Below are 57,671 nucleotides of genomic sequence, written 5' to 3' on the forward strand. Positions count from 1 at the left end.
GAATGGATGAAATGGATTCTCTTCAACTTACTTAGTCTGAATGACACAGTTGGTGGTACAGAGATCGCTGGTAATTTGGCAGACTGGCAAGTTATCGCAGGACTCGGTGTTTATACTGCGATTATCCTATTCTTCACATTCTTCATCTTTAAAAAACGTGATGTAGCATTAAGTTAAAAAAATGGACCACCTAATGTATAGATAGGTGGTCCATTTTTGTTGATATTTTTAGTATCTAAAGGTGCTCATTAAAGCTTATATGTTACTTCCATCGTTCATTTTAATGTTTTACGATATAAATTTTATCTGCTTGATTGGTAGCTATTTTGACTGTTCCACCAATTGGAAAAGTAGCATTTGGTTGGGTGTGTCCAAAATCCGCCCCCGTGATAACCGGAATATTATGCAGTGCCGTTTTTGTCTGGATGATATAACTTAGTTGTTCTTCCGTGACAGCAGAGTTATTTTGGAAACGTCCAATGACTAAACCTTTTATTTCGTCTGCACCTGGCTGACTAAGAAGCGATTCTAAGTTGCGATCAAAAAGTTCCGGAGTTGTTTGTTCATCGTCTTCTAAAAATAAAATCGTATCTTTTAGATTAGGCATAAATTCGGTTCCCTGCAATAAATTAAGCGTGCATAAATTACCACCAAGCAGCGTGCCCTCAGCCTCACCGTGATGTACGACGGATAAGCCAGTATTTGGAATAAAATTTCTATTTTGTTGATCAAGATACCACAAATCATCACTCCAAAAATCACTTTCCTTAAAAAGATAGGCTTCTGTTTGTGTTAGGCATGCTTGAAATGATTCTATCGTATAGTCAAGTCCCCGCTCCATCGAAAAAGTAGAGAAATGAGCGCCAGAATAAGTAACTAGTTCTGTTTGCGTATAAATGGCTGTTGCCAGTGCGGTAATGTCCGAAAAACCACAAAGAATTTTTGGATTCTCGGATATTAATTCATAATCTAGATATGGCAATAATTGATTACTATTAAATCCACCAATCACAGTCAAAATCGCCTTTACATTGGTATCATTAAATGCTTCATGTATATCTGATACACGAGAATGAATACTAGAACTCATCATGCAGTCTGTTTCTAATACATGTTCCCCAAAACTCACTACGAAACCTAATTCATTTAACCTTTTCTCTGCTAATTTTATTTGATTATCCACTATAATACTCATCGAACGGCTTGGTGCAATAATACGAATTTCATCCCCTTGTTTTAATTTAGCTGGAATCATCGTCTCTCCTCCCGATGAAGCGTATGGAATGGACAGGTAATTAAATGATCATCTACCATACCAATCGCCTGAAGATAAGAATAAATAATAACAGGACCAACAAATTTAAAGCCGCGTTTTTTTAAATCTTTACTAATTTTTTCGGATAATTCATTACTAGCTGGTACAGAATTTACGCTGTCCCATTTATTGATGATTCGCTTGTTATTTGTAAAGCTCCAAATATAATCTGCAAATGTGCCAAATTCTGCTTGAACCTTTTGGGTAGCTATTGCATTTGTTCGAACAGCCTTGACTTTTAGCCGGTTTTTAACGATTGCAGCTTTTGCAATAATTTCTGCTAATTGTTCATCAGTTAAATTTGCACATTTAGCAATATCAAAACCAAAAAAAGCTTCTTGATAGGCTTTTCTTTTATGTAAAATTAATTTCCAAGAAAGACCAGCTTGTGCTCCTTCTAAATTGAGCATTTCAAATAAATAAGTGTCGTCTTTACTTGGGACACACCATTCTTTATCATGGTATTCTAGTTCATATGGGTCATTAATGGACCATGGACAACGCAGTTCCTCTGACAAATTGACTACCTCCTATATCGATAAAATGTAAAAAACACTAATTGAAACAGCTATAAATAGACCAATACAACTCCATATTAATCGTCTCTCTTTCCACTGACTAACTGCAACAGCTATGCTTAATGCTAAAAATAGAAAAAGTAACCAGTTAGGTACATCTGGCTTATAGTTGCTAGCAAAAATAAGATACCCGACAACTGCTGCAATAACTCCTGTACTTATAAAAATGATTTTCTGATACCTCAAATTCACACACTCCCTATTTACCAATCATAAAACATACGTTCTATTAATGCAAGTGTAATAAAAAAAGAGGCGAGTTACTTTTCGCCTCTTTAGCAATTATTCTAGTTTGCCACGTAAAACCATTGGTAAAATTCCACCATGGCGATAATAATCAATTTCTACCTCTGAATCAAATCTTGCTAGTGCGTTGAAAATTATTTCACTACCATCTTCACGAACAGCTGTTACTTGGATAATATCTCTTGGGGATACGTTTTCTGATATATCTACTGAAAGGCTTTCAGAACCAGTTAATCCAAGTGTTTCTGCATCATCACCTGGTTGGAATTGAAGTGGTAAAACACCCATCATCACTAGATTTGAACGATGAATTCGCTCATAACTTTTTGCGATAACCGTTTTTATTCCAAGTAAATTAGTTCCTTTGGCTGCCCAGTCACGAGAAGATCCCATTCCATAATCATCACCAGCAAGCACCACTAAACCAGTGTTATTTTCAATATACTTACGAGATGCATCATAAATTGACATCACTTCACCAGTTGGCCAGTAAGTTGTATAACCGCCTTCTGTTCCAGGAGCGATTTGATTTTTAATACGAATATTTGCGAAAGTTCCGCGCATCATTACATCATGATGTCCACGACGAGAGCCATAAGAGTTAAAGTCACGAATAGCAACACCTTGATCTTGAAGGAATTTTCCAGCTGGTGTATCTTTTCCGATTGCTCCGGCTGGTGAAATATGATCGGTTGTAACAGAATCCCCAAATTTGCCGATAATCCGAAGACCCGATAAAGCTTCTACTTCTCCTGCTTCTTTTGCTAAATTATCAAAGAAAGGCGGATTGGCGATATAGGTGGAATCCTCATCCCATTTGTAAAGTGCATCTTCTGTTGTTTCGATAGCATTCCAAGCTGCATTTTCATCAAACACATGGGCATATTGCTCACGGAAAAGTTCTGGAGTTACTGTTTCCTGAACAAGTGCTTTTACTTCCTCTGAACTTGGCCAAATATCATCCAAAAAGATATCTTCTCCATTATTTCCACGTCCGATTGGTTCTGTTAACATATCTACATTTGTTGTCCCAGCAAGCGCATAAGCAACAACAAGTGGTGGTGATGCTAAGAAGTTTGCTTTTACAAGCGCGTGAATTCTACCTTCAAAATTACGATTTCCACTTAATACAGCAGATACAAGCAGATCATTATCTTGAATAGCTTCTTCTATTTCATCTTTTAATGGGCCTGAGTTACCAATACAAGTTGTACAACCATAACCAACTAAATCAAAGCCAAGTTTTTCAAGATAAGGTAGTAATCCTGCTTTTTCTAGATAACCAGTGACAACTTTAGAACCCGGAGCTAAAGAAGTTTTCACAAATTTGGGTACTTCTAACCCTTTTTCAACAGCTTTTTTAGCAACTAAACCAGCGCTTAACATAACATACGGATTGGAAGTATTGGTGCAACTTGTAATCGCAGCTATAGCGACAGAACCAGTTTTCATAGTTGATTGATCGCCATTTCCAAAAGTAACTGTCACTTCTTTATCTAAATTTGATTTATCTAATCCGAAACCTTGGTTGCCTGCTTTAGCAGTAAGCGATTTTCGGAAAGTATCTTTCATTTTTGAAAGTGGAATCAAGTCTTGCGGGCGTTTTGGACCTGCTAAATTTGGTTCGATAGTTGATAAATCTATTTCTACTGTTTGCGTATAATTCGGTTCGACTTTTTCAGGGGTGAAGAATAAATCATTCGCTTCTAAATAAGCTTCCACTAACTCGATTTGTTCGACATCACGACCAGTTAATTTTAAATAATTTAAGGCTTCTTTATCCACTGGGAAAAAGCCACATGTTGCACCATATTCTGGCGCCATGTTCGCTACAGTAGCCCTATCAGCAAGCGGCAATGTTGCAACGCCTGGACCATAGAATTCTACAAACTTACCAACTACTTTTTGTTCCCGTAATACTTGTGTTACTTTTAAGGCAAAATCTGTTGCAGTTGCTCCATGTGGCAGTGCACCAATTAATTTGACACCAATAACTTCAGGCACTGGGAAATAAGAGGGTTGTCCGAGCATTCCTGCTTCAGCTTCGATACCACCGACACCCCAGCCTAGAACGCCGATACCATTTATCATTGTAGTGTGACTGTCTGTACCAACAAGAGAATCAGGGAAGGCTACAAATTCACCCTCTGCTACTTCATTGGCAATTACGACATTGGCTAAATATTCTAAGTTTACTTGATGAACAATACCAGTTGCTGGTGGCACTGCACGATAGTTATCAAACGCTTTTTGTGCCCAGTTTAAGAACTGATAGCGTTCCATGTTACGTTTGAACTCAAGATCCATATTGATTTTCAAAGCTTCTGGATTGGCATAACTATCCACTTGTACCGAGTGATCAACTACTAAATCAACTGGAATTTCTGGATTGATTTTTTCAGGATCGCCGCCTAGATCTGCCATTGCTTTTCGTAATGAGGCTAAATCAACAACTGCTGGTACTCCTGTAAAATCTTGCAAAATAACACGCGCGGGTTTAAATGGGACTTCCCCACTATTTCCATCATTAGACCAATGTGCTAAATCTTCAATGTGAGAATCTTTAATGACTCTTCCATCCGCTTGTCGCAATACTGATTCTAACAAAACACGAATCGAGTAAGGTAATTTTTCGATTTTTGTAATATTGTCCTCTTCTAAGGTTTTAAGTTTGTAATAATGATACGTTTTGTTATTTAACTTGAATGATGCTTTTGCTTTATTTTTCCAATTGGTCATCCACGTTTCCTCCTTCAGTTCTTGAAACGATTGATCCTACTTATCTATTGTACTTAAAAACGAGTGATAAGTAAACAAAGAGAAACTGATATATTTTTATAACTTTTTCTTATAACAAAAAAATGAACGGCATATTAATGCCGTTCACCTCGATTACTATATTCCTAAATTTCTTAATGCCTGTTCCAAAGAGCCAAATGAAGGTAATTTAGAAATACTGGATCCTACTTGAATGGTTCGCTGCGCAAAACTTGGCTGCATACCAGAAATAATTGGTGATAAGCCAATTAGTTTAAAGGATTGAATCATATCTTCCATGTGTTTTGTTGCTAAATCATCTTTTAAAATCGCGCTGGAAAAGTCAATAACAATTGTTTCTATATCTAACTTATCCGCAGATTCAATTGCTTTTTCTTTCATAAAGTAACCACGATCATCATCTAAACTGCCGACAATTGGTAATACACTGATTGTTTCGGTAATCGGAATAATTTGCGTTGATAATTGAATGATTTCTTTTTGTTGTTCAGCAACTTTATTTAAGCTTTCTTGCATAAAACCTTCTAAAATACGTTGTTGAATTGAAGCTAAAATATCCTTGTTTTTCATCATAAATTGGACAATATCGGCATCCGAGTATAAACTTCCACCTTGTTCTTTCCACTCAATCAACTTAGTTAAAATGACCTTGTCTATTTCGTTCATATGCTGATGGATTTTTTTAATATCGGTTTTATCATTAAAGCGTCTTTTACCAATAGAATTAAAATTAGGTTTCTGTTCTTTAGTAATAGCATCGATAATCATTCCACAAGAGTTTCTACTTAGCGAACCAATAGATTCCTCTCCTTCTCCTGCATCAAGCCTAAGTTTATATTCATCAGTATTAGTGTAATATTCTTCATAAAAAGAATCTATCAATTCTGTGCGACGGCTAATTAATATCTGACTTATTGGCATAATAACTCCTTCTCATCTAGCAAAAATCAAAATATTATCATCATGTAGATTTTCAATCATTTTATTGATTTGTTCATCTGTTAGATCAAAATCTTCTAATAATCTTTTGATTGATTTATCATCTGTTTTAGAGAACCATTTTGCGAATGGACCAGCTGCATATAAAGCGCCATACTTTGGATTGTAAGCTTGCGGAATAACAATAGCTCCACTAAGCGATTGAAGTATGCCAGAAATAATACCAAATGCTTCTTCATTTACTGGACGTTCAATTTCGATGTTTTCTTTTTCAGCTAATGTTTCTAAGTTTTTATTATGTTTGGATTTAGCTAAAACTGAAATATCTTCTTTTTCATAGCCTTCACTTACCAACTTTTCGATAATTTCTTCTGCTGCTCCTACATTTTGAACTGCGAATACTTCCCATTTTTTCATTATTTTTCATCCCTTCCATTATCCAATTGTAAAATTTGTTTAATTTCTTCTGTGCTAAGTTTTCCTAGCATTTGTTCGCCTGGTTGGATAAGTTCATCCACTAATGCTTGTTTTTTCTTCTGTAAATCAAAAATTCGTTCTTCAATAGTACCTTTTGTAATCATCCGAAAAACTTGGACGACACGTTTTTGGCCAATTCGGTGCGCTCGACCAGTCGCTTGTTCTTCCACAGCAGGATTCCACCATAAATCATATAAAATCACTGTATCCGCACCAACAAGATTTAGCCCTGTTCCACCAGCTTTTAAAGAAATTAAGAAAATGTCATTCTCCCCTTCATTAAAGGAATTTACCATATCTAATCTTGATTTCGCTGGCGTTTTCCCGTCCATATAAAAGAATGTTTGACCATCTTCTTCTAGTTTACGACGAATAATCGCAAGCATTCCTGTAAACTGGGAAAAAATCAAGATTCGCTTACCATTTTCTCTTGCTGTCTGTATTGTATCAAATAACTGTAGTAATTTACCAGATTCACCTTGATAATTTTCTACAAAAAGACTCGGATCACAACAAATTTGACGTAATCGGGTTAAACCGGCCAGTAATTTAATGCGTTCTTCTCCTGCATTACCATTACTTTCTTCTAAGTCAGCTTGAATTTTTTCTAAATAAGCTAAATAGATGGTTTTTTGTTCATCGGTCAGTTCGGAATATAGATTTGTTTCGATTTTATCAGGTAATTCTTTTACTACATCTTGTTTAAGGCGGCGCAGTAAAAACGGACGAATCATTTTTGCAATATTTTCATATGGAATTTCTTTAAACTTTCGTAATGATGGGAAAAAACCGGGCATTAAAGTTTGATAAATTGCCCAAAGTTCATCAATACTGTTTTCAAGCGGCGTTCCACTTAAAGCAAAAACATGATTACGCTTTAATGCTCGAACAGCTTGTGAGGCTTTTGTATGATAGTTTTTAATTGCCTGTGATTCATCAATTATAACACTAGAAAAAGCGACATTTGCTAGGTTTAAAATATCTTGGCGCAACGATGGATACGAAATCAAATAAACATGACCAGACTTCATCTCTTTCATTTCTGCCAAGCGCGATTCTTTTGTTCCATGTAAAACAGTGACAGGAATAGTTGGTGCAAATTTTTCGAGCTCACTTTGCCAATTGTATAGTAGCGATGCTGGTGTAACGATTAATACTGGCTTTAAGTTTGGATTTTCTTCTAGTTCTGATGCCAAAAAGCTAATGGTTTGAACCGTTTTTCCAAGTCCCATATCATCAGCCAAAATCCCACCCAGATTGTATTTAGCCAGTGATTTCATCCATTCAAAACCGGTTAATTGATAATCGCGCAACTCCGCTTTCAACCCTTTTGGCAAAGGAAAACTATCCTCTGATTGTGTCGTTATATCTGTTAATAATTCACGAAACGAGCGACTAAATTTATGATGTTCATCTTGTGTCCCTGCTCCTAAAATATCATAGATTTGCATACCGCGATAAAGTGGAACTTGCATATTGCTTTGGACATCCTTTTTACGAACCTCTAACATTTGCAAAACGTCTTCCATTTGTTTATAATTTTCCGATTCAAGTGATAAGAAACGCCCATTTTTCAATCGATGATAGCTTCGTTTTTCACGTAAAGATTCTAGGACATTTTGGACTTCCGCTTCTGGTATACCTTTAAAATCAAAGGTCACAGAAAGATAATCGTTATCGCCAGAAACATCCAGTGTTGTTACTGGGCGAACATTATCCTCTACCATTTCCTCTAGTCCGTCTTCCATATAAATTTCTGCGAATGCAGCTAGCTTTGGAATCGTCCGGTAATAAAATTGATATAGATCTTTTTCTTGCTTATTAACAATCATTTTTGTTCCAGAAAAATGAACAGGAGCGCTTTCTAAAATATTCATCACACGTGCTTCTTTCTCAACATCGCGAATCATAATTTTCTCATTTTCTTCTTCTGTTGTAACAAAAGGGTCAAATTGTTGATTACCATAATGATACTCTAATCGTAAAGTATGCTCGCCGTATTCTAAAGCGATAAATAGTTTGCAATCAAGTGGTTGTTGCGTAATACGTCCTTCAATCGAATCATCTAATTTTAATTTCCCACTTTTCTGTAAAGCAGGTAACACGTAGGAAACTACTTCACTTAATTGCGACTCAGAAAACTGTACGACTTCATTTTTTGTTACTTTATGAAACTCCACTAATGGTTTTAAAGACTCCCAAACTTCCGGTGTTGGAATAAAAAAGGTACCATCAAAAAAGAGTAATTGGTATGCTTCAAAAAAGATCGCTTGTTGTAAATCTTCCAGTTCCAGCTGATATTTATCATCGGCATTTTTTTTAAGCTCAAAAATAAAATCCAATTTATCATGTCGAACGGTTAGACCGCGGTATTTAATATCTTCTACACGCTCTTTCATAATAATACATATCGTATCCCGACCAGACAAAAGTTCTAATAAACTACTTGCCATACTGGGCGGAATGGTCAAGTTTTTTTCTTCCGCGTAAGATTTATTCCAATAAAACGTATCCGTATCATACATTTTCGCAATTTCACTAATTTGTAGTAGTTTTCCTAGGATTTTTTTGTCCTCTTCCGCAAAAAAATGTTCGTTTGGATCATAAGCAAAATTTTTCGTAAACACGAGCCATTGCCGGTCACGTACTGCTGCAAGAAAGGTATTCATATTTTTTACAACATAGGTCCGTTCAGTCCCAACTTTCACTTCAATGGTCATTATATAGCTTGATTCATCTGGCTTTAGACGAACAATATATTGCGTTAAAAGTGGTGTTTTATTCGTATTATCTTCTTCTACATCGAGCTGTTGCGCCATATTTTGCTGAAAAAGGGATAGAAGTGTATTGGATTCTTGTGTTAAAATTCGATTTTTAAAATCTTGCTTTGCTTTTTTTTGCTTTTCTTTTTCCATTTTTAAGTGTGTCGCATAAATATGCTTACAAATTGCGTTTAGCTGAAACTCTGCACAACTGCAAGCATAATTTTCATTTCCAGCATCTTCTACCACATTTTGATCAATAAAATATGTTAGCAAATGATCTGATGCATCCTTTTCAGCAAACTGAATAATTTCTCCGTCTTCCATCAGTTTTTTTCCGGCTTGCTTGACACTATATGGAATCATTTTATTTTGAATTGCGGTAAAGTGCTCCATTAACTTTATTCCTCCCAAAAACCGTCCATTACTCTAAACTACTATTATATAGGAAAAGACGAGTGTCGGCAATGCAGGCAGACTTTTAGTTATTAGCTGTAATAAATTTAGTCGTACTACCATGATTGGTCGCTGTTACTTCCAATCTTGCAGAAATTCGCTCTTTTAGTTCAGGAACATGTGAGATAATTCCAACAAGGCGCCCATTTTCCTGTGTTTCTAGTAAACATTCAACTGCTACTTCCAGTGATTCTGGATCTAATGTTCCAAAACCTTCATCAATAAACATCGTCTCTAGTGAGATTCCCCCAGCCATTTCCTGCACCACTTCTGCTAGAGACAAAGCAAGTGCCAGAGAAGTTTTAAAGCTTTCTCCGCCTGAAAGTGTCTTCACATGACGGGTTAGTCCTGTATATTCATCAAAAACTTCTAATTCTAGACCGCTTTGGACATTTCCTTTAGCTTTTTCAACTTTACGACGTAGCTCAAAACGTCCACTTGTCATTTTCGATAAACGATGATTCGCCCGGTGAATAATCGTATCTAAAAACATCGCTAGTATATAACGTTCAAACGTGAGTCTACGTGGATTTTTACCACGTGCTACATCCGCTAACAAACCAATATCTGCATAATTGGCTTCTGCTTGTTCGACTGCTTGAATGCTTTTTTGGTAATTTTCCACGAGTTCTTTGCGTTTTGCTAATAATTCACGCTGCTTTATTGTGTCTTCTTCTAATTGCATTAATATTTGTTGTTTTTCTTTCATAAACAGTTCAAGTTGTTCGATATTTGGTTTTTGTTTATCTTTTAATTTTGCAGTTAAATCTGCTTGACGTGAAATGGCCAAATGACGTTTTTTCTGAAACTCAGAAATTTGTGTTTCTAAACTTGCAAGCTCTTCCTCTGCCATTAAGGCTTGTTTATAAGCTTCATAATTTGAAAAATGATTTTCTTTCATCGCCTCTTTAAAAATTTCCCGCTGTACTTGTAAAGCCATTTTCGCATCTGCGGTTGTTTTGATAGCAATAGTTAAAGTGGATTCTAACCTAGTTGTTTCTTTTTCTGCCTGCTTGTACATTGTTTCCACATGTTCTTTTTGTGTTTCGTAGTCTTGAATATTTGTTTGCAGCTTATTTTTTTGCTTATCAAAAACAGCTTTATCTCGCATATCAACTGGGATAGATTGCTCTAGATAACTTAATTTCCCATTCGCTAATTGCACTTGTTGATGTAAGCTTTCTACTTGCTCTCCGATACTGTTTTTTTCTAATTCAGTTTCTTTTTGTTTGTTTTTCAATGTGTTTATTTTAGTTTGGATATTTTCTTTTTGAGCTATTTTTAATTGCAATGCCTCGATTTGTTTTGTTAGTTCAATGGTTAATTGCTGTTGTTCCGCCAAGCTTTTACTTACTTCCTCTAAAGGGACATCTTGAATTTCCGCCCACTCATTTAATTGCCAATCCAATTGACTAATTGTTTTTTCTGTAGTGGAAAGGGTTAATTGTTTGGCTTGTAAATTCGCTTTTGCCTGTTCTAATTGTTCTAGGTTAGCAGCTTCCTCCCAAGTTGCAAGTTCTGGATGTGTTAGTGAACCGCAAACTGGACAAGCTTCTCCGTCGTGCAAATGTTCTGCAAGCGTAGCGGCTTGTTCTTTTGCAAATTTTGTTTCTTCTTGTTTTATCATCGTTTCTATAGTATTTTTTTCTAATACAAGACGTGTAAGTGTTTGTTCTTCTGTTTGTTTTTGTTTCTCCCAAGCAATCATTTTTGTTCGTTTATTTATTAATTCTTGATTTTTTTCGATTTGTGTTTCCATTGTTGTTCGCTTTTGGATAGTTTCTAAATTAGCTACTTCCGCTTCGTTTATTTCATTTAAGCTTGCTTCTGCTGCTTCCACTTCTGCTAATAATGCCTGCTGTTTATCCATTACTTTTTGTAAAAAATCTACTTGTTCTTTCCACTCTAATTCCGTACGACGTTTTTGTACGGTAACTGTTTCTAATTCAATTATTTTTGGTTCCATTTCTTCTAATTGGAAAAGTTGACGTTTGTTAGCCTCAAGTTCTGCTTCGTGTTTTGCAAGTGTTTCTTTTTGTTTTTTTGCGTTTGCAAACTGTTCGGTTACTTTTTCAACATCTAGTGTAACTTGTTTTTCTCTCACTTCTGCTGTTTGTAGTTGTTCTTTCAAACGTAAACAAAGAGCATCTTGTGAACGTAAATTATTTGCTCTTTTCGCTTTTTCTAGCTGTTTTTCCATCGCTTGATAATAATCCAACGCTTGTTCTAGTGTTGCAACTTCCTCCGTATACAAATCCAAATGATGCCAATCAAGTAGCTGCTCTTTTGCTAGTGTTACTTTTTCCACTGCTTGACTAGTTTCTTCCCGAATAACAACTAATTTGTTTTCTAAATCAACTAAATGAGTCTCTTCTTGAGCAATGGCGCTTGTTTGAAGCGTGCTAATTTCGGCAGTAGTTTTTCCAGCGACTTCTATACCAGGTACGCTAAGTTCCGCTAGTTCGGTTACTTTCTTTCTAGCGTCAGTGACGAAAATTTCGGCTTCTTTTTGTTTTTTCCATAAAATATTTTCTACTTTTTCATAATAAAGCGTATGCGCCAACCGTTGTAAAATCACTTCTTTCTCCTTACTATCTGAAACAAGTAATTCACGAAACTCTCCTTGTGGAATCATCAAAATTTGCCTAAATTGATCAACATTTAATTGGATTAATTCTTCCATTTTCGTATTAACATCTCGCACTGAGCTTGCTAGTAGCTTCATTTCATCCCCAATCAACTCATATAATTCTGCTTTTTGAGGAGAAATGGTTGTTCCGTTACCCCGCTGTTTGGCAATTTCCTGTTGTGGAATACGGCTAATTTGATAAATATGCTCCTTGAGTCTAAAAACTAGTGTCACTTCTGTAATCTCTTTATCTGTTGCAAAATGACTACGCATCGAGAAACCCTCTCTATCAAACGTATTCGCCTTACCAAAAATGGCAAAGCTAATCGCATCAAAAATTGTTGACTTCCCTGCACCGGTTTTTCCAGAAATTACAAAAATTTGCTCATTACCAAGTTTCTCAAAATCAATTACTTCCTTTTTAGCATACGCTCCGAAAGCTTGCATAGTTAGTTTAATTGGTCTCATTCTACCTCTTCCTTTCTTGCAAGCTCGAAAATATTAGTTAATTTTTCCTTTTGTTCCTTTGTTAATTCTGTCCCATTAGTGTATTCAAAAAATTGATCAAACAGTTCTAAATCATCTTTTTTCATCACTTCTTCAAAACTAGCTTGTGATTCTTTTAGTTGCTGTTTTTTTCGTTCTAAATGTAAAATATTCGGATAAAATTGGCGCAATTTCCCCATTGGATCAATTAGCGCACCTTCATCCATTAGATTTACTTGAAAGAAATCATCTGGAGTTTCAACCAAATTCTCTGTAAGTTCTGCCAAAGTTCCAGAAATTATCCGCATATCATGTTTTGGTGTAAGCAAACGTTCTTCCACACATACAAGCGAATTCCCTTCGATTTCAACAATCCGCACACTTTTCTTATCACTCACTTCCGAGAAAGAATACTTAAGCGGAGAACCACTATAAAAAATCGACGGGTGATTTATCGCATGCGGATGATGCAAATGCCCAAGTGCTGTATAGGTAAAACCATCAAAGCAATTAGTCGACACACGGTCCACGTTTCCAATTGCCAGTTGTCGCTCTGAGTCACTCGGTAATCCTCCAGAAACAAAAGCATGTCCTACTAAAATTTGCGCCTTCTCTGGATTCCATTTAGTACGAATTTGTTTCGTTATCGCTTGCATGGCATCTTCAAAGCTTCGGATGGATGTATCATTAAACGCCTCTCTAATAACGGCTGGTTCATGATAAGGCACCAACCAAACTTCTGCATCCATAAAAGGAATTGCTTCAAATTCAGCGCTACATTTCCCCTTCATATAAAGTTTACTGCTTTCATACCACTGTGTACCAAATGACAGTCGTTCTGCGCTGTCATGATTCCCACTAATCGCGAAAATCGGAATACCAAGCTCGACATTCCATTTTACTAATATATCGTTTAAAACGTTCACTGCATCCGCTGGTGGTATGGACCGGTCATATAAGTCCCCAGCCACAATTAAGGCATCAATCTTTTCCTCCTGAGCAATCTTCGTTATTTGTGCTAAAATATATTCCTGTTCCGCAAGCATTGATACTCCCGAAACAATTTTCCCTAAATGTAAATCAGCTGTATGTAAAAATTTCATCATTATCCTCTTTTCTTTTTCCCGTAGATTATTTATTTTTAATGCAAAAGTTGTTATTTTTAAGTATACTAGATATAGTCTAAAAAAATAACTAGCAATATTGGGAGTGAAGAAGTTGTTTTATCATTTCGCAAAAAACCTCGTTCATTTTATTTTAATTATTCTTGGTGGGCGATTTCAAGTACAAAATAAAGACAAAATTATTGAAGCACCTTATGTAGTTGTTTCCACCCATACGTCTTGGATTGAAATCTTATACCTAGGTTTCGCATTATCACCAACGCCAGTTCATTATATGGCTAAACAAGAGCTATTCAAAGGAAAGATGCTCAACTGGCTAATGACTCACTTAAATGCCTTCCCAGTGAATCGTGACAATCCAGGGCCAAGTGCAATTAAAGCACCTATTCGGATGTTGAAATCAGGTAAAGTTGTTGGTATTTTCCCTAGTGGTACAAGAAAGACAACTAACCTTCATCTAAAACGAGGCGCCGTGACGATTGCTCATAAAGCGAAAGTACCAATGCTTCCGGCTGTCTATGATGGTCCAAAAACATTTGGTGAAATCTTAAAACGCAAAAAAATTATTATTCGCTTTGGTGACCCTGTCTTATTCAATGATACCGAACTTGACCAAAAAGAGCTACTAGAAGTTAAATCTCAAGAATTAATGGCAACTTTTGAACAATTACAAAATGAAATCAATCAAACGAAAAAGAAATAATAAAAAAAGACCGCTTCCTTCCAAAAAGGAAAACGGTCTTTTTTCTTATCAAGAAGCTGTATCAGTTGTGATACTTGAAGGGTTTAGCCCTGCTTCTTTTAATACGTTAGCCAATGCTTCGTCCGCTTTAGCCATCGCTTCATCTGCTTTTGTTGTATCACGTCCACTAGCTTTAAGTGCATCTGATTCTTGTTTATAAGCAATGCTTAAATCTTCTACAGCTGTTTTAAAATCATCTGTATATTTACCAAGGTCAGGTGTTTTTTGACTAGCTAATTCAACAGAAACTTTTAATGCAGATTCACTTGCTGGTTTTGCAAGTGCTGCTAGTTCTGCTTCACCAGGTTTTGGATCTGCACCAACTGCTGCTACATAAGCATTATAGTCTGCGTTATTTGTGTCAATTACGTCTACCAAAGTCATATAATAATTTAGCACATCATCTTTCACATTGGTTGACTCAGATTTTTTTGTATCTTCTTTCTTGTCAGAACTACTAGAACCAGAACAAGCCGCAAGCGACAGACCTAGTGCTAAAGTTAAGACTACTAATAACCATTTTTTCACGCTGTTGTCCTCCTTTTTTCAAGCCAAACTCGGAAGCCCTTTTTTAACTGGCCGCGTCAGTCTCGGATTTGCTTCACCCATCCGGCAAGTAACATTACTCACGATGTAACATTATTCATTATAAGCTATTCATACTGCATAATTCAAGCAGTTTTAGAAAATGCTTTCACTATTATTCATAGTCTGCATTTACTTCTACTTTATTAAGTTCTTTTTCGGTATTTTTATATTGGAAATACATGACAATTCGCCACGGTACAATCATCGCAAAAGCCATAATCCAGAACATTCCTGATAATTCCCCAACTTCTAAACTACCACTAATCCAGTATTTAATAAAAATTCGAATAAGTAATAAACCCATCAAAATTACCGGAAAAGCTTTTGTTCGCTTAATAAAAACGTATTGATGGCGAACTTCAAATTTTGTTGTCCAAATTAAAATAATGGAAAATACAAGCCCCATCGCAACCGCTTCTAAAATATCTAGCCATGATACACGGAAAAAAGGAATGACAAACATGAGCGCGCCTGTCGACATCATTATTGGTGGTATGATAATCCCTTTTACACTTGCTGGTCGTTTGGATGCCTTCATTCTAATCATAATAATTCCAGCACCAAAAACAAGTGTAATAATAATTGAAATAACTAATGACACAACTAACTCCTCCTATTAATCTGCTCTAACACTTCGCTCCTCATTATATTCCTTTTACCGTGTGAAATAAACTTCTCTGCTTAAAGCGCATCTCTATAATCCATGCCACTATTTTGTAATTTGTACATTGCATGATAAACACCTTGTTCAGTAATTAATGTTTCATGTGTCCCTCGTTCAATAATTCGTCCCTTAGATAAAACTAATATCAAGTCGGCATCTTTAATTGTCGAAAGTCGATGCGCAATCGCAATCGTCGTCCGCCCTTCTCGCATTCGTTTTAATCCAGTTTGAATTAAGCTTTCGGTTTCTGTATCAATGTTTGCAGTCGCCTCATCTAGCACAAGTATTTGCGGATTAGTGACTACCGTTCGCGCAAATGAAATCAACTGTCTTTGCCCGCTAGAAAAGGAAGAACCTCTTTCAATTACCTTATGATTATATTGATCTGTTAATGTTTGAATAAATCCATCTGCTTGAACAAATTTTGCTGCATCTATAATTTGTTCATCTGTAATAGTTTTATTATATAAACGAATATTATTTTTAATATCACCATAAAACATAAAGCTATCTTGTAAAACTAAACCTGTTTTCTTTCGTAATTCTGCCATTTGATGCGATTTAATTGATTTTCCATCAATTAAAATATCGCCACGTTCAAATTCATAAAACCGCATCATCAAATTAATAATCGAACTTTTCCCGCTTCCAGTGTGTCCGACTAATGCTACCGTCTGCCCAGGTTCTGCAGTAAAGCTAATATTTTTAAGTACATCACGCCCACCCTCATAGGCAAAGGAAACATCTTTAAATTCGATTTTTGCTTGGGTGATTTTTGCATCAGGGTCATTTAATTGAGCCGGAACTTCTTCTGTTTCATCCATTATCCGAAATACTCGTGACGCTGCAGTGATTGCTTCTTGATACATCGCCAGTCGTTCCATCACATTATATATCGCTTCAAGAAAACGATCAAAATAGCTAATAAAAGCATAAATCGTTCCAATTGCCACAGGACCAATTAGTGATTCTGCACCAAAGAAACTAAGAATAATCACAACAGCAAGCGCATAGATTAAATCAATTGCCGGACCTAGAAGTAACGCATTAAATTTAATGTTCTTCATACCAACATCATAATAATCTTTGTTAATTTTCTCAAATTCTTTCACTAAACGACGCTCTTGATTGAACTGTTGTACGATAGACATGCCCGAAATAGACTCGGCAATTTTTGCATTTAATTGACTTAATTTTTCTCGTCTCGCACGATAAAATTTGGAACTATATTTCCGGTAAACAAAAATGATGAAGACGATTAATGGAAATAATAACAAACTATAAAGTGCTAGCTGAACATTAAGAGCAAACATCGCTGCATAGATTCCAATGAGCATAAATAAACTTTGAATGGCGGTTGATAAAACATTAATAAACATATCTTTTACAGCTTCCGTATCATTAGTTACCCGCGAAACAATACTTCCAGCTGGCGTTTTATCAAAATAACGCATACCGAGCGAATGTAGTTTAGTAAAAATATCAATTCGCATTTGTTGCACGATTTCTAAAGCGATTTTTTGAAAGAAAAGTAGTTGGAAATACCACACAATAGATTTTCCAATTGTAATCCCTAAATACCCCGCTCCAAGAATCAGTAAAGCCTGCATCTCCAAATTCATTGGTGTTAAATAATCATCTAAAAATATTTTAATCAAAATCGGAGTAAATACATCTGCAAGTGTAACAAGAAGAACTAAAACTCCCGTCCAAATCAAACTGGGAATATGATATTTTGTATAACGAAGCATTCGTTTTAAAACTTCGCGATGTTCTTTTCCCGACATCACTAACATTTCATCTTGCTCATTAATCGTTTCCATCTGCCGCACCCCCTTTTTCTAAGGCTTCTTCCAGTTGTTGCTCCTGAAACATTTCTGCATACCAACCATCTAATTTCATTAAATCATTATGTGTTCCACGTTCTACAATCTTTCCTTTGTCAATGACGATAATCAAATTAGCATGCTCCACAGAACTAAGACGATGCGCGCTAATAATCGTTGTTTTATCAGATCGATTTTCTTTTAAATTGGATAGAATTTGCTCTTCCGTTTTAGCATCAACTGCTGAAAGTGCATCATCTAATACAAGTAATTCCGGATTCATAATTAACGCACGAGCAATTGCAAGTCGTTGTTTTTGTCCTCCTGATAGCGATACTCCTCGTTCCCCAACAATAGTGTCATATCCTTGTTCAAAACCTAGAATATCCTCATCTACTGATACAAGTTGTGCTATTTTAGTCACTTCTTCTTGAGATGCTTCTGGTTTCCCAAAACGAATATTATCCCGAACCGTCGTTGAAAACAAAAATTGATCTTGCGGTATATAACCAATCGATTCTCGTAATGCTCGAACTGTGTAATCTTGAATTTTTATATTAGCAAAGGAAATTTCTCCATTATAAGTATCGTATTCACGCATCAGTAATTTTAATAGAGAAGTTTTACCCGCCCCTGTTCGTCCGACAATTCCAAGTGTTTCACCCGCTTTTAATTCAAAGTGAATATCTGCAAGGACTGGTTCTGATTCGTCTGGATACGTAAATTCATTTATAACCACTTGCAAATCACCATTCGGAACCGTATCTAGCGCTCCGTCATGATCTAATATATCTTCTTTCTCTGTTAATAAATGCTGCACACGGTCATAAGAAGCATTTCCGCGTTGAATGATATTGTATAAAAATCCAAATGCTAGCATAGGCCAAATTAGTAAGAATAAATAGTTCGAAAATGCGATTACTTGTCCAATAGTTAGTTCGCCATCCACAACAAACTTCGCACCAAACCCAAGAGCTAAAACAAAAGAAATCCCTACAATTATGGAAATCATCGGATCAAACATTGCATCCACTTTTGCTACAGCAATATTTTTTTTGACTACATCTTTGGCTTGTTTCGCAAAATCTTGAATATCTTCTTTCTCTTGTCCGAATGTACGTGTTACTTTAATTCCTGAAATACTTTCTTGTGTTTTATCATTTAATGTTGAAAATGCTGCTTGGGCGCCGTGGAACCGGTCATGTAGCTTTTTCCCAAGAATAGAACTCCCAAGAACCATAAACGGCATCGGTAATAATGCAATCAGTGTTAATCGCCAATCTATCGTTATCGCCATGGTAGCAATAACTGTTCCCCCTGTTAAAACCGAATCAGAAAGCGTTAAAACCCCAATACCAGCCACTTGCTGAATCGCCGTAATATCATTTGTCGCATGTGCCATTAAATCTCCTGTACGATACCTTTGAAAGAAAAATGGTGACATCTTCGTAAAATGTTCAAATAATCGTAAACGAAGCGTTCGCTGCAATTTATTATCTGAACCAAAAATGAGCATTCTCCATACATAACGTCCGCCATAAGCAAGAACCGCTGCTACAACAAGAATAAGCATCCACTTTATCAATTTCTCTTTTGTTAGCGAATCATTTGTTATGGCATCCACCGTATAACCAATTATTTGCGGCGGAACTAATTGCAAAAGTGCAATCATAAATAGGATGGTTACTCCAAATACATAAGATTTCCAATTTTCTTTAAAAAACCAACTCAAAGCTTTAAATATCTTCAAACGCCTTTTCCCTCCCTTTTTTCCTTAAAAATGGACAAATAAAAATAATGGACCAATTTTTGCCCATTATTACCCGAAAAAATATATTTATTTGCCACCACTTTGTATAAATAAAACCAAATTAAAGGAGAGTTTCCTTGCCCGTGAAATGGTCCGGTGAAATAAATGCTATTTTAACGCGCAATAATGCCTTGTTGGAAATCATATTATAATTATTCATCGTCCATTCCTCCTTTGTTTTTATTATGCAACGATATTAGTTTAACCGATTTTTTTTGAAAGCGCAACAAATAATTGCTAATTGTTCAAAAATTATTTTAATTGAACAATTTATTATTTAATGCTTTTTCTCCTATTTTTTAAAATTTTCAACCTAAAAAATAAAAAAACATGATAAGGTCCCAATTTTATAACGACGTAACGTCCTTCATAAAACTGCTATAATGACCTTAAAATGTATTTATCATAATTTCGATTACACAAGAATCTATCCATGCTAGGTAGTCATCAAGCTATTGAGACTACCTGCACGGATATTATTGAAATATACTTACAAAGCTTTATTATATTGATTTACTTAGGCTTTGCAAATCACTCTTCTATTGTCACAACTTGATTTTCAACCGCCTCTTCATAAAGCTCCACTTCTTCTGTTTGTCTCACTTCTTTATTTGTATCTAGTTCTTTTGTTTTTTCGTCAAATGAGATGGTTGAATTTGCCCCTGATACTAGCAAACTACCATCATCTTGTTCATAGGCAGTAAAAATATAGATTTGTCCTACTTTTGGAAGTTGATCATCTTCGAAAACATCATATGCCGAACCGTCTTCACGTAATCCCCCTTGTTTTTCAATGGAAATACTTTCTGCTGTAGGCAACTCATTTTTTAAATTGGTAATCACATCTAGTTCATATTGGGTATATGCCTCACCGATATATTCTATTTCACCATTGGCTTGTTCTATTGGAGTCTTATTTTTATAATTTGTGCCGATTTCCTTTGTCACTTCACCTACAAAAACGTAATCCGCATCACCAACTACTTCTTCGGGTTTATCCACATCTAAGGTATAATCGGAATAAATCTCATATATTGGAACTTCTTTTTTGGGAGTTGCAGCTTTATTTGTATATGTATTTACAACTAGAAAACAACTCATGACTAAAAGACACGTTGTAAAAACAATAATTGCGATTGTTTTCTTCTTCATTTTTACTTCCCCCTTTTAATTAATATTTTTTATATGCAGCATTATAAGATTGTTTATCATTTACAGATAAAGTTGTTTTGGAAGTACCATATTGATACATTACATCACTTGATGCATTATGGCCTAATCGTAAACCATGTCCCAGTTCATGTGTTGCAACATTTTGTTTCCCAGCATTATTTTGCTTATCCATATTTTTTTTATTAAAAGTGATTTTACCATTACTATAGGTGGTAGCGTTGACATTATTATTAACATAAACATCACTACAATAAACATCTGATTTATTGGTAGCAGATGCTGGTCTAATTACCCCTTTTTTATAAGCATTCCAAGTAGCTGCTCCTTTTTTTATATACGCCATATACTTGGAATTACCTGAATAATCTAGGTGCTTAGTAGAATCTACCAAATCCCAACTATTAATTTTAGCTGCAGCCTGTGCTTCTTTACCAGGTATGAAAACGGTACATAGGCAAACAAAAGCTAGCATTAAGATATACATTTTTTTCATGTTGTAACACTCCTTTTTGTTTTTTTAATTATATTTTGATAATTTCATGTATACCGATACAATAACCTCAGCCCCTTCTTACTTTCCGCATTTAATGTTTAAATACTAACACACTAAATTTATGTATAACCAAAAATGTAATGAAATGTCCGATTCTTGTCATGAACGACTAAATTTAAGCTTTTTTTAGAATTATTCTTACACATTATGAACTAAAGCTTATCCATTTATAGTATAATCAACACATTTTGAGTAACTATTAGTTATTTATTCATTTCAAAACCTCTTTGTCACAAAAACTCCTTATTTATAGCCTTATTCCCAAAATATTATTGGTTTTTTTCACATAAACTTAAAAACCCATTGAATAACTATGTATAGTTTATACGTTTTAAATTTAGAAATATGTCTACTAAGGGTTATATTGTTTTTTTTAAAAATAAAAAAAACCGCCTCTCACTAGGAGAGACAGTTTTTTATGCTTCATATTAAAATGAAATTATTTTTTCACTTGGGACATAAGTAGTTTTCAAATGGTTTATACAACAGATCTTCTGTAGCTTCACTGGCTTTTATCCCACAATCATTTCTATAAATAAGGAATAGCAGACCTTTTTCGAACAAAATTTATAAGGTATCAATCGATAAAATTTGTATCTTCTATTCAAGATATACATTCTAAAAAGATCATCGCTTGGTCATTGGGAAACTGGAACAGCATCAAAAGGAGAAGACAAATTTTCAGCTCTCCTTTTGATGCTTTATTGTTAATAATTATCGTCTGATTCCTGCGTACTTATACCTATATCCAATATATTTCCTATTTCTTTAGTGGATAAAAATTGACCTTTTTTAATTAATTTCCCATTCAGTATGACAATTGGAAGTTTTGTTAGTCCTTCTTTTTCTAGAATTTTTCTTACAAGGTCGTTATCTATAAAAGGCTGTATGTCTTCCTCATAGAAAAATAAATTAATATCAGCAGTTTTTTCCTTTAAAAAATAATAATTATCTTTGAATTGCTGCGTAGATATACTTTTAAATATTTCAATTTCTACTTCATCTTCTTTAATATCACTCAGACAATAATAGTTTAATTCTATCATCTACCTAAAGTTACACCCCCAGCTTTTGCAGAAACAGTTCCCATTCCCATTCTTGTATAATATTGAGTACTTACACTACATGGTAAGTATTTTTTCTTTCCTGTATAATCAAAGTAAATTCCTCCACCATAGGATTTTGGAGCTTTATATGGAAGCACTGCAGAACGCGTTCTTTTTGTTCCATAAGTTAATTGTGAGTTTAATTTCAAAAAACCTGATTTTGAAGCCGTAATAACATAAATTGTATAACCTTTTGTCGCGCCCACCTTCTTTGTTGATGCAGTCAAAGTGATTGCATTAATTGACATAAGTCCTGCTTTTAAAGGTGTTTTAATAATTGTTGTTTGTTGGTACTCCTCTTCCTCAGAGAATCCTTTACTACTTAAATAAGACTTTTCTGTACCAGATAAAGAGCTAAATTCTACTTCCTCACTAGCCTTATCTATTTTCACAGTAGATTCTTCAGCTTTTACTCCTTGTGGAAAACTAATACCTATGCTAATCAATATTAAGCTTATAAAGAGTTTTGATAGTAATTTCATTATGTTATCTCCTTTTTTATGTATTTACTTTTCTTCAACATACGTAGACTGATAGTATTCATTCTCTTCTGAAAACACCATAGACTTAATAATAGTTTGCGTTTTTTTATCCAAATTTTGAAATTTAGTAGGCTCACTAGAAGTACCCATCATTGTAACAAAAAGCAATCCAACAATTAATAATCCTCCCCATTTAAGCTTTTTTATTTTCCCACCGCCATTGAAAAAATTATAGCACATAAACAAAATGTATAACAAAAAAAGTAATGAAATGCCCGATTCTTGTCATGAACGACTAAAAATAGACCTTATTTAGAATAATTACTATACAATTTGTGTCGAATCAGGATTTTATACATCCAAAGCATCACAACAAGAGTCGTTATTCACAGATTATTCATTATAAAATTAAGACCTCACAAAACGTTCACTAATTGGCATGTTTTTATGTATTTTTTCAAGTCATTCATCACTAATTAGTGAAATAATTAACATTTTAAAATAATCCCGAATGAATAATTGTGTATATTTATTAGTTTGGAGTGAAAATCTCTGCTAACTATTGATTCATAATATAAGAATATGTAATACTGGTCTTGTGAATTTATTTCAAATTTCATTCAACTATTAGCTGTTCAAATTAACTGCGACACTGCGCTAAAAAGTTCGGTGTATTTTTTTTGCATAAAAGAAGCCCTAACGGTGAGGTTAGGCTAAAGATGAAAATTATATAGGTCTTTCAGTTTACACTTCAATTTATGGGATGAAAATGAACCTACTTTATATCATGATTCTGTAAAAAAAGAAATTAGCTTTTAAAAAGAAGTGCCCTTCCTGGGTTTTTCTTTAGAAATAAAAGCAGAACATAGGTACTAACAATAACTTTGAAAAGACGAATAATAATGCCCTGGACTAAATGGGAACAAACAAAGCATTTAGGAATATATGAGTATTCGACAAAAAAGGAAAACGTTACGGAATCCGAGTACGTTACAATCAAGGTAATAAGTATCTTGAAAAAAGCAAATCTGGGTTTAAAACCTTAGCATTTGCTAAAGTTTATAAAAACGAGATTGAAAATTTAAAGTATAGTAAAAAATCATATGTTTTCGAAAATCAAAAATTAACTTTAAATTTCTGGTTTGATTCTTATATGGAAATGTTTAAAAAAAGAAAAAGAGCAAGGATACAATAGCAAATAAATATTGTGTTTATAAAAATCACTTAGAATTCCCTTTTGGTAATTATTATTTAATTGATATAAGTTTAGAAATATATGAAGAGTTTTTACGAGAAAAGCTTGAAGAAGGATACGCATAAAACACGGTTAAAGCAATTCATAAATTGAAGAAATCAATTTTGAACTCTGCTGTCAGATACGAAAAGCTAGACAAGAATAGACTTCAATACGCAGAAATTGAACAATTAGACGCGGCGGAAGCCATTAAACTTAAGGTGTTAGAGACTGACGAATTCAATGTATTTATATCTGCTTGTAGAACATTTTTTACTAAATAAGATTTTTCTATGATCTATCTTGCTATTTAGGGAATGTGGCGAGGAGAAGAAATGGGTGTAAAACTCAAAAACCTTGCCTTCGACTATGTTAAGCAACAAGTTCGTATAACTTTAAAGTCTACTTGTACGCTTCGAACAGCTGAAGGAAAAGGAACAAAAACGCCTGCTGGTAGACGAACACTATTACTTGATGAAGAAGGTTATCATTTACTAAAATATTCAGTGGAAAAAGCGGTTACCATCGCCAAAGATCATGGATCCGTTTTACATCAAAATGATTTTATTTTTAGAAATCCAGTCTCTAATCGTCCTTGGGCACTTACTCGCATGAATGATTTGACAATTATATGGTATTCATACGAAATCACGAATAGTAAAAAACCCGTAATGCCAATAGAATCACGGGTTTTTAATGTCGTATAAAATCTCATACTAAATTCGAATTATTTTTTCACTTGGGACATAACTTCTTCTACAAAGTTATCTTCTTTTTTCTCGATTCCTTCGCCTACTTCGAAACGTACGAATGATGCTACTTTACCACCGTTTTGTTTCACGTATTCACCTACAGTGATATCAGGGTTTTTAACGAAAGGTTGGTCTTCTAAGGAAATTTCGCTTAGATATTTTTTCAAACGACCTTCTACCATTTTTTCAACGATATTAGCTGGTTTTCCTTCGTTTAATGCTTGTTGAGTTAACACTTCTTTTTCGTGTTCCACTTCTTCTGTTGAAACATCTTCACGAGAAATGTATTTAGGATTGATTGCAGCGATATGCATAGCAACATCTTTTGCAACTGCTGCATCCTTAGTTCCTTCAAGAAGTGTAAGTACACCAATACGTCCGTTCATGTGGATATACTCACCAAAAGCAGATTCATCCGCTTTTTCTTTTACTTCGAAGCGACGAAGAGAAATATTTTCACCGATTTTTGTAATTGCTTCTGTGATATAATCTTGAACAGTTTGTCCATTAGGCATTTCAGTTTTAAGTGCTTCTTCTAGGCTATCTGGGCGAACTGCAAGAATTTGTTTAGCAAGTGCATCAACTAATTGTTGGAAGTTATCATTTTTAGCTACAAAATCTGTTTCAGCATTTACTTCAAGTACTACGGCATGTTTATCGTTGCTGATTACATGTGTCATACCTTCAGAAGCAATACGGTCAGATTTTTTCGCTGCTTTAGCGATTCCTTTTTCACGAAGAAAATCAATTGCTTTTTCCATATCTCCTTCAGTTTCTACAAGTGCTTTTTTACAATCCATCATACCAGCACCAGTTTTTTCACGTAATTCTTTTACCATTTGAGCTGTAATATTTGCCATTTAATTTCCCTCCAATTTTTCTCTTTAAAAAAGGTGATAAGAATAGTGCCTTATCACCTTGAAAGTTTCAAATAAAATCTTATGCTTCCGTAGTTTCTTCTGTAGCTTTTTCTTCTACAGGAGCAACTTCGGCTTCCGTTAACTCTTCCCCTTGGTTTACTTCAATGATAGCGTCTGCCATTTTAGCAGTTAATAGTTTAACCGCACGAATAGCATCATCATTTGCAGGGATTACGTAGTCGATTTCATCCGGATCACAGTTTGTATCAACAATACCGATGATAGGAATATGAAGTTTACGAGCTTCTGCAACCGCAATACGTTCTTTGCGTGGGTCAACGATGAATAATGCATCTGGAAGACCTTTCATGTCTTTGATTCCGCCTAAGAAGCGTTCTAATTTTTCTTGTTCTTTTTTAAGAAGGACAACTTCTTTTTTAGGAAGGACTTCAAAAGTTCCATCAGCTTCCATTTTTTCGATTTTTTTAAGGTGTTGAATACGTTTTTGAATAGTTTCAAAGTTAGTTAAAGTTCCACCTAACCAACGATGATTCACGAAGTATTGTCCAGAACGGATAGCTTCGTCGCGAACGGATTCTTGTGCTTGTTTTTTAGTTCCTACAAACAGGATAGTTCCGTTGTCGCTAGCTACTTCACGCATGAAGTTGAAAGCTTCGTCTACTTTTTTCACTGTTTTTTGTAGGTCAATGATATAAATACCATTTCTTTCTGTGAAGATATATTTCTTCATTTTTGGGTTCCAACGACGAGTCTGATGACCGAAGTGAACGCCAGCTTCTAATAATTGTTTCATTGAAATAACAGGCATTGTGTTATTCCCTCCTATTGGTTTATTTTTTGCGGATAACCGCCCTCCGCATGGATCAACCAGCTGAAAAACTTGAGCAAATAATCGTCAAGCACCTTCCCAGTCTGTCACCGTGCGTGTGTGATTTAACACTAACAATAAATATAACATAATAACACTAAATTTGCAAGTTAAAGTTACATCTTTCCCTGCTACTAGTCTATAATGTAAACCTAGCAAATACAAAGTAATTTTTTAGCATTACTGTACAGTATTTTAGTTTTGTTCTCCTCGTATTCTTGAAAAAAACTTGACTTTCTTTTCTTTCAAATGCAAAATACATTTGAAAGGTATGATTAATGTGAAAAAATGGGGATTACGTATTTTAGTTATTCTAATTATTATTTTGGTTCTACTTTGGGCTACTGGAATTTTAAAACTAAGTTATGTAAATTTAAATGACACAGAAACAGTTGCAGAGATAACTCAAATTAAAAGAACAATTGAAGAAAAAGAATCAGGTGATGTTTATAAATTTTATATTACCTATAAAACAAAAGATCAACAAACTATAAAAACACATTTCCGAAAAGCTATTAATGTATACGAAGCCAATTACTATCAAGTTGGAAACAAGATTAAAATTCGTTATTCAAACTGGACACCTTCTGTTTGTGTAGCCATTTAATTACCATAACATCTCTTTTCTCGTAAATATCGTACAAAAAGCGCCAGATTTATCTGAGCGCTTTTTGGATAGTATTCAATGACTTATAACTCCACGCGTTCCATTGCATCTTTCGGTGTGCCAAAGAAATAAGTTAGGATAAATCCGCCTAAGTATGCTGCAACTAAACCAATGACATAAGAAAGCCATTCGTTATTAGCGATTAGTGGAATAAGTGCTACTCCAGATGGGCCGATTGCAATTGCTCCGACATTTCCAAAGAAGCCAATTACTGCCCCGCCAATACCACCTCCAAGACAAGCTGTTAGGAATGGCTTACCAAGTGGAATGGTTACACCGTAAATCAAAGGCTCACCGATACCTAAAATACCAACAGGAAGACCACCTTTGATCATATTTACAAGTGGTTTATTTTTACGACAGCGAATCCATAAAGCAATGGAAGCACCAACTTGTCCGCCACCTGCCATAGCGAGAATAGGTAATAAGATTGTGTAACCATTTTGAGCAATCATTTCTACATGAATTGGTGTTAAAACTTGGTGTAAGCCGAACATAACCATTGGTAAGAATAGTGTTCCTAAAACAAATCCTGCAAAAACACCACCAACTTCAATAACCCAGTTAATACCATTGACTAGTCCGTCTGATACTAATCCTGCAAATGGCATAATTAAGAAAATAGTTATTAAACCAATAATTAACAAAACTAGTGTGGGTGTAACAATAATGTCAATGGCATTGGGAATAATTTTGCGCAAGTTTTTTTCGAGTACACACATAAGCCAAACAGCTAGTAAAACTCCAATAATACCGCCTTGCCCTGCTGATATTGGGTTTCCAGTGAAAATATTGGTAATTGTATGCCCTTCTGCTAATCCAGAAAGAAGTGTAATCCCCGCAATTCCTCCACCAAGTACCGGTGTGCCGCCAAATTCATTTGCAGTGTTAATCCCTACATAAATTGCTAAGAAGTAAAATATACCTTTATTAATGACTCCTAGAATATCCACATATTGAGTCCAAACCGCTGCATCTAAGTATCCGGCCGTTATGTTGTTTGTTATAATGGCTGCTATACCTGCAATTAAACCTGCCCCAACAAATCCTGGAATTAATGGAACAAAAATATTTGATATAGATTTTAATAGCCGTTTAAAGCCGGAAGAATTATTTTGTTTAGCTTTCATTTCAGCTTTTGTTTTGGAAGCTTTTTCTTCTACTAGTTCTTTACCAGTTTTTGTCTCACTATCAAGATTTTCTTGAATAGTTTCACCGATTTTGACACCGGCCATCTCAGCCATAGCAGCAGCTACCTTATTGACAACACCTGGTCCAACTATAATTTGTAATGTATCATCTTCCACCACGCCAATGACACCTGGTACTTTTTTTAATTCTGCAATATCCACAAGATTACTATCAATAATACCTAGTCGCACTCTTGTCATACAATGAGCAATTCTTGAAACGTTACCCATTCCACCGACGTGAATAAATATTTGTTTGCCGATTTCTGCTTCTTTTGTCATTATTCCAGCTCCTTATTTTTTGATGGTATTTCGAACAAATCCTTTTGCTGCTTTTAATTTTTCTAATGCTACTTCTTTACTTGAATCAGTTAAAATCATTACGATAGCAACTTTGACATGTCTTCCAGATGTTTCATAAAATCTACTTGCTGTCTCATAATCGACTTCTGTTGCTTCCATAATAATTCTCTTAGAACGTTCTTCTAATTTTTTATTTGTCGATAAAACGTCTACCATTAAGTTCTTATAAACTTTCCCAATACCTACCATTGATGCTGTTGAAATCATGTTCAGTACTAGCTTCTGTGCTGTACCGGCTTTTAATCTAGTAGAGCCAGTTAAAACTTCAGCTCCAGTCACAATTTCCACCGCTATATCCGCATGTGCAGAAATTTCAGCATTAGCATTACAAGATATTGCGCCTGTTTTTGCACCAATTGAGTTTGCATAATCCAATGCACCAATCACATATGGTGTTCGCCCACTCGCTGCAATACCAATAACAAAATCATGTTTAGTTAATTGAATTTCCTTTAAATCAGCCTGTCCAAGCGATATAGAGTCCTCTGCTCCTTCTACGGCAGTTACAAAAGCTTTCTCTCCACCAGCAATTAAACCAATAACCTGCTCTTTTGCAACGCCAAACGTAGGGACACATTCTGCTGCGTCAAGCACACCTAACCTTCCGCTAGTCCCAGCTCCGAGATAAATTAATCTTCCCCCTTGTTCAAAACTGTTGATGACACCGCTTACAATACGTTCAATTTGAGGTAAGACTTTCTTGATAGCAGTTGGAACTGTTGCATCTTCTTCATTCATAACTGCTAAAATTTCTTTTGGCGAAAGTGTATCTAAATCAACTGTTTTTTTATTTCGCCCTTCTGTTCCTAAATTCTCTAGCATCTAACCACTCCTTCCAACACAGTATAATATAAATGAAATAAAATTTCAACATATATTTTAAAATTTAAAACTTTTGTTTATCAAAGCTTTTTAATGCTCCGTAAAAAAGATAGGAACTAGCTACATTTCATAAGCTAGTTCCTATCTCTATTTATTCTCTAAAACGGTTTGTCGCTTCTCGAGATTGTTTAATTTGTTCAATCATTTCATCATAGTGGTGAGACGCATAGTAGTAAAATAAAATATCAACTACTAGCAATTGCGCCTGTCTTGAACTAGTTGCTGTACTTCTGATTTCGGCTTCTGGGGCACGTGAAGTTTCTAAAGATAAATCGGCTCGTTCTTTTAATTTATTATGACCAAAACGTGTGAGACTAATGACAAGAACATTGTTTAATTTAGCTTGCTCAACCAGTTGTAATACTTCGGACGTTTCGCCACTATTAGAAATAGCAATAAAAACAGCTCTTTTCTTTCCTGTAGCAAAAGCCATTGCAAGAACATGCGCATCTTGAGTGGCTAAAACATGCTTTCCTGCTCGCAACCACTTTTGAGAGATGTCTTCTGCCACTAGCCAAGAAGCACCAACACCATAAGTATAAATTGTATCTGCGTCGCCTAGTAAATCACATGCCTCTAAAATTTTGGTTTCATTTAGCTGACTTGCCGTATCATTCATTGTTTGAATCATATTAGAAACTAATTTTTCTGTAATAGTATGAAAGTCTTCATTTGGTTCAATGTCGTAATATCCTTTTTTTTGTGGTTTCACTAAATCAAGTGATAATTGTCGCTTTAATTCAGGAAAGCTTTGAAGACCAATTGATTTACAGAAACGGACAACTGCTGCCCCGCTCGCGTCTGCTTGTTGAGCTAGTTTATGAATCGATGCTGTAGTTGTAAATTCAGGATTCGCTAATACTGCTTGTCCAATTTTTTTTTCTGATTTTGGCAAGTCGTCTAAAATGCCTTCTATTCGATTGATAATACTACCATTACTCATCAGCTTTTCTCCATTCCATTTTTCGTCATTATACCAAATAACCAACTAAAAATAAAACTGCCAGCTAAAAAGCCAGCAGTTTTTACTTTTAATTCGCAACAATATTAACCAGTTTGCCAGGAACAACAATCACTTTACGAATTGTTTTACCTTCAAGATTTTCTTTGATTTTATTGTCTTCTTGAGCGATTTTCTCTAGTTCTTCTTTAGCTAGTGATTTCGCAACAGTGATTTTATTTTTCACTTTACCATTCACTTGAAGTACGATTTCTACTTCATCTTCTACTAGTTTGGTTTCATCATAAGTTGGCCAAGATACATAGCTGATTGTTTCTGTATGACCTAGGATCTCCCACAATTCTTCTGCAAGATGTGGAGCGATTGGCGAAAGTAGTTGAACGAAACCTTCGATATATTCTTTTGGAATGCTTGGTTGTTTGTATGCTTCATTGATAAAAATCATTAGTTGTGAAATTCCTGTATTGAAACGAAGATTTTCGTAATGATTAGTTACCGTTTTTACCATTTGATGATATGCTTTTTCCAAATTAGCATTTGCATCTGTTGTTACTTTTTCTGCAAGTGTACCTTCTTCTGTTACGAGCAATCGCCAAATCCGGTCGAGGAATTTACGTGCCCCTTCTAGTCCATTTTCATTCCAGGCGATGGAAGCTTCCAGAGGTCCCATGAACATTTCATACAAGCGAAGTGTATCTGCACCATATTTTTCAACTACTTCATCAGGGTTAACCACATTGCCTCTAGATTTGGACATTTTTTCATTATTTTCGCCAAGAATCATTCCTTGGTTAAATAGTTTTTGGAATGGCTCTTTTGTTGGCACAACTCCAATATCATATAGGAATTTATGCCAGAAACGAGCATAAAGCAAATGAAGTACAGCATGTTCTGCCCCGCCAATATAAACATCTACTGGTAGCCATTCTGCAAGTTTTTCTTTATCTGCAATTGCATCTTTATTTTTTGGATCGATATAACGCAAGAAGTACCAGCTTGATCCAGCCCATTGCGGCATGGTGTTTGTCTCACGGCGACCTTTGCGACCATTTTCATCCGTAACATTTACCCAGTCATACAAATTAGCAAGTGGAGATTCGCCGGTTCCAGATGGTTTAATTTCTGTTGCTTTTGGCAGAAGTAGTGGTAGTTCCTCTTCTGGTACAAGGGTTGTTTCACCATCTTCCCAGTGAATAACAGGAATAGGCTCTCCCCAATAACGTTGTCTACTAAACAACCAATCACGCAAACGATAAGTGATTTTGCGGCTACCCACATCTTCTTTTTCTAGCCAATCAATCGCCGCTTTAATTCCATCCATTTTGTTCATACCATTCAAAAAGGCAGAATTTATATGTGGTCCATCTTCTGTAAAAGCTTCTTTTGAAATATCTCCACCTTCAAGAACAGGACGAATATTCATGCCAAATTGTTTCGCAAATTCATAATCTCTTTCATCATGTGCAGGTACAGCCATAATTGCGCCAGTTCCGTATTGAATCAAAACATAATCAGCAATCCAAATTGGCACTTCTTCCCCGTTGATGGGATTAATTGCGTATGCGCCAGTGAACACACCTGTTTTTTCTTTTGCAAGATCGGTTCTTTCAAGCTCACTTTTTAGCTCTACTTGTTTTTTATAATTGTCCACTGCATCTTTTTGAGCTGGTGTCGTGATTTTTTCAATAAGTTCATGTTCTGGTGCAAAAACGGTGTATGTTGCGCCAAAAAGTGTATCAGGACGTGTTGTAAAGACGTTAAAAGTTTCATCGCAATCTTTAATTTTAAAAGTTACTTCTGCTCCTTCTGAACGTCCAATCCAGTTACGTTGCATATCTTTAATATTTTCTGGCCAATCGACTAGCTCTAGATCATCTAGCAAACGGTCAGCATAAGCTGTTATTTTCAGCATCCATTGGCGCATTGGTTTACGGTAAACGGGGAAACCACCACGTTCACTTTTACCATCAATAACTTCTTCATTGGCAAGTACAGTACCAAGCGCGGGACACCAGTTGACAGCAATTTCAGCTTCATAAGCCAAGCCATGTTCATATAGTTTTTCAAAAATCCACTGCGTCCATTTATAATATTCTGGGTCAGTCGTATTAATTTCGCGTTCCCAGTCATAAGAAAAACCAAGTGATTTAATTTGACGAGTAAAATTGGCAATATTAAGTGCGGTAAATTCTTCCGGATCATTACCAGTATCAATTGCATATTGTTCAGCAGGAAGACCGAAAGCATCCCACCCAATTGGATGAAGGACATTTTTGCCTTGCATCCGCTTCATTCTAGACAAAATATCCGTTGCCGTATAACCTTCTGGATGTCCAACGTGAAGCCCTGCCCCTGATGGATACGGGAACATATCAAGTGCGTAGAAATTTTCTTTATTTTTATCTGTTGTTGTTTTAAAAGTATTATGTTGACTCCAATATTGCTGCCATTTCGGCTCCACTTTTTTGTGATTAAATGTCACTTTATTCATCCTCTCTTTTCCTTAAAATATCGAATTTGGGATACAAAAAAATCCCTACATCCCAACGGCTTATCGCCATGGGACGAGAGATGCTTCTCCCGCGGTACCACCCACATTAGTGTTTGACCACTCAACTTCAAAAATCCTTAACGCGGAAAACGGGGATACACCCAAGCTCCATGGTAAGTTCATCCGGATTTTGTGACTGACTTGCACCAACCGTCAGCTCTCTCAACATCAAAATAAGTGGATTACTACTCCATTTCATCGCTTTTTCTCAAAATTCATTAGCTTTATTGTAGCTGAAATTACAGTTTTTAGCAAGTGCTCTAAATATTTCTCCAACTTGCTTGCTAAAATGTGCTAAAATGAATGGAGAATTTCATTTGAAGGAGTCTAAAACTAGTGAAACAAACAAATCCATTTTTATATAGTAATGATAACAAGCGATACCATACTTGGAACTACTGCTTACGTGAACAATTTGGTCAAAAAACGTATAAAGTAGCACTAGACGGCGGCTTTGATTGCCCTAACCGTGATGGTACAGTAGCGCATGGTGGTTGTACATTTTGTAGTGCAGCGGGGTCTGGAGATTTTGCCGGAAATCGTGCGCTTGATTTAAAAGTTCAGTTTCAACAAGTTCGTGATAAAATGCAAACGAAATGGAAAGATGGCAAATGTATCGCGTATTTCCAAGCATTTACAAATACGCATGCGCCGGTTGCGGAACTTCGTGAAAAATTCGAGGCTGTTTTAAATGAACCAGGTGTTGTTGGTCTTTCCATTGCCACAAGACCTGACTGTTTACCAGATGATGTAGTAGAATATTTAGCCGAATTAAATGAACGTACCTATCTTTGGCTCGAACTTGGTTTGCAATCTGCACATGATGAAACTGGACGATTAATTAACCGTGCGCATGATTATGATTGTTATTTAGAAGGAGTGCAAAAACTCCAAGCACACAATATCCGAATTTGCACACATATTATCAATGGTCTTCCAAAAGAAACGCCAGAAATGATGATGGAAACTACCCGAAAAGTCGTTGAAAGCGGAGTCGATGGGATTAAGATTCACTTGCTCCATCTCTTAAAAGGCACACCAATGGTAGAAGATTATAAAAAAGGGGATTTGGAATTTCTAACTCGTGATGGTTATGTAAATTTAGTTGCAGATCAATTAGAAATATTACCTCCTGAAATGGTGATACATCGGATTACTGGTGATGGTGGTGTCGATGATTTGATTGGCCCAGTCTGGAGTTTAAACAAATTTGAAGTACTTAATGCGATAGATGCTGAATTAGTTAGAAGAGATAGCTGGCAAGGGAAATTTTTTCAAGCGCAGGAAGTGATAAATAAATGAATTTACGAGCAGTGCTCCCTTTCGCTCATGATACACTTCGAAAAGTTGTTCGTTCTGGTGATTATGTGGTGGATGCGACTTGCGGAAATGGACATGATACATTGCTTCTCGCAGAACTAGTGGGTATAAATGGTCATGTTATAGGATTTGATATTCAACAAGTAGCTATTGATGCGACAAGAACTCGACTAGAAAAGGCAGAGATGACTTCCCAAGTAGAATTAATTTGTGCTAGTCATGCGACAATTCCTGTTTATGCCAAACAACCCGTTCGAGCAGCAATTTTCAACTTAGGTTATTTGCCTGGTGGTGATAAACAAATTACGACAACGGCTGATTCCACCCTACTTAGCATTACTCATTTGATGGAGCTTTTAGAAATTGGTGGTGTGATTATTCTAGTTATTTATCACGGACATCCAGAAGGGAAAACAGAAAAAGAAGCGGTTGTTGCTTTTTGTACAGCCATTAATCAACAAGCATTTCATGTTTTATCCTATCAGTTTATTAATCAACAAAATGACGCTCCTTTTGTTATCGTCATCGAAAAAAGAAAACCTAGACAAAGCTAACAACGGCTTGTCTAGGTTTTCTTTTATTTACCGAAATCGTATTTATCGGCTACATATATATCGTACCAAATCATAAAGATTACTACTGTCCAGATTTTTCGGCTATAATCGAATTTTCCAGCACAATGATCATCTAATAAGTCTAGAACATATTTTTTGTTAATTAAATGATCTGTTGGTGATTCTTTAATAATATTTTTGACCCAAGCATTCATTTCGTCTTTTAACCAGTGACGAATTGGCACAGGGAATCCTAATTTACGACGATTAAGTACGTGTTCTGGTACGAATGTCGCGGCTGCCTTACGTAAAATGTACTTCGTTGTTCCTTGTGTGGTTTTCATGGTGTCTGGAATACCTTTTGCAACATTATACACTTCTTTATCAAGGAAAGGCACACGAACTTCTAGTGAGTTAGCCATTGTCATTCGGTCTGCTTTTAAAAGAATATCGCCTCGAAGCCAAGTATGAATATCAATATACTGCATTCTTTCTACCGGATGATAGTTTTTTGTTTCTGCATAAAACGGATCGGTAATATTTGTATAATCGTGTCCAGCTTGGTATTTTGGAAGTAAAATTTGTTTTTCTTTCTCAGTGAACATTTTTGCATTACCGATATAGCGTTCTTCCATCGGCGTTGTTCCACGTTCTAAGAAACTTTTACCACGCATTCCCTCTGGCATCACACTCGCAACACTGTTTAACATCGATTTAAATACTTTTGGCATTTTATTGAACATTGCTAAAGAGTTAGGTTCGTTGTAAATATTATATCCGCCAAAAAGTTCATCCGCTCCTTCACCAGATAATGCAACGGTTACTTGTTTGCGAGCTTCTCTGGATAAGAAATAAAGCGGAATAGCAGCTGGATCAGCAAGCGGATCATCCATATGCCACACGATTTTTGGTAATTCTTTCATGTATTCTTCCGGAGAAATAACATAGCTAATATTTTCTACGCCAAGTTTATCAGCAGTTTCTTTTGCTACATCAATTTCACTAAATCCATCCCGCTCAAATCCAACTGAAAATGTTTTAATAGCTGGGTGGTACTCTTTGGCAATCGCAGCAATAATGGAAGAATCAATTCCACCAGATAAAAACGAGCCTACAGGAACATCAGAGCGCATATGCATTTTAACAGAATCATACATTACATCACGGATTTCTTTCACCCATGCGTCTTCAGATTTTGTCACTGGTGCAAAAGCTGCTTTCCAATATGTAGTTATTTCCATTGGTTCGCCTATTTTTTTGATGAATTGATGACCTGGTTCCAAACGCTTTACATTTTTTGTTAAAGAATCTGGTTCTGGAACGAATTGGTAAGTCATGTAATTTTGCAAGGAAATTTCATCTAATTCCTTTTCTTTTAAAGCATGAAGAATGGATTTTTTTTCTGAGCCCATATAAAGCTTGCCATCTTCTTCTGCATAGAAAAATGGTTTTATACCAAATGGATCACGTGCGCCGTATACAAGTTCTTCTTGTTTATCCCAAATAACAAAGCCAAACATCCCACGAAGACGTTCTGCGGTTTTTTCTTTATATTTTGCATACGTAGCAATAATTACTTCTGTATCACTCTCTGTTTCAAATGTCATTCCCTCTGCAATTAATTGCTCGCGGAGTTCAACATAGTTATAAATTTCTCCATTAAAAATAATCCAATAACGTTCATTTTCATACGTTAGCGGTTGATGACCGTTTTCTACATCAATAATACTTAAACGGCGGAAACCAAATTGCACGTGGTCATCTGTGAAATAACCTTCATCATCCGGTCCACGGTGCGTTATCATACTGTTCATTTGTCTAAAGGTTTCTTTATCAGCGCCAGTAATTTCTGTAATGCGGTCATGTACGCATCCTACAAATCCACACATGGTAACATTTCTCCTCTATATACATAATCATTTTTTCTTTTTTTCACAACGTCTATCATATCATAACTAGACTTCCTTTGCACTGTTTAGGAAGGAAAAACCGAACACTCTTAAAAGAAATGTTCGGTATCTTTTATTTTGCTACTAATTTTTGTAATGCTTCTGCTTTATCTGTTCTTTCCCAAGGTAAATCCAAATCACTACGTCCAAAATGTCCAAAAGCCGCTGTTTGACGATAAATCGGACGACGTAAATCAAGCATGTGAATAATACCAGCTGGGCGTAAATCAAATAATGCATTTACTCCATCGATTAACTCTTGTTCCGAAAATTCACTAGTTCCATATGTGTCAATCGAAATCGATACTGGACGAGCCACACCAATAGCATAAGCAAGCTGTACTTCCACTTTTTTAGCTAGTCCCGCAGCAACGATATTTTTAGCAACATATCTAGCAGCATAAGCACCAGAACGATCTACTTTAGTCGGATCTTTTCCAGAAAATGCCCCGCCACCATGTCGCGCATAGCCGCCGTAAGTATCAACAATGATTTTACGACCAGTTAAGCCAGCATCTCCAAGGGGGCCACCAATTACAAAACGACCAGTTGGATTGATAAAGTATTTCGTGTCTTCATCTAAGAAAGAAGCATCAATCACTTCTGGGAAAAGATATGTGTGCAAATCTTTAGCAATTTGTTCTTGTGTAATATCGGGATGATGTTGTGTCGAAACAACAATCGTATCAATTCGAACAGGTCTATTTAATTCATCATATTCAACAGTTACTTGTGTTTTAGCATCAGGACGTAAATAATCCAGTTTTTTTGATTTGCGTAGTTCGGTTAATTTACGTGCAAGACCATGTGCTAAGAAAATAGGTAATGGCATTAATTCTTCTGTTTCATCAGTAGCAAATCCGAACATTAAGCCTTGGTCTCCTGCACCGATTGCTTCAATAACCGCATCATGTTCCCCGCCGCTTCTTGATTCTAATGCTTCATCTACACCTTGTGCAATATCTGGTGATTGCTCATCAATGGCTGTTAAAACGGCACATGTTTCCGCATCAAAACCATATTTTGCACGCGTATAGCCAATTTCTTTAATTGTATCACGAACAATTTTTGGAATATCTACATAAACAGAAGTCGTAATTTCTCCTGCTACTAAAACAAGTCCAGTTGTCACAGTAGTTTCACAAGCTACACGTGCGTCCGGATCTTTTGAAATAATTGCATCTAAAATTGCATCAGATATTTGATCTGCAATTTTATCTGGATGTCCATCAGAAACCGATTCCGATGTAAATAGATGACGATTTTTAGCCAATTTTATTTTCCTCCTTTAATTCTTTCCAAATAAGCCTCATATAAAAAGCCTTTCTCTATTTAGCACAAAACGCGCACGAATAGAGAAAGGCTATCATTATACCTTTGCTCTCATCGTTCAGGAGATAATACTCCTGCAACAGATTAGCACCTTTCACTTATATGTGTAGGTTGCTGGGCTTCAAAGGGTCAGTCCCTCTACCGCTCTGGATAAGAGATAAATTTTAATTCTAAGCTAGAATACCATAAAGTCCGACTAGATGCAATAACTAATCCGGATATTCCTTTTTTAAAATAGCTCTTTTCATCTCAAACGTTTTTGAATCAATTTTTTCTTATCATTATTTCCAACCTGTGTTATGATAGATGGATAAAAAGATGTTTTTATTTATTAAAGGAGATTGTATCTATGAGTTTAATTCCGTTATCCTCGATTATTTTTCTTGGCTTTTTAGCAGCTGTTTGTTTATTTGATTTTGTCCTTCGTTGGTACTGGTTTAAATATTTTTTAGCCGCAATGGGGTTGATTGCAAGTGGTGTCGTGTTCTTCATTAGTTTTTATGGTGGAGGAATGGCCCAAACAGAAATAGCCATCGCGATTTTCATTGGAGCTTTTGGTGAATATATTGTTTCATTAATTATTAGTCTCATTCGTTTTATCGTTAGAAAATCAAATAAACCTAAACAAAAAAAAGCAAAGACCGCATAAAAAACTAGTTCTGGTAAATTATTTCTTTTACTGGAACTAGTTTTTTTATTGCCTTCACTAAAATATTTTGTTCATGAAAAGCAATTATATTTCGTAATAAAGAAGATTTCTACTATCCCAAGTTATTATGTATCTAACTTTCTTTTGTATTAATTATTTTCATTTACTGTTTCCAGTGCTGCTTTAATAACGTTACTGGATGCGATCAAATCAGCCTTTTCTTCTTCTGTAAGTGGTGGTTTTAAAATACTTGTAACACCCTCACTGCCAATAATTGCTGGTTGACCAATATAAATTTCCATCTCTTTTGAAAAGACAGCTAGTGGGAAAACTTGTTTGGCATTAGATAAAACAGCGTCTACAATTTGCGCTGTAGCTGTTGCAATACCAAAGCTAGTCCATCCTTTACCTGTTAAAATATTCCATCCTCCGCCACGGACACTTTGCTTTAAGGAAGCTAAATCAAGTGGTTTATTTGTTTGGTAATCTAAAAGAGGAACACCACCAATCCTTACTGTTGACCAAGCAACAAATTGCGACTCCCCATGTTCACCAAGTACATAACCGTCCACACTTTTTGGGTTGATATTAAGCACCTCACCAACAACTCTTCGCATTCTTGCGGTATCAAGAGATGTGCCTGTACCAAACACACGAGAATGATTAAAACCAGATAACTTTTGAATAAGTGCTGTAATAACATCACAAGGGTTCGTAATATTTATAAAAATCCCATTGAATCCAGTTGCTAAAATTTTGGGAATTATCTCTGCTACTGCTTTACTTGTTTCAATTAATTCTTCCATTCGATCTTCTCTTAATAATGTTTCCGGACCAACTGCCATAACAATAATATCCGCATCACTTAAAGCATCAAGATCATTGGGGATAATTTCTGTATAAGAACGAGTCATTGAAGACATATCACGAAGTTCTAACGCCTCACTCATCGCCTTTGTTTCTTGTTTATCAATTAAAACAATTTCATCACAAATCCCCTGCGTCACAAGAGAAAAAGCCACATCGCTTCCAACATGACCAGCGCCAATGATACCAACTTTTCGTTTCAAATAATCCCCTCCCAATTAATTACTTGAATTTAAAGCAATTAACTCATATTTAATAATCGTTTTGTTATTTTCCCAAACTAATTTGCGAGGAATGGCTTCTCCAAGAGTTTCGCCTTCCTTTGTTTTACGAACTATAATAGGAACATCAATCGGATAAATTCGATATCCTTGTTTTTCCAATTCAAAAAAATTATCAGAAATTCTTTTTTCATTTCCTTTTGTGACTATCATTGTGTTTACTTCAAGTGGCATACCCAATTTTTCTCACCTCCAATGCTTTTATCATAGCAGAGTTTACCCCTAATTGACTAGTTTTTGTTGTTTTAAAATCCGCTCTGCTGCTTCTACTATTTTTACCATTCCTGCATCTCGCATAAAAAAACTAAAAGCAGGTCCACAAATAAGTTGACGTAGGTTTCCATTTAAAACAACTGGTCCCCTTGTCTCTAAATAATCTGTTTTAGCTTCTAACTTTTCTACTTTTGTTGTATATACTCGTTTGGTAAAAGTTCGTTCCTTCGAAGTCACAAGATAATCCGCAACAAAATAAAGTTCACCTGGGATAGCACCAGTTTCTTCCATTAATTCTCGTTTAGCCGCTTCCATGTTAGTTTCGCCTTGCTCCCCTTTACCACCAGGAAATTCTAAGCCACGTTTTTTATGTTCGGTAAATAGCCAGCCATCTAAGAAAGTTGGCACTACTAATACGTCATCAGCTTGATAGTTTTGCTTATCAAAATAAATCGTTACATCATTTTGAAGTGCATCTTTATAAGTAAACAAAATCTCACTTCCTTTTCTTTTTTCAAAAATATGGTAAGCTGTAGATAACATGAATTTTAAGGATGAATACTAATGAAAAAAATACTTATCGGAGGAATCCGACTTTATCAAAAATATATTTCGCGTTTCACTCCAGCTACATGTCGGTTTTATCCAACTTGTTCTGCATACGGGATTGAAGCCATTCAGACACATGGAGCACTCAAAGGCAGTTACTTGGCCATTAAGCGAATCTCCAAATGTCATCCCTTCCATAAAGGCGGGCTTGATTTTGTTCCTCCGAAGAAAGATAAAAACACTTCAGATAAACAGTCCAACCATCAATGCGATGCCCATCATCATCATTAATAATAGCACGAATCGCTTTATGGCGGTTCGTTTTTTCTTGCTTTTTTTGAAAGAATACGGTATTATCAACATTGGATTATAAATCGTAATTACTACGATTGACATAGTTTGCAAACAAGAATAATTTCGATTTAGAGGAGTGAATGGATTGAAAAAACGCTATTTTATGATGCTAACGGCCCTTTTATCTACTATATTAATACTTGCGGGTTGTTCATCTGAAAAAGATACAAGCAAGACTAGCAGTGATAAATTAACAGTTTATACAACGGTTTATCCATTGCAATATTTAACGGAACAAATCGGTGGAAAATATGTAGAGGTGAGTAGTATTTATCCTCCTGGTTCAGATGCACATAGTTTTGAACCAACCCAAAAAGATATGATGAAAATTGCCGATAGCGATTTATTTTTCTATATTGGTCTTGGGATGGAAGGTTTTGTGAATAAAGCAGAAAAAACACTTGCTAATGAAAATGTTAGCTTTGTCCCTACTGCTGAAAAATTAGATTTGCCTACTGATCCAGATGCTGCTGAAGAACATAATCATGAAAACGAAGAAGAACACGACCATGAAAGTGAAGAAGAGCATAACCATGGTGATATCAATCCACATGTTTGGTTAAATCCAGTTTATATGGAACAAATGGCAACGCTTGTAAAAGATCGTTTAGTGAAAGAGATGCCTAGTCAAAAAGAAACTTTCGAAAAAAATTATCAAACAGTAGAAGATAATTTAAAACAATTAGATCAAAATTTTAGAACAGTTACTAGTAATGCTAAACAAAAAGATTTTGTCACCGCTCATGCAGCATATAGTTATTGGGAAACCGAATATCAACTACATCAAATTCCAATTGCTGGTGTCTCAACTAGTGATGAACCTTCACAAAAAAAATTACAATCCATTGTAGATAAAATTAATGCTGAACAAATCCCTTACATCATGCTAGAACAAAATACTAATTCTAAAATTGCTGATGTAATTCAACAAGAAACGAATACCAAAACACTAACCTTGCATAATTTAGAAACATTAACACAAAAAGATATAGATCAAAACCGTGATTATCTTTCTATCATGGAAGATAACTTAGCAGCCTTAAAAGAAGGGCTCAATTATTAAAAAAAGGAAATGCCTCGAAATAATAGGCATTTCCTTTTTTAGTTTTCTTTTAATTTATTACGCTGGATTTTGCCAGAAGCTGTTTTTGGCAAACTAGCTACTAATAAAAATTGTTTAGGAATTTTATACCTTGCTAAATTAGTTTGACATATATTTTGCAAGTCTGCTTCATTAAAGTGAGCATCTGCAACAATATATGCAATTGGTACGCTACCCCATTTTGCATCTACTTTTCCAACGACAGCCACTTCTTGCACTGATTCATAACTGCTAATAATTTGCTCTACTTCTGTTGGATAGATATTTTCCCCACCAGAAATAATTAAATCCGAGCGTCTTTCTAATACAAATAAAAATCCCATTTCATCTAAATAACCAATATCACCTGTTTTAAACCAGCCATCAGAAAAGGCTTCTTTCGTCGCCGCTTCATTATGCAAATATCCTGGAGTTATGGATGGACCTTTTAGTAAAATTTCCCCGTCTTCTGCAATTTTCACCTCTGCCGGAAATAGCGCTTTTCCAGAAGAACCAATTTTATTCAGCGCGTCTTTTGGTGAAAGTGTTACAATTTGAGAAGCTGTTTCGGTCATGCCAAATGATTGTACTAATGGAATATTACGCATTTTACAAACTTCTAGAGTCGCTTTGCTTGCAGGCCCTCCACCAAGTAACACAGTACGCAAATTGGGGTGGTAACTTCCATCATAATTACTAAGCAGCCGCTCTAACATCGAAGTAACAACCGAGATTGTCGAAACTTCCCCTGAAAGAAGCATTTTAGTAATTTTCACCTCATCAAAATGTTCTTCTAAATATACTGGAATTCCATATATCATCGAACGCATCATTATAGATAAACCGCTAATATGAAAAATTGGTACCGCGCAAAGCCAGCTATCTTTCTCTGTTAAACCTAAATTCAACACAGATGAAACGGCACTCCACCAATGATTTTCATAAGTTTGGATGACACCTTTTGGATTTCCTGTTGTACCCGAAGTATACATAATCGAAGCCACTTTTGTTAAATCCCAATTAGTCAGAATAACAGGTTTGATATATTCACTTAACTTTATTTCCGTATAACTAATTCCTGATTCTACTTTATCCAAAAATGCATCTGAAATTAGAACTTCTTTTACTTTGGCATTTTCCAATTGGAAAGCAATTTCTTTTTTAGTCAGCCGATTATTAAGAAATAATGTTTCTGCTCCAATTTGTTGTAATGCGTGAATTAGTAAAAAAGTTAGTCGATCATTCTTTCCAAGGATAGCCACCCTATCGCCTTGTCGCACACCTCGAAAAAATAATTTTCCTGCTAACTCCTCTACAGCTTGATATATTTCTTCAAATGTTTCTGCTTTTCCTTCAAAAACGAGCGCGGTCTCTTTAGGAGAAAGCCGCACTCGTTTTTGAAGCCAGTTAGTCATGTCCATTTTTACACCTTCAAATCAAGGGAATTTTGGAAATTGGTCAAAGTCTGGATCGCGTTTTTCTTTAAAGGCATCGCGACCTTCTTTTGCTTCGTCCGTTGTATAATATAAAAGCGTTGCATCTCCAGCTAATTGCTGAATCCCAGCTAAACCATCTGTATCGGCATTGAAAGCAGCTTTGATAAAACGAAGCGCAGTTGGACTTTTTTGTAGCATTTCTTTTGCCCAGGCTACTGTTTCTTTTTCTAAATCTGCTAATGGAACAACGGTATTAATCCAGCCCATGTCCAGTGCTTCTTCTGCACTATATTGACGGCACATAAACCATACTTCTTTCGCTTTCTTATGCCCAATAACACGTGCTAAATAACCAGAACCATATCCAGCATCAAAACTACCCACATTCGGTCCAGTTTGACCAAATTTAGCATTATCTGCAGCAATCGTTAAGTCACACACTAATTGAAGGACGTTTCCTCCACCAATTGACCATCCTGCGACCATTGCAATAACTGGTTTTGGAATAACTCTAATTAAACGTTGTAAATCAAGCACATTTAAGCGTGGGATTTGATCATCACCAACATAGCCACCATGACCACGAACCTTTTGATCTCCACCAGAACAGAATGCTTTTTCACCTTCACCTGTTAAAATAATTACGCCAAGATTAGAATTATCACGAGCTAAATTAAATGCATCAATCATTTCTGTTACTGTTTTTGGTGTAAATGCATTATGTACTTCTGGACGATTAATCGTAATTTTCGCGATTCCTTCATAACTTTCATATTTGATTTCCTCATATACTTTTTCTGTTTGCCAATTAAAACTCATTGTTCTTCCTCCTTTAAATTGCTTTCCAGCCAGTGATTTAACTCACTAAGAAATGTAGTTGGTTGTTCTAAATAAACAGCATGCCCTGCTTGTTTAATGGATTGATGTGTTGCGTACGGTAAGTATTTTATCATCTCATTAGCAATGTTTTCAAATTTTACATCTAGTTCACCAGTAATTAATAAAACTGGAAAAAAGAAATTTGCTAGTTCATCCCAATAAGATGGTTGTTTTCCTGTACCCATTCCTCGCAAACTCATCGCTAAGCCAAGCGGTTTTTGTGATAATCGTTCGTTTCTTACTTTTCTTTGTTCTTCTATTGTTAGTTGTTGTTGGGAAGCAAAAAGTGGTAATTTTTCCCAGTATTGGACAAAAGCTTCGATACCCTTTTGTTCTATTGTTTCTGCTAATTGGTTATCTGCCATCATTCGGCTGGTTCGGTCAGATTCCTGCTCTAAACCAGGGGAACTACTAATTAAAATAAGTCCTTGAACCTTTTCTGGAAAACTTGCTGCAAAACTAGTTGCAACTCGCCCACCCATCGAATAGCCTAACAAGATACATTGCTCAATGTTTAATTGATGCATGATTTCCGCTAAATCTTGGCAAATATGTTCTATTGAATAGCGCTCTAACGCTTTAGGGCTAGCTGTTTTCCCGTGACCAAGTATATCAGGCGCGACAATATCATAATCCTTCTTTAATTTCAAAATAACTTGTTGATAGGTCTCATTAGTTCCAGTAAAACCGTGTAGCATCAATAATACCGGTCTATTTTCGCCACTAAAAAAGGTGGTAACATGATATGTTTGTCCGTTAATTCGCATATTAATCAAGTGCCTTTAAAGCTGTCGCAATTTTGTCCCAAAGCAATTGATGATTTGCCTTATTTTCATGACGATTCGTCTTCACTTCAATAATATCTAAACCTTTGTGGAAATTCGCTTTATCTACTGCTTCTTCTAAAGCATCTATTGACGTTGCTTCATGATAGTCAGCATCATACAAAGCAGCTGCAAAACGAAAATCTAATTCAGTGGAAGTTCCAAAAAGCGTCTCAAAATATTTTGGTTCTTTAGCTTGAGGTAAGAAAGAGAAAATTCCTCCTCCATCATTATTAACTATAATAATTGTTAAGTTCATCTTATATTTCTTCGCCATAAGTAAACCATTCATATCATGATAAAAAGATAAATCACCAATAAGTAAAAACATCGGTTGAAAAACAACACTTGCGCCTAAAGCTGATGAAACTACCCCATCAATACCGTTTGCTCCACGATTAGCCAGCATTTTTATTTTTTTATCAACTTGTGGAAAATACGTATCGACATCACGAATCGGCATACTATTACCGATAAATAAACCGGCTTTATCTGGTAATAATCGCCGTAATTCTGCAACAATTTTCCCTTCTTCTAAGGAGGTTGTATTGGCCATTTCATCCATAACAATTTGGCGAGCAGTGTCATTATACGTAATCCATCTATTCAGCCAATTGACATTTTTTACATCAGCAGGCATATGCTTTTGTAAAACATCTAGCAAGAATCGTTCATCACAGTGAATCATATCTGTTACCGCTTTAATTGGATCTTTCCAAGCAGCACCAGGATCAACAACATAAAAACGGATATTTTTCAGTGCTTCTAACCAATTTTTAAGTGGTTTAGACACTGGCATACTTCCAAAACGGATTACCACTTCTGGAGTCAGCTGAGGTAAAATCTTAGCTTCTTTCATAAATGCATCATATTGGTCAATTACCACATTATCCATTGCACCGTATGAACGTAATCCTGAAAGTGGATCCGCAATAATAGGCCAACCTAGTTTCTTCGCTAAATCAACCAGTGGCTGTTCTATTTCCTTTTTATCAATTGGTCCAACTACGAAGACACCTTTTTTTCCGGTACATTCGCGAATCATTTTTTGAATAGCACTGTCTTCTAAAACTTCATGTGTATAATAAATATGTACATGATGATGTTGTTCCCCTGTTGCAGTATATGGTGACGGCTCTAAAATCGGAACAAGTGGTTCTCGAAGCGGAAAATTATAGTGTACGGGACCACGAGGAGTCTTCATAGCAATATCAACTGCACGACTACCATGCCATTTTGCATAACGAATCATTTCTTCACTATTCTCTGGTAGAGCCATATCTGTAAAATCTTTTACATGTGTACCATACAAATGTAACTGATCCATCGCTTGCGGTGCCCCCACATTTCTTAGCTCATGCGGACGATCGGCAGTAAGAACAATTAATGGGATTTGTGATAAATTCGCTTCTCCAACAGCTGGGAAGTAGTTCGCTGCAGCAGTTCCAGAAGTACAAAGCAGAACAACTGGACGTTTAGATGCTTTCGCAAGACCAAGAGCAAAAAAGCCTGCGGAGCGTTCATCAACATCCACGTAAATTTTCAAAATCGGATGCTCTGCCATCATTAGTGCAAGAGGTGTTGAGCGTGATCCAGGGCTAATAATTGCTTCTTTCACACCAGCCTGTACAAGCTCTTCAATAAAAGCAGCTAAATAATCTGTCAGCACTTGTTCGTGGTTTGTCATTTCTTCATGCCTCCTAGTACGCGTAACATCGGTTGAAATTTAACTTTAGTTTCTTTTAATTCTTCTTTTGGTATAGAATCTCCTACAATCCCACAACCAGCAAATAATATTCCTTGCGAATCCACAATTAAACCAGATCGAATAGCCACAGCAAATTCCCCTTGGCCTTTCAAATCAATCCAACCAATTGGAGCACCGTATAGTCCTCGGTCCATTTCTTCTTTCATTCGAATAATTGCAAGACCCATCTTTTGTGGTAGTCCACCAAGCGCTGGTGTTGGATGGAGTGCTTTTACCATTTCAAGCATAGTTACATCCGGTTTTTTCTTTGCAGTAATATTCATATATAGATGTTGAATATCGCGATTTTTTAATAATACAGGTTGACTGGATAATGATAGACCCGTTGTAAATGGTTTTAAAGTCTCTTCCATCATTTGAACAACATAAGAATGCTCTTGTAAATTTTTTACATCACTTAATAATGCATTTCCAAGTTCCTCATCTTCTTCTTTCGTCATACCACGCTCTGTTGAACCAGCTACACAAGAAGAATAAATCGTATCCTTGTTTACAGCAATTAGTCTCTCTGGGCTTGCTCCAAAGAATACACCAGACCCTTTTTCAATGAGAAAGAAATAACTGTTTTCTTGTGTTTCTAGCATATTTTCCAAAATGATGGCACTATCTACTTGTCGCTGGAAACGAAGCCCCATCCGTCTAGCTAGGACCACTTTTTTTACATCCTCTGAATGGTTGATTAAATCAATAATTTCACTTGCGGTTTCCATAAAATGTTCTTTACCTAGCTCTTTAGAATCAGTTAGCAAAGCCATTTCTGCCTCATTAACTTCTTGATGAATGATTTTTTGCCATTGGTTAAAGACAGCCTCTAATTTGCTCTCCGTGTCATCCGAATAAATAGATAAGTTAACCGTTAAATAGCTTTTGCCATCTTTATTAGTCAACATAAATAATGGTAAGTAAAATAAGCCGTCTTTAAAACTCTGCCATTCTTTTTCTGTATCACGTTCCGGATCAAAAGCAAAACCACCAAAATAAAGGGGACCTGTTGCATCTACGGTTGCATTAGTTACACTTGAACGCAGTCGTTTTTCAATTTTTTCTTGCAGTCCAAGAAAAGCATCTTTTTTCTTTTCTGCCAAAAATTGTTTCGTAACGCCAAAGCCAGTCATTGTTAGTGTCATTTCTGGATTTTGCCAGAAAAATCGTTCACCTTTAAAAGCAGTACCCGCCTTTTTAAATAATTTCACTGGGGACACTAATTCATCAAGTTCTGTTACCCAGCTAAACAGGGCAGGTTCATCTTGGCTTGCGCTACGTTTCGCTTGATTAAATAAATCAAGAGGCAATTTAGTATTCATATGCTTATCTCTCCTTTTACATTCACATCTTCTATTATACCAAAAACCGAGCCAAACTGCTTGATTTGCGTTTTTTCTTCCTTTTCGGCAATAATTATTGACGTGGTTCTAATATTTCCCTAAAATGAATGGTAGACATCTGAAACATATGGAAGTGAAAAAGGAGAGAAAAACATGGGTAAAGCTTCAAAATCTGTACTTACGAAACAAACTGGTTTTCAAAAATGGTGGTCCTTGCTTCGTCCACATACACTAGTTGCTTCATTTGTTCCTGTATTTCTCGGAACTAGTGTCGCAATGAGTTATACCAGTTTTCATTTTACACGTTTTCTTGTCATGTTAGTTGCTTGTTTCTTCATCCAAACATCAGCTAATTTATTCAATGAATACTTTGATTATAAAAAAGGACAAGACGATGAACATTCGGTTGGTAACGGTGGCGCGATTGTTCGTAATGGAATGCGACCAGGTTTTATATTATTCCTTGCAATCTTTTTATACATTTTATCCATCCTTGGTGGCGTATATTTATCAATGGAACTCAATTGGTATGTTGGCTTACTCGGCGCAATTTGCATGCTCGTTGGTTTTTTATACACAGGCGGCCCGTATCCAATTGCCTACACCCCGTTTGGTGAGATTATGGCAGGATTCTTTATGGGAGGAATTATTACTTTTATTTCCTTCTATATCCAAGCAGAATTTATTAGTTCATTTATCGTCTACGTTTCCATCCCGATAATGGTGCTTGTAGGTAACTTACTACTCGCTAATAGTATTCGCGATTTAGACCCGGATAAGAAAAACGGTCGACTCACGTTAGCCATCTTACTTGGACGTAAATGGGCAACTGTCCTCTTTGCTGTTGCTTTTCTTTTTAGCTATGTATTTGAAATTTCTCTTATTTTTACTCAAAATGCGCCGTGGTGGACCTTGCTGATTTTACTTAGTTTGCCAGAAGCAATTCGTGCAGTTAAACGCTTCATCGGTAAATCGTCGCCAATCACGATGATTCCAGCCATGAAGTCCACATCAAAAGCACTCACTATTTTTGGAATTACCCTTGCAATTGCTTATCTGTTAAGTTTATTATCACGAAATCTATTTATGTAAAAAACAGGTTATCATCCCCTATGAGATGATAACCTGTTTTTATTTACTAACAATTGGTACTTGTTGCTTTTTTTGAGCATATTTTGCTAATTCTATTGATAAATCATAACGTAAAAATGGCGTAATTATATATATTCCTTGAAAATGGTCGCAGATAGAATCCATTATTTCGTAGGCCAGCTCCATTCCTTCCTCATTCGCTCTTCCCTTCTCTTCTGCTTCTCGCATGCGCTCTCGAACTTCATCTGTTAGCCTAATTCCCGGAACTTCATTATGAAGAAATTCGGCATTTCGACTTGATAAAAGTGGCATCACACCAATAAAAAGCGGAACAGTAATATTAGCATTTTGAAGTGCTTCTTTTAGTAATTTTATTTTATTTACATCATAAATTGGTTGGGTAATAATATAATCCGCGCCATATTCAACTTTTCTTTCAATCAAACGAACTGCTTTTTCTAAATTCAATACATTAGGATTAAAAGCTGCTCCGACATGAAATCGCGCTTTCTCTTTTAAAGATTTACCAGTATAGGAAATTCCGTCATTAAACTTTTTAATTAATTGTACTAATTCTACGGAGCGTAAATCAAAAACCGAAGAAGCACCTGGGAAATCACCTACTTTGGTCGGATCGCCCGTGATTGCTAGTACATCATGCAAACCTAACTTATGAAAACCCATCACATGAGAATGCATTCCAACTAAATTATGATCTCTAGTCGTCAAATGAATTAATGGTTTAATTCCGTGTTCATGTTTTAAAATTGAAGCCAGAGCCATATTGCTGATTCGCGGACTCGCAAGGGAATTATCTGAAATAGTAATAGCATCCACCCCTGCTTCATCTAAAGCTTTTGCTCCTTCAAAAAATTTCGTTGTATCAAATGTTCTTGGTGGATCAAGTTCCACTAAAACAGTGAAGCGCTCTTTTACTTTATCTAATAACCGCTCTCCTAATTCCTCATCCACTGCTTCTTCTGGTACTAGTTCTAAAATAGGTCGAACTTCCTTTTCTAAAACAGGTTTCGTTGTTTTTAAGCCATCTCGAAGTGCTTTTATATGGTCTGGTGTCGTTCCACAACATCCACCAATAATCCGTGCTCCTTCTTGTCTAAAAACCTCTCCATAATGCGCAAAATAATCTGTATCTGATTGATAAACTACTTTTCCTTCTTGCATTTCTGGCAAACTCGCATTTGGATAAACGGCTAGATATGCATGCTCATATAGCGGCACTGTTTCAAGAGCACGAGCCATATGATATGGTCCAAGTCGGCAATTAATTCCAACAACATCTGCACCGAGCGCAATTAGTTCCGCTAAAGCATCTGGCAGTTTTTGCCCATTTTGAAGCAAACCAGGTTCATGCATAGAAACATTAGCTACTACTGGTAAGTCTGTCGTTTCTCGTATAATTTTTAAAACTGTCTTTAGTTCATTTAAATCATAGTAGGTTTCCAGTAAAATCGCATCTACCCCATCAAGTAGAAAACAATATAACTGCTCCCGAAAACTACGCTTAATTTCTTCAAGTGGTGCTGCAGGAAGTCGTGCATCCGTAGCACCGTTTATTCCGCCTATCGTTCCAAATATATACGTACCCGTCCCACGTGCAGCTTCTTTCGCCAACCGAATTGCTGCCTGGTTAATTCGCTTCACTTCATCTTCTAAACCATATCTAGCTAATTTGATATAATTAGCGCCATACGTATTTGTTTGAATAATATCTGCTCCTGCGCCAATATAAGCTTTATGAATTGCGACAATATCTTCTGGATGGGATAAATTTAGCTCCTCAAAAGAACGATCTACCCCATAAGAATAAAGTAATGTCCCCATTGCCCCATCTGCAATTAGTACTTTTTCACTTAAATCTTTTCGCAAATTCAATGTGCCACACTTCCCTTCTTCACAAATGAAAGTGCTTGTTTGAAATCAGCAATTAAATCATCCACATTCTCTAATCCCGCTGAGAAACGTAATAAACCGGGCGTAATCCCTTGTGCCAAACGCTCTTTTTCCGGAACAGCCGCATGTGACATTTTTGCCGGATAAGATAAAATACTTTCCACCGCACCTAAACTTACAGAAAATACTGGTAATTCTAGTTGGTTAACAAATTGCCGCACTGCTTCTTCACTTCCAAGGTCAAAAGAGATTACTGCCCCGCCATTTGTGGCTTGCTCCACTTGAATATCATAGCCTGCATGCGTAGGTAACCCAGGATAGTGTACAGCTCGAACTCCCGGCTCCGCATTTAGAAATAATGCTATTTTTTCAGCTGTTTCAACACCTGCTTTCATCCGTACGGAGAGTGTTTTCAAACCACGAAGTAATAACCAAGCATCTTGTACACCAAGCACTCCCCCTGTTGAATTTTGCAAGAAATAGACTTCCTCCGCTAAACGAGGATTATTCGTAACGATAAGCCCTGCAAGTATATCGCTATGCCCACTAAGAAATTTAGTTGCACTATGAATTACTAAATCCGCACCTAACTCAAGCGGTTTTTGAATTAATGGTGTTAAAAATGTATTATCGACAAAAGTATAGCAACCATTCGCTTTTGCAAGTTTAGCAACAGTTCGAATATCAGTAACATGTAATAATGGATTGGACGGTGTTTCCAGATACACTAATTTCGTATTCGCTTGAAACGCATTAGCAATTTCATCAATATTAGTAGTATCTACAAAGGTATGCGTAATTCCAAATCTCGGTAAAACCTTTTCCACAAACCGAAAAGTCCCTCCATAAACATCTTTTGCAATAATAAAATGATCTCCTTTTGAAAGGGTTAAAAGCGCCGCAGAGACCGCAGCCATTCCACTTGCAAAAGCAAAACCATCTGTCCCTCCTTCTAAGCAAGCAATTGCATCTTCTACTTTATCTCTAGTAGGATTGCCGCTCCTCGCATAATCATATTTATGGTAGTTATCAAAATCATGTTGGTGAAATGTAGACGACAAATGAATAGGCGTATTTAATGCACCTGTTTCTTTATCAATACCTAAACTCGCTTTTATAACAGTGGTGTCTTGATTATATTTATTCCCCATAAGAAACCACCTCTTCCGCCACTTTATCTAGAGCTTGTGCTAAATCCGCAATTAAATCTTCACTTGCTTCAATTCCAACAGAAATTCGTAATAACTTATCTGTTAAACCATAGGAATTTCTTAACTCTATAGGTATATCCGCATGTGTTTGAGTTGTTGGGTATGTAATCAAACTTTCCACCCCGCCTAAACTCTCTGCAAAAGTAAATAACTCCAGCTGTTTTAAAAGTGGTGAAACAAGGGCGGCATCTCGAATAAAGAAACTTATCATACCACCGCGTCCAGGATAACGTACTTCCTCAATAAGAGAATGTGTCTCCAAAAATGCCGCAATTTTTTGCGCATTCTTTTGATGCTGTTTAACTCGTAGTACAAGCGTTTTCAGTCCACGAATCAAAAGCCAACTATCAAATGGTGATAATACTGTCCCTGTCGCATTTAACTGCTGAAAGAAGAAATCTCCCAGTGAATCATCTTTTACAATAACTGCACCTGCTAGTACGTCATTGTGTCCGCCAAGGTATTTTGTCGCACTATGAATCACAATATCTGCCCCAAGATTAAGAGGTTGTTGGATAACTGGTGTATAAAAAGTATTATCCACAATAACAAGCAAGTTATATTTCTTTGCCCAATTCGCTACTTTCTCAATATCAGTTTCTTGCATCAAAGGATTAGTTGGTGTTTCAATAAAAATCGCTTTTGTTTCCGGTTGAAGTAATTTTTCTAAATCAGTTAAATTCGCACCATTCCAATAAGAAAAGCCAATTTTATACTGCGCACCAAACTGTTCAAAATATCTAAACGTTCCTCCATATAAATCTTGTGAGCTAATAATATGATCCCCTGTTTTAAAAAGTTGGAAAACTAATTGAATAGCGCTCATTCCCGAACTCGTTGCAAAAGCATATGTTCCGTTTTCTAAATCTGCAAGTGCTTCTTGCAAAGCCTCTCGCGTTGGGTTTCCCGTTCTAGTATAATCATATCCCGTTGATACTCCAAGATCGGCATGCTGGTAAGCTGTAGAAAAGTAGACTGGCATATTGACAGCACCCGTTCTTTCACACTTTCTATTTCCAATTTGCGCAGCTATTGTCTCTTGTTTCAGCTTTGCCATATTACCTCTCCTCCATTCCTTATTTCTCTAATACTTGATATTCCGCACGTACTTCTTTTGTCGCTTTAATCATATCTTGAAGTGCAGCAATTGTTTCCGGCTCTTTTCTCGTTTTTAAACCACAGTCAGGATTTATCCAAAACTGTTTTGCATCAATAGCACGTAAAGCGCGGTGAATATTACTTTGAATCTCTGCTACTGTTGGTACACGTGGACTATGAATATCATAAACGCCAAGCCCGATTTCCTTATCATAAGTCACTTCTTCAAAAGTCGAAATAATTTCTCCATGACTTCTAGATGTTTCAATAGAAATAACATCCGCATCTAAAGCACTTATAGTTTCAATAATATCGTCAAAATCTGAATAACACATATGGGTATGGATTTGTGTATCGTTTTGAACCGAAGTGGTTGTTAATTTAAATGAATAAACGGCATCATTTAAATATTTTTCCCATCTTGCACGTTTTAGTGGCAATCCTTCACGTAAAGCTGGCTCATCCACTTGAATGACTTTAATACCATTACGCTCTAGTGCTTCTACTTCTTTACGAAGAGCTAAGCCCACTTGGTTAGCGACAGTACTTTCAGGAATATCATCCCGAACAAAACTCCAATTAATAATAGTCACAGGTGCAGTAAGCATTCCTTTCACCGGTCGTTTCGTTAACGACTGCGCATAAACACTTTCTTTCACGGTAATTTCTTCTGTAAAAGCAACATCGCCATAAATTAGGGGTGGTCGAACTGCTCTTGAACCGTAAGATTGAACCCAGCCAAATTTCGTCGCTTGAAAACCTGCTAATTTTTGGCCAAAATATTCTACCATATCCGTCCGTTCAAACTCGCCATGAACTAATACATCCAAATCTAAATCTTCTTGAATTTGAATCCACCGAGCTGTTTCCTTTTCAATAAAGGCATTATATTCTGCATCCGTGATATTTCCCTTCAACCATTCTGCACGGGTACTACGAACTTCGGGTGACTGCGGAAAACTACCAATTGTTGTTGTTGGAAATAATGGTAATTGCAACCAAGCATGTTGTAGTTTAATTCGCTCAGCAAATGGTAAATCTCGTTCGACTCGAATATTTTCCAAATTTGCAATTGCCGCTTGAACTTCTAGATTATTTCGATGACTAGATTCATTTAAAGCTAAAACAGCCAATCGAGCTTCTTTTAGTTCTGTTTCCACATGCTCTTTACCTAATGTTAAAGCTTTTGTTAAAACAACTACTTCATCTAATTTCTGATCAGCGAATGATAAACCGCCAAGAATGATTTCATCTAGCTCTGGTTCGCTCCATTTTGTCACTGGTACATGTAATAGCGAATTAGATGGCTGAACAATTAGTTTCCCATCAGTAACATAGTTGGAAATAGTGCTTAATAATTCTAACTTTTCATCTAAATTACTTCGCCAAACATTTCTGCCATCAACCACTCCTGCTGCTAGAAACTTATCTGCTGGAAAACCATATGTTTTTAACGCCTTTAATGACTCCCCGTGATCATGAACAAAATCAATCCCAACTGCTGCAACTGGTAAATTCACTACCTCTTCATAATAATCCAAACTTTCAAAATAAGTTTGTAACTCGATCTTTAAGTTTGGTGTTGCTTTTTGAAACTCCTTATACACTTTTTCAAATAACTGTAATTCTTCTTTAGCGAAACTTGTTGCTAAATAAGGCTCATCTATTTGTACCCACTCGACCCCAGCAGATTCTAGTTCTGTTAAAATTTCTATATAGGCTGGAATAAATTTATCCACTAATGCTTCAAAACTTTCTGCATTACTACCTTTTCCGAGTTTTAAATACGTAATTGGACCGATAAGAACAGGTTTCCCATCAATACCAAGCTCTTTTTTTGCCTCTTCGTAATAATAAAGAGCCCGATTATGCAATACTTTAGGAGTCGCATCCACAAGTTCTGGTACAATGTAGTGATAGTTCGTATTAAACCATTTGGTCATTTCGGAAGCAACTGCCTCACTTTTTCCACGAGCAATATCAAAGTATGTATTTAGTGATACTTTTCCACCATCATGCTGAAATCGTTTTGGAATAATACCAAAAGTTACGCTTGTATCAAGTACTTGATCATAAAAACTAAAATCACCCACTGGAATTAAATCAATTCCTTTTTCTTGTTGTTTTTTTAGCGCATGTAATCTCAAAGCTTTTGTTTCAGCTAGTAATTCTTGCTCTGTAATTAATCCATTCCAAAATTTTTCTAACGCTCGTTTCCATTCGCGCTTCTCTCCAAGTCGCGGATACCCCAAATTTGAACTAATCGCCTTTACCATAACTTATCACCCTATCCTTTATTTTTTTGCCAACGAAAAAACCTCCCTAGAGAACTAGAGAGGTTTGGAAGTTTCGATACACAAATACAATGAAACTTTTTAAGTCTCTCTTATCTCTCGAAGCATCACACTTCGCAGGATTTAGCACCTTTTCAACGAATTGAAAGGTTGCTGGGTTTCAACGGGCCAGTCCCTCTACCACTCATAATAAGAGTAATTTATTTAGTTTTTTATTACTTAAATTAGATTGAAGTTATCATACCACTTACAACTAAAAGCTGTCAATCATTAAATTTCGATTTTCTTTTTTATTGTCTCTTTATGTGCTCCCAAAGCTAACAACAAACAGCCAAGTAGAAGGAGTCCGGCAACTACAAAATAAAATATTTGATTTCCAAAAACACCAATCATAATTCCTGTAGCGCTTGGTCCAATAATACTCCCTAAGCTAAAGCACATCCCCACCAAAATATTTCCAGCTGGAAGTAACTCAAGCGGAGTCAAATCAGTCATGTATGATAGTCCCAGTGAGTAAAGTGATCCTAATAATATCCCCAAAACAAAGAAAAAAATCACATACATTACAGGAATTTTAACAAAAGCTGTTAAGACAAACACTATAGCACCCGTTCCCGTCAAAAGTGGTAACATTCGACCTCGACCAAATTTATCACTAATAATCCCAATCGGCACTTGAAAAATAATCGTTCCAACTGAGAAGGATGAAATCACTACCGCTATCATCATCGTATCTAAACCATCACGTAAACCTACAATAGGAAATGTTGCATTAAGTCCTGTCTCCAATATGCCGTATAAAAATGGAGGAATCATCGCAACCCAAGCCAGTTTAAAAACATCAGAAAATCGTTTTAAACTACCCCAAAAAGAAATTTTTCGAATATCTGCCTTCTCTCCAACAAAATCATTCCTAAGAAACCAAACAAATATCCAGGCAATCAATACCAATACACCAGAAAGAAAGAACGGTAAATTCACATTAATTTCTGCTAAGTTAACTAATTGCGGACCTATCGCAAATCCTAATGAAAAAAATAATCCATATAGAGCCATATTCCGCCCACGCTTACTAGGATCACTCATTGCTCCAATCCACGTCTGTGAAGAAAAATGTAACATATGGTCTCCCACCCCAATTAATAATCGTAGCACAAACCAAAAGTACAAATTAAACCAGACTGGGAAAATTAGCATTGCAATGGCAACTAGCCCTCCACCAACTAATATAATCGGCTTATAACCATACTTATGCAATGGTGCTTCAATAAATGGTGAAATAAGTAAAACACCTAAATAAATTCCTGTAGCATGAAAACCATTTATTGAAGCGCTAACACCCTTACCTTCTAAAATAATAGCAATCAGCGGTAATAGTACCCCTTGAGACAACCCAGAGATGGCAACAACCATTGTTAATATCCAAAATTTCCCTTTAGAACTCATAAACAGCCTCCGAAATTTTAATAAATAAAAAACAATGTCGAAGTTCGACATTGTTTTTTGGATGACCCGTACGGGAATCGAACCCGTGTTACCGCCGTGAAAGGGCGGTGTCTTAACCGCTTGACCAACGGGCCATATCTGGCGGAGAAGGAGGG

General features: G+C 36.0%; 48 protein-coding genes, 2 tRNA genes, 2 riboswitches and 1 other annotated feature (2 of these 53 only partly in view). Of the genes, 10 read left to right on the top strand and 40 right to left on the bottom strand.

The annotated features are described in order from the left end of the window. Nucleotides 1-177: the end of an ABC transporter permease gene (locus tag HCJ45_RS02645; protein WP_185347867.1), read on the top strand. The gene continues 885 nt to the left of window position 1, outside the view; 177 of the gene's 1,062 nt are visible here — the last part of the coding sequence; its start codon lies off the left edge, out of view; the stop codon is at nucleotides 175-177. A gap of 103 nt (nucleotides 178-280) precedes the next feature. On the opposite strand, the gene HCJ45_RS02650 is transcribed toward HCJ45_RS02645, so the two are convergent. From HCJ45_RS02650 to HCJ45_RS02690, 9 genes are all read right to left on the bottom strand, one after another. Then, nucleotides 281-1,255 (bottom strand): S66 family peptidase, encoded by a 975-nt coding sequence (locus HCJ45_RS02650; protein ID WP_185395559.1) that lies wholly within the window; start codon nucleotides 1,253-1,255, stop codon nucleotides 281-283. Further along, entirely contained in the window at nucleotides 1,252-1,833 is a 582-nt protein-coding gene (locus HCJ45_RS02655; RefSeq protein WP_185395558.1) for a DNA-3-methyladenine glycosylase I, read from the bottom strand. The genes HCJ45_RS02650 and HCJ45_RS02655 overlap by 4 nt, the downstream gene beginning before the upstream one ends. Before the next feature lie 12 nt (nucleotides 1,834-1,845). After that, nucleotides 1,846-2,079 (bottom strand): hypothetical protein, encoded by a 234-nt coding sequence (locus HCJ45_RS02660; RefSeq protein WP_185347861.1) that lies wholly within the window; start codon nucleotides 2,077-2,079, stop codon nucleotides 1,846-1,848. Nucleotides 2,080-2,175: 96 nt separating this feature from the next. Further along, nucleotides 2,176-4,878: an aconitate hydratase AcnA gene (gene acnA, locus HCJ45_RS02665; protein WP_185395557.1), complete on the bottom strand. Its 2,703-nt coding sequence runs from the start codon at nucleotides 4,876-4,878 to the stop codon at nucleotides 2,176-2,178. A 156-nt stretch (nucleotides 4,879-5,034) separates the two neighbouring features. Further along, on the bottom strand, nucleotides 5,035-5,838 hold the full coding sequence (locus HCJ45_RS02670; RefSeq protein WP_185395556.1) for an STAS domain-containing protein: 804 nt from the start codon (nucleotides 5,836-5,838) through the stop codon (nucleotides 5,035-5,037). Nucleotides 5,839-5,850: 12 nt separating this feature from the next. Further along, nucleotides 5,851-6,273 carry a general stress protein gene (locus HCJ45_RS02675; protein ID WP_185347855.1) on the bottom strand — a complete coding sequence of 141 codons (423 nt, stop codon included), beginning with the start codon at nucleotides 6,271-6,273 and terminating at the stop codon, nucleotides 5,851-5,853. Next, nucleotides 6,273-9,491, bottom strand: a complete 3,219-nt coding sequence (locus HCJ45_RS02680) for a DEAD/DEAH box helicase (protein WP_185395555.1) — start codon at nucleotides 9,489-9,491, stop codon at nucleotides 6,273-6,275. The genes HCJ45_RS02675 and HCJ45_RS02680 overlap by 1 nt, the downstream gene beginning before the upstream one ends. Nucleotides 9,492-9,576: 85 nt before the next feature. Then, nucleotides 9,577-12,648, bottom strand: coding sequence for an SbcC/MukB-like Walker B domain-containing protein (locus tag HCJ45_RS02685; protein WP_185395554.1), 3,072 nt, complete (start codon nucleotides 12,646-12,648; stop codon nucleotides 9,577-9,579). Beyond that, on the bottom strand, nucleotides 12,645-13,769 hold the full coding sequence (locus tag HCJ45_RS02690; protein ID WP_185395553.1) for an exonuclease SbcCD subunit D: 1,125 nt from the start codon (nucleotides 13,767-13,769) through the stop codon (nucleotides 12,645-12,647). The genes HCJ45_RS02685 and HCJ45_RS02690 overlap by 4 nt, the downstream gene beginning before the upstream one ends. A gap of 115 nt (nucleotides 13,770-13,884) precedes the next feature. On the opposite strand from HCJ45_RS02690, the gene HCJ45_RS02695 reads away from it, so the two are divergent. Further along, on the top strand, nucleotides 13,885-14,493 hold the full coding sequence (locus HCJ45_RS02695) for a lysophospholipid acyltransferase family protein (protein WP_185347848.1): 609 nt from the start codon (nucleotides 13,885-13,887) through the stop codon (nucleotides 14,491-14,493). Between the two features lie 48 nt (nucleotides 14,494-14,541). On the opposite strand, the gene HCJ45_RS02700 is transcribed toward HCJ45_RS02695, so the two are convergent. The 8 genes from HCJ45_RS02700 to HCJ45_RS02735 all read right to left on the bottom strand — a co-directional run bounded on the left by HCJ45_RS02700 (nucleotide 14,542) and on the right by HCJ45_RS02735 (nucleotide 22,734). Next, nucleotides 14,542-15,060, bottom strand: coding sequence for a hypothetical protein (locus HCJ45_RS02700; RefSeq protein WP_185349591.1), 519 nt, complete (start codon nucleotides 15,058-15,060; stop codon nucleotides 14,542-14,544). 172 nt (nucleotides 15,061-15,232) lie between these two features. Next, nucleotides 15,233-15,721 carry a CcdC family protein gene (locus HCJ45_RS02705; protein ID WP_185395552.1) on the bottom strand — a complete coding sequence of 163 codons (489 nt, stop codon included), beginning with the start codon at nucleotides 15,719-15,721 and terminating at the stop codon, nucleotides 15,233-15,235. Nucleotides 15,722-15,801: 80 nt separating this feature from the next. After that, nucleotides 15,802-17,607 (bottom strand): ABC transporter ATP-binding protein, encoded by a 1,806-nt coding sequence (locus HCJ45_RS02710; RefSeq protein WP_185395551.1) that lies wholly within the window; start codon nucleotides 17,605-17,607, stop codon nucleotides 15,802-15,804. Beyond that, the gene (locus tag HCJ45_RS02715; RefSeq protein ID WP_185395550.1) at nucleotides 17,594-19,360 is read right to left on the bottom strand and encodes an ABC transporter ATP-binding protein; all 1,767 of its coding nucleotides are present in this window, start codon (nucleotides 19,358-19,360) and stop codon (nucleotides 17,594-17,596) included. The genes HCJ45_RS02710 and HCJ45_RS02715 overlap by 14 nt, the downstream gene beginning before the upstream one ends. A gap of 591 nt (nucleotides 19,361-19,951) precedes the next feature. Further along, complete coding sequence (locus HCJ45_RS02720) at nucleotides 19,952-20,572, bottom strand: cell surface protein (protein ID WP_185395549.1); 621 nt, start codon at nucleotides 20,570-20,572, stop codon at nucleotides 19,952-19,954. 19 nt (nucleotides 20,573-20,591) lie between these two features. After that, nucleotides 20,592-21,086, bottom strand: coding sequence for a matrixin family metalloprotease (locus HCJ45_RS02725; protein WP_185395548.1), 495 nt, complete (start codon nucleotides 21,084-21,086; stop codon nucleotides 20,592-20,594). 767 nt (nucleotides 21,087-21,853) lie between these two features. After that, nucleotides 21,854-22,192, bottom strand: coding sequence for an arsenic metallochaperone ArsD family protein (locus HCJ45_RS02730; RefSeq protein WP_185395547.1), 339 nt, complete (start codon nucleotides 22,190-22,192; stop codon nucleotides 21,854-21,856). Then, nucleotides 22,189-22,734 (bottom strand): hypothetical protein, encoded by a 546-nt coding sequence (locus HCJ45_RS02735; RefSeq protein ID WP_185395546.1) that lies wholly within the window; start codon nucleotides 22,732-22,734, stop codon nucleotides 22,189-22,191. Before HCJ45_RS02735 ends, HCJ45_RS02730 begins: the two co-directional genes overlap by 4 nt. 1,569 nt (nucleotides 22,735-24,303) lie before the next feature. Between HCJ45_RS02735 and HCJ45_RS14915 the strand changes: the two genes are divergently transcribed. Next, entirely contained in the window at nucleotides 24,304-24,675 is a 372-nt protein-coding gene (locus HCJ45_RS14915) for a hypothetical protein (protein ID WP_246456423.1), read from the top strand. 20 nt (nucleotides 24,676-24,695) lie between these two features. Here HCJ45_RS14915 and tsf read toward each other — a convergent pair whose 3' ends face one another. Next, nucleotides 24,696-25,580, bottom strand: a complete 885-nt coding sequence (gene tsf / locus HCJ45_RS02745) for a translation elongation factor Ts (RefSeq protein WP_185349451.1) — start codon at nucleotides 25,578-25,580, stop codon at nucleotides 24,696-24,698. Nucleotides 25,581-25,659: 79 nt separating this feature from the next. Continuing rightward, nucleotides 25,660-26,409, bottom strand: coding sequence for a 30S ribosomal protein S2 (gene rpsB, locus HCJ45_RS02750; RefSeq protein ID WP_014093012.1), 750 nt, complete (start codon nucleotides 26,407-26,409; stop codon nucleotides 25,660-25,662). A 340-nt stretch (nucleotides 26,410-26,749) separates the two neighbouring features. On the opposite strand from rpsB, the gene HCJ45_RS02755 reads away from it, so the two are divergent. Further along, nucleotides 26,750-27,076 (top strand): DUF3592 domain-containing protein, encoded by a 327-nt coding sequence (locus HCJ45_RS02755; protein ID WP_187123939.1) that lies wholly within the window; start codon nucleotides 26,750-26,752, stop codon nucleotides 27,074-27,076. Nucleotides 27,077-27,159: 83 nt separating this feature from the next. Here HCJ45_RS02755 and HCJ45_RS02760 read toward each other — a convergent pair whose 3' ends face one another. The 4 genes from HCJ45_RS02760 to leuS form a co-directional block, all read right to left on the bottom strand. Next, nucleotides 27,160-28,608 carry a PTS transporter subunit EIIC gene (locus tag HCJ45_RS02760; RefSeq protein ID WP_185395544.1) on the bottom strand — a complete coding sequence of 483 codons (1,449 nt, stop codon included), beginning with the start codon at nucleotides 28,606-28,608 and terminating at the stop codon, nucleotides 27,160-27,162. A gap of 12 nt (nucleotides 28,609-28,620) precedes the next feature. Next, a complete protein-coding gene (gene murQ / locus HCJ45_RS02765; RefSeq protein ID WP_185349445.1) occupies nucleotides 28,621-29,511 on the bottom strand; it encodes an N-acetylmuramic acid 6-phosphate etherase in 891 nt (296 codons plus the stop codon). 151 nt (nucleotides 29,512-29,662) lie between these two features. Beyond that, nucleotides 29,663-30,514: a MurR/RpiR family transcriptional regulator gene (locus HCJ45_RS02770; protein ID WP_185349443.1), complete on the bottom strand. Its 852-nt coding sequence runs from the start codon at nucleotides 30,512-30,514 to the stop codon at nucleotides 29,663-29,665. An 88-nt stretch (nucleotides 30,515-30,602) separates the two neighbouring features. After that, nucleotides 30,603-33,014 carry a leucine--tRNA ligase gene (gene leuS / locus HCJ45_RS02775; protein ID WP_185395577.1) on the bottom strand — a complete coding sequence of 804 codons (2,412 nt, stop codon included), beginning with the start codon at nucleotides 33,012-33,014 and terminating at the stop codon, nucleotides 30,603-30,605. 75 nt (nucleotides 33,015-33,089) lie between these two features. Next, nucleotides 33,090-33,291 (bottom strand) — a binding site (T-box leader). Between the two features lie 128 nt (nucleotides 33,292-33,419). Here leuS and mnmL point away from each other — a divergent pair. Together mnmL and mnmM are read left to right on the top strand one after the other, a co-directional pair. Further along, a complete protein-coding gene (gene mnmL, locus HCJ45_RS02780) occupies nucleotides 33,420-34,385 on the top strand; it encodes a tRNA modification radical SAM protein MnmL/YtqA (RefSeq protein WP_185349441.1) in 966 nt (321 codons plus the stop codon). After that, entirely contained in the window at nucleotides 34,382-34,957 is a 576-nt protein-coding gene (gene mnmM, locus HCJ45_RS02785) for a tRNA 5-(aminomethyl)-2-thiouridylate-methyltransferase MnmM (RefSeq protein WP_185395543.1), read from the top strand. The genes mnmL and mnmM overlap by 4 nt, the downstream gene beginning before the upstream one ends. A 23-nt stretch (nucleotides 34,958-34,980) precedes the next feature. On the opposite strand, the gene asnB is transcribed toward mnmM, so the two are convergent. Together asnB and metK are read right to left on the bottom strand one after the other, a co-directional pair. Next, complete coding sequence (gene asnB / locus HCJ45_RS02790) at nucleotides 34,981-36,846, bottom strand: asparagine synthase (glutamine-hydrolyzing) (protein ID WP_185395542.1); 1,866 nt, start codon at nucleotides 36,844-36,846, stop codon at nucleotides 34,981-34,983. A 133-nt stretch (nucleotides 36,847-36,979) separates the two neighbouring features. Then, on the bottom strand, nucleotides 36,980-38,179 hold the full coding sequence (gene metK, locus HCJ45_RS02795) for a methionine adenosyltransferase (RefSeq protein ID WP_185395541.1): 1,200 nt from the start codon (nucleotides 38,177-38,179) through the stop codon (nucleotides 36,980-36,982). Between the two features lie 107 nt (nucleotides 38,180-38,286). Then, nucleotides 38,287-38,395: riboswitch (SAM riboswitch) on the bottom strand. Between the two features lie 192 nt (nucleotides 38,396-38,587). On the opposite strand from metK, the gene HCJ45_RS02800 reads away from it, so the two are divergent. Next, a complete protein-coding gene (locus tag HCJ45_RS02800) occupies nucleotides 38,588-38,887 on the top strand; it encodes a hypothetical protein (RefSeq protein ID WP_185395540.1) in 300 nt (99 codons plus the stop codon). A gap of 149 nt (nucleotides 38,888-39,036) precedes the next feature. Here the strand turns inward: HCJ45_RS02800 and HCJ45_RS02805 are convergent, their stop codons facing one another. Genes HCJ45_RS02805 through ytkD form a run of 3 tightly spaced genes read right to left on the bottom strand, consistent with a single transcriptional unit; the run spans nucleotide 39,037 to nucleotide 40,740 of the window. Further along, nucleotides 39,037-39,957 carry an L-lactate dehydrogenase gene (locus tag HCJ45_RS02805; protein WP_185395539.1) on the bottom strand — a complete coding sequence of 307 codons (921 nt, stop codon included), beginning with the start codon at nucleotides 39,955-39,957 and terminating at the stop codon, nucleotides 39,037-39,039. A 15-nt stretch (nucleotides 39,958-39,972) separates the two neighbouring features. After that, complete coding sequence (locus HCJ45_RS02810; RefSeq protein ID WP_185349197.1) at nucleotides 39,973-40,215, bottom strand: DUF2584 domain-containing protein; 243 nt, start codon at nucleotides 40,213-40,215, stop codon at nucleotides 39,973-39,975. Between the two features lie 42 nt (nucleotides 40,216-40,257). Further along, nucleotides 40,258-40,740, bottom strand: coding sequence for an RNA deprotection pyrophosphohydrolase (gene ytkD / locus HCJ45_RS02815; RefSeq protein ID WP_185395538.1), 483 nt, complete (start codon nucleotides 40,738-40,740; stop codon nucleotides 40,258-40,260). 72 nt (nucleotides 40,741-40,812) lie between these two features. Here ytkD and yidD point away from each other — a divergent pair, with 72 nt between their 5' ends. Beyond that, complete coding sequence (yidD, locus tag HCJ45_RS02820; RefSeq protein WP_185395537.1) at nucleotides 40,813-41,088, top strand: membrane protein insertion efficiency factor YidD; 276 nt, start codon at nucleotides 40,813-40,815, stop codon at nucleotides 41,086-41,088. A 148-nt stretch (nucleotides 41,089-41,236) separates the two neighbouring features. Further along, the gene (locus HCJ45_RS02825) at nucleotides 41,237-42,214 is read left to right on the top strand and encodes a metal ABC transporter substrate-binding protein (RefSeq protein ID WP_185395536.1); all 978 of its coding nucleotides are present in this window, start codon (nucleotides 41,237-41,239) and stop codon (nucleotides 42,212-42,214) included. Nucleotides 42,215-42,252: 38 nt separating this feature from the next. On the opposite strand, the gene HCJ45_RS02830 is transcribed toward HCJ45_RS02825, so the two are convergent. Genes HCJ45_RS02830 through HCJ45_RS02850 form a run of 5 tightly spaced genes read right to left on the bottom strand, consistent with a single transcriptional unit; the run spans nucleotide 42,253 to nucleotide 48,443 of the window. Continuing rightward, nucleotides 42,253-43,653, bottom strand: a complete 1,401-nt coding sequence (locus HCJ45_RS02830) for an o-succinylbenzoate--CoA ligase (protein WP_185395535.1) — start codon at nucleotides 43,651-43,653, stop codon at nucleotides 42,253-42,255. A 15-nt stretch (nucleotides 43,654-43,668) separates the two neighbouring features. Further along, a complete protein-coding gene (menB, locus tag HCJ45_RS02835) occupies nucleotides 43,669-44,487 on the bottom strand; it encodes a 1,4-dihydroxy-2-naphthoyl-CoA synthase (protein ID WP_185395534.1) in 819 nt (272 codons plus the stop codon). Beyond that, the gene (gene menH, locus HCJ45_RS02840; protein ID WP_185395576.1) at nucleotides 44,484-45,314 is read right to left on the bottom strand and encodes a 2-succinyl-6-hydroxy-2,4-cyclohexadiene-1-carboxylate synthase; all 831 of its coding nucleotides are present in this window, start codon (nucleotides 45,312-45,314) and stop codon (nucleotides 44,484-44,486) included. Before menH ends, menB begins: the two co-directional genes overlap by 4 nt. Before the next feature lies 1 nt (nucleotide 45,315). Further along, nucleotides 45,316-47,058 carry a 2-succinyl-5-enolpyruvyl-6-hydroxy-3-cyclohexene-1-carboxylic-acid synthase gene (gene menD / locus HCJ45_RS02845; protein ID WP_185395533.1) on the bottom strand — a complete coding sequence of 581 codons (1,743 nt, stop codon included), beginning with the start codon at nucleotides 47,056-47,058 and terminating at the stop codon, nucleotides 45,316-45,318. After that, the gene (locus HCJ45_RS02850) at nucleotides 47,055-48,443 is read right to left on the bottom strand and encodes an isochorismate synthase (RefSeq protein WP_185395532.1); all 1,389 of its coding nucleotides are present in this window, start codon (nucleotides 48,441-48,443) and stop codon (nucleotides 47,055-47,057) included. Before HCJ45_RS02850 ends, menD begins: the two co-directional genes overlap by 4 nt. 174 nt (nucleotides 48,444-48,617) lie before the next feature. Between HCJ45_RS02850 and HCJ45_RS02855 the strand changes: the two genes are divergently transcribed. Continuing rightward, nucleotides 48,618-49,556: a 1,4-dihydroxy-2-naphthoate polyprenyltransferase gene (locus tag HCJ45_RS02855; protein ID WP_185395531.1), complete on the top strand. Its 939-nt coding sequence runs from the start codon at nucleotides 48,618-48,620 to the stop codon at nucleotides 49,554-49,556. A gap of 39 nt (nucleotides 49,557-49,595) precedes the next feature. On the opposite strand, the gene HCJ45_RS02860 is transcribed toward HCJ45_RS02855, so the two are convergent. From HCJ45_RS02860 to HCJ45_RS02890, 7 genes are all read right to left on the bottom strand, one after another. Continuing rightward, entirely contained in the window at nucleotides 49,596-51,449 is a 1,854-nt protein-coding gene (locus HCJ45_RS02860) for a bifunctional homocysteine S-methyltransferase/methylenetetrahydrofolate reductase (RefSeq protein ID WP_187123940.1), read from the bottom strand. After that, nucleotides 51,446-52,618: a cystathionine beta-lyase gene (gene metC / locus HCJ45_RS02865; protein ID WP_187123941.1), complete on the bottom strand. Its 1,173-nt coding sequence runs from the start codon at nucleotides 52,616-52,618 to the stop codon at nucleotides 51,446-51,448. Before metC ends, HCJ45_RS02860 begins: the two co-directional genes overlap by 4 nt. Further along, nucleotides 52,608-53,735 carry an aminotransferase class I/II-fold pyridoxal phosphate-dependent enzyme gene (locus HCJ45_RS02870; RefSeq protein WP_187123942.1) on the bottom strand — a complete coding sequence of 376 codons (1,128 nt, stop codon included), beginning with the start codon at nucleotides 53,733-53,735 and terminating at the stop codon, nucleotides 52,608-52,610. Before HCJ45_RS02870 ends, metC begins: the two co-directional genes overlap by 11 nt. A gap of 19 nt (nucleotides 53,736-53,754) precedes the next feature. Next, nucleotides 53,755-56,052 carry a 5-methyltetrahydropteroyltriglutamate--homocysteine S-methyltransferase gene (gene metE / locus HCJ45_RS02875; RefSeq protein WP_187123943.1) on the bottom strand — a complete coding sequence of 766 codons (2,298 nt, stop codon included), beginning with the start codon at nucleotides 56,050-56,052 and terminating at the stop codon, nucleotides 53,755-53,757. Between the two features lie 107 nt (nucleotides 56,053-56,159). Beyond that, nucleotides 56,160-56,266, bottom strand: a riboswitch (SAM riboswitch). A 74-nt stretch (nucleotides 56,267-56,340) separates the two neighbouring features. Beyond that, nucleotides 56,341-57,516 carry an MFS transporter gene (locus HCJ45_RS02880; RefSeq protein WP_187123944.1) on the bottom strand — a complete coding sequence of 392 codons (1,176 nt, stop codon included), beginning with the start codon at nucleotides 57,514-57,516 and terminating at the stop codon, nucleotides 56,341-56,343. 62 nt (nucleotides 57,517-57,578) lie between these two features. Then, nucleotides 57,579-57,650: transfer RNA gene (locus tag HCJ45_RS02885), tRNA-Glu, on the bottom strand. 5 nt (nucleotides 57,651-57,655) lie between these two features. After that, nucleotides 57,656-57,671 (bottom strand) — tRNA-Ser (locus HCJ45_RS02890) (it continues 75 nt past the right edge of the window).

It is taken from the genome of Listeria immobilis (assembly GCF_014322845.1).
GTDB classification, from domain to species: Bacteria; Bacillota; Bacilli; order Lactobacillales; family Listeriaceae; genus Listeria; species Listeria immobilis.

Bases quoted from the DNA above. Each gene is read 5' to 3' on its own strand.
- HCJ45_RS02685 (WP_185395554.1), bottom strand. From the start codon at position 12,648: ATGAGACCAATTAAACTAACTATGCAAGCTTTCGGAGCGTATGCTAAA.
- HCJ45_RS02830 (WP_185395535.1), bottom strand. From the start codon at position 43,653: ATGGACATGACTAACTGGCTTCAAAAACGAGTGCGGCTTTCTCCTAAA.
- HCJ45_RS02760 (WP_185395544.1), bottom strand. From the start codon at position 28,608: ATGACAAAAGAAGCAGAAATCGGCAAACAAATATTTATTCACGTCGGT.
- menH (WP_185395576.1), bottom strand. From the start codon at position 45,314: ATGCGAATTAACGGACAAACATATCATGTTACCACCTTTTTTAGTGGC.
- HCJ45_RS02680 (WP_185395555.1), bottom strand. From the start codon at position 9,491: ATGGAGCACTTTACCGCAATTCAAAATAAAATGATTCCATATAGTGTC.
- menD (WP_185395533.1), bottom strand. From the start codon at position 47,058: ATGACAAACCACGAACAAGTGCTGACAGATTATTTAGCTGCTTTTATT.
- HCJ45_RS02855 (WP_185395531.1), top strand. From the start codon at position 48,618: ATGGGTAAAGCTTCAAAATCTGTACTTACGAAACAAACTGGTTTTCAA.
- metC (WP_187123941.1), bottom strand. From the start codon at position 52,618: ATGGGGAATAAATATAATCAAGACACCACTGTTATAAAAGCGAGTTTA.
- yidD (WP_185395537.1), top strand. From the start codon at position 40,813: ATGAAAAAAATACTTATCGGAGGAATCCGACTTTATCAAAAATATATT.
- HCJ45_RS02770 (WP_185349443.1), bottom strand. From the start codon at position 30,514: ATGAGTAATGGTAGTATTATCAATCGAATAGAAGGCATTTTAGACGAC.
- metE (WP_187123943.1), bottom strand. From the start codon at position 56,052: ATGGTAAAGGCGATTAGTTCAAATTTGGGGTATCCGCGACTTGGAGAG.
- HCJ45_RS02690 (WP_185395553.1), bottom strand. From the start codon at position 13,769: ATGAAATTTTTACATACAGCTGATTTACATTTAGGGAAAATTGTTTCG.
- HCJ45_RS02720 (WP_185395549.1), bottom strand. From the start codon at position 20,572: ATGAAGAAGAAAACAATCGCAATTATTGTTTTTACAACGTGTCTTTTA.
- HCJ45_RS02730 (WP_185395547.1), bottom strand. From the start codon at position 22,192: ATGATAGAATTAAACTATTATTGTCTGAGTGATATTAAAGAAGATGAA.
- HCJ45_RS02880 (WP_187123944.1), bottom strand. From the start codon at position 57,516: ATGAGTTCTAAAGGGAAATTTTGGATATTAACAATGGTTGTTGCCATC.
- HCJ45_RS02800 (WP_185395540.1), top strand. From the start codon at position 38,588: ATGAGTTTAATTCCGTTATCCTCGATTATTTTTCTTGGCTTTTTAGCA.
- rpsB (WP_014093012.1), bottom strand. From the start codon at position 26,409: ATGCCTGTTATTTCAATGAAACAATTATTAGAAGCTGGCGTTCACTTC.
- HCJ45_RS02670 (WP_185395556.1), bottom strand. From the start codon at position 5,838: ATGCCAATAAGTCAGATATTAATTAGCCGTCGCACAGAATTGATAGAT.
- HCJ45_RS14915 (WP_246456423.1), top strand. From the start codon at position 24,304: ATGGGTGTAAAACTCAAAAACCTTGCCTTCGACTATGTTAAGCAACAA.
- HCJ45_RS02870 (WP_187123942.1), bottom strand. From the start codon at position 53,735: ATGGCAAAGCTGAAACAAGAGACAATAGCTGCGCAAATTGGAAATAGA.
- HCJ45_RS02725 (WP_185395548.1), bottom strand. From the start codon at position 21,086: ATGAAAAAAATGTATATCTTAATGCTAGCTTTTGTTTGCCTATGTACC.
- tsf (WP_185349451.1), bottom strand. From the start codon at position 25,580: ATGGCAAATATTACAGCTCAAATGGTAAAAGAATTACGTGAAAAAACT.
- HCJ45_RS02735 (WP_185395546.1), bottom strand. From the start codon at position 22,734: ATGAAATTACTATCAAAACTCTTTATAAGCTTAATATTGATTAGCATA.
- HCJ45_RS02850 (WP_185395532.1), bottom strand. From the start codon at position 48,443: ATGAATACTAAATTGCCTCTTGATTTATTTAATCAAGCGAAACGTAGC.
- asnB (WP_185395542.1), bottom strand. From the start codon at position 36,846: ATGTGTGGATTTGTAGGATGCGTACATGACCGCATTACAGAAATTACT.
- HCJ45_RS02650 (WP_185395559.1), bottom strand. From the start codon at position 1,255: ATGATTCCAGCTAAATTAAAACAAGGGGATGAAATTCGTATTATTGCA.
- mnmM (WP_185395543.1), top strand. From the start codon at position 34,382: ATGAATTTACGAGCAGTGCTCCCTTTCGCTCATGATACACTTCGAAAA.
- HCJ45_RS02675 (WP_185347855.1), bottom strand. From the start codon at position 6,273: ATGAAAAAATGGGAAGTATTCGCAGTTCAAAATGTAGGAGCAGCAGAA.
- menB (WP_185395534.1), bottom strand. From the start codon at position 44,487: ATGAGTTTTAATTGGCAAACAGAAAAAGTATATGAGGAAATCAAATAT.
- acnA (WP_185395557.1), bottom strand. From the start codon at position 4,878: ATGACCAATTGGAAAAATAAAGCAAAAGCATCATTCAAGTTAAATAAC.
- HCJ45_RS02710 (WP_185395551.1), bottom strand. From the start codon at position 17,607: ATGGAAACGATTAATGAGCAAGATGAAATGTTAGTGATGTCGGGAAAA.
- murQ (WP_185349445.1), bottom strand. From the start codon at position 29,511: ATGCTAGAGAATTTAGGAACAGAAGGGCGAAATAAAAAAACAGTTGAT.